The sequence below is a fragment of the Anaerorhabdus furcosa genome, from assembly GCF_900167375.1.
GTDB classification, from domain to species: domain Bacteria; phylum Bacillota_I; class Bacilli_A; order Erysipelotrichales; family Erysipelotrichaceae; genus Anaerorhabdus; species Anaerorhabdus furcosa.
The window spans coordinates 230687-274450 of the sequence record NZ_FUWY01000004.1; the positions used below are offsets into that span (position 1 = coordinate 230687).

Consider the following 43764-nt stretch of genomic DNA (forward strand, 5'->3'; position numbering starts at 1 on the left):
AAAGATGAACCCCTTATTTCTATTGTAATTTAAATAAAGAGAGTAACCCATTCTCTTTGAAGTCTACCGCATACTTTAATTCATAGCTTGATTCATGATTTTGCATTGCAATTAAAATATCATTGATTTCTTTTTGAATACTTTCTTCATCTTGATACCAACCAAGAACCGTTGTATTATCTCCCCAAAAAGATGAACCATCTACCCCAAACAAGGCATACTTCGGTTGATCTTTTTTGGTTCTAAATCTTCCCGATGAAATAACTTTATAACAACTCACAATGGATTTACTATTAAAACTTTTTATTAGTATTCTTGTTTTATCAGTACTATGATTATTTTCTTTTGCTGTTGTATTTCCCATTAAATAATCCAGTGATACATTTAACTTATTTGCGATTAAAAGTAGTTTTTCAACTTCAGGATAACCTTCATCTAGTTCCCATTTGGATACTGCTTGTCGACTTACATCTAACATCGCCGCTAACTCTTCTTGCGATAAATTTCTTTGTTTTCTTAATTCTCTTAAGTTTTCTGAAAATGTCATAAACTTTCCTCCTATGATATCTTCATCATAGATTATATTAAATTATTATCCACCAACCTCAACTTGCACTTACGCAACTTCAAGTAGAATTATATTTTATCTTTTTGATTCTTTAGTATTTCTTCTTGATTTTTAAGTAATTGATCAATTTTCACATGTAAATCAGATAAAATAATCTCCGTTTTAACATTAACACGATAATCATTTTCAGCACGTGCTCTATCTTTTTCTTCTTGTCTATTTTGACTCATCATGATAATAGGTGCTTGAATTGCAGCCAAACAAGATAAAATTAAGTTTAATAGAATAAAAGGATATGGATCAAAGTGCTTTGATGTCATTGAGTTGTACATCATCCAAATGACTAAGACTGTCATGAAGATAATAATGAATGTCCAACTTCCTGCAAACTTCGCTAAATTATCTGCCGTCTTTTCGCCAACTGTTAATTTTGTTTTGATTTCTTTTTTCGCTAATTTTCGATCAAGCAACAAATGAATAATTTCTTCATCCGTCATTTCTTCATCTACATCTTCTAATATCTCTTCTAATAATTTGTTTTTGTCTTCCATGCCATTCTTCTCCTATAAAAGTTTCCTCTTTCTAAAATAATATAAGCTAGCGACTACAACTACAACACTTATGCAAATAACAGTAATATAACCATATTCCCAATCTAGTTCTGGCATATGGGCAAAGTTCATCCCATACCACCCAACAATCAATGTTAGGGGCAAGAAAATTGTTGTGATAACAGTAAACAACTTCATAATATTGTTCAACTGATAATCGAGCATTGCATCCAGTGCTTCTCGTAGATGAATTAAGTCTTCTTGTTTTGAAATGCACGCATTTAGCAACCGATTACTCTTATTTGTAAAATGCTTGAAATGATTGAGTTCTGCATGATTAAACAAGTTATTATCATTATCTTGCAAGCATGTACCAATTTCTTCGAGTTGTTGATAATAATTCTTTAAGATACTCAATTGATCTTTTAGTGCAAAAATTCCTCGATTTAATCGTGAACTTGCTTTTTCTTCCACAACACTTTCTTCCATCAAAGAAATCTTTTTATCAATTTCATCCAAGACTTCATAACCATTTTGAAGTAGTGTTTCAAGAATTAGCGCAATCATTTTCTCAAATTCAGCATTTTCTTGATGAACTTGAACTACTGATAAGAAAGTATCCAAGATACTCTTATTTTCATCGACCAATTCAATAAGATAAAATTTATCTTTCATGATTACAAAAGCAATACGATCTTTGTTAGTATAAAGATTAAATACATCTACAATATTAATAATACCAAAACTAAAATCATCGTAATCATCTACACTATTCTTGTACTGTGCTTGATCACTATTGCATAAATCTATTACTAATGGTGGCAAGTTTTCAGTTTGATTTAACTCCTCTAAAGTTAAATAGGCAATGCTTGGATGTTTTCCATCACATTGGTCAACCTGAATTAGTTTTTTATTAATAATTTCGTAGATCATTTTATTCACCCTATCCATTTCCCCATGTAACTATATTTTGATCTTCTTTTAAACCAAGTTTTTCTTGTAGATTCTTTGATGCAACATTATCTGGATGAACTTGGGCAAAAGGAAGTCGGCCTTGTTTTAATGTTTTATCAATTAAATACTTTTCCATGTATGTTCCTAAACCCAAACGCTTGTACTGGTCTAAAATAACAAGTAATCCCATTGATCCTTCATCATGATATCCAATAAAACCCATACAAACATCTTCTTTAAAAACGCCCCATAAGTTTCCTGATGCAAGCCTTGATTGAATGTAGTTCGGATCATCATATCCATGATAATGTTCAAGAACAAAGTCATAGTAACTATCATCTAGTTCTCTTATTTCAACATCATCTCTTACTTCAAAATCTATGGAATCTTTTTCATACAAATAATTCCAACACTCAAATGCATCCTCCATTCCTGGTAAATATGGTCTTAGTTCTTTCGTATTAATGCAGAAGCCATTGTTTTTACTTGTATCGATAACCGCTAAGATTTGATCTACTTCACTCATCATTTCACATGCAATGAAATAGCATTCCATATCTCTTTTATACAATACTATGGATGTTTCAGTTTCTAGTAAATTACTCACCATTGGATCACTCTTTAAGTGAATTAAATTACAATATTTTCTTTTATTTTTATCTAAATTCATTCTTATCACCTACTGTAAGTATAGCATTTCAAAAGAAAAAGATGTACATATTTCATGTACACCTTTACTTGGAAAGGGATAGATTATAGTAATCCAATAAATGAACAAACAATTGCAAGAACGATTGTTCCAATGATAAGAATTACTGGGCTTACTTGTTTCTTCTTTAATAGATAGAACATTAATAATGTATATCCTAGAGGAAGTAATTTAGGGAAAATTGTATCTAAGAATGCTTCTTGAATACTAACTTCGATACCACCTGCAACACTAATTACAGGAAGTAAATTAATATTTACATAAGATGCGATTAAAGCACCAATAACAGTAATACCTAGAATTGTTGCAGAGTTTGCAATAATATCTGAGTTTTCTTGTAACATTTCAAATGATTTTGTTCCCAAACGATATCCCATGTGTGTCCACACAATACGTAATACCCAAATTGTTAAGTATGCACCAACGAAAATGATTGGTCCAATAATTAATCCTTGTGAAGCAAATGAACAAGAGATACCTGCGATAATTGGAAGGAATGTGAACCAGAAGATTGCATCCCCAATACCTGCGATAGGTCCAAATAGTGCTAGTTTTAAACCTTTAATTAAACTACGGTCTTCTCCGTTTTCTTCAAGAGAGATAAGTAATCCCATCAAGAATCCAACTAAGTTTGGATGTGTATTGATAAATTCAAGGTTATCTGTCATTGCAAGTGATAAACCTTCTTTATCATCTGCATAGATTTTTTCTAATGCTGGAAGTTGAGCTAATAGCCATCCACCTGCTTGCATTCTTTCATAGTTAAATGAAGCTTGTAGGAAAGATGAACGTAAACCTAGCATTGTTATATCTTTTTTAGTAAGTTTTTTAGATGCCGACATTTTTATTTCCTCCTGTGCTTCCTGAATTATTTGCGATTGCTTCTTCGATTGCAGTTCTTCTAGCTTTTGCATTGAAGAAATCAAACAATGCGAATGCAGTACCAAGCATTGCTACTGGTAATAAGTTGTTCATTGGAATAAAGTTCATCATTAAGAATCCAGCGATAAAGAATGGGATGTATTTTGCTTTCATCATAACGCGTAATAACATACCGAATCCGATAGCAGGTAAGATACCTCCTGCAACTTCTAATCCATGGATTAACCATGCAGGCATAGATGTAACAAAGTTAGCCATTGGTTCTTGTGCTAAGTAAGTACAAGCAAATACGATAACTCCGTATGATAATGCTACGATTAAAGTTGTAGTAATATTGATACGACGAATTTTTGCAACATTTCCTTCTTCAGCTGCTTTATCCGCACCAGCCATAAAGAATGAGAATGAAGAATAGAAGAATAAAATAACGTATTGCATTAAGAATGAGAATGGTAAACATAAACCTAATGCTGTTTCAGCACTCACACCTGCTGTGTAAGCGATTGTTGTTGACATAAATCCAGCTAAAACTGGGTTAGGAGGTTGTGTTCCTCCAGCAGGTGTTAATCCTGCGAACGCTAGTTCTGTTAAAGCCCCTGTTGCTAAACCTAGTTGAACATTACCTAAAATAATTCCTGTCACTGTTGATACAACAAGTGGACGGAAGATAAATAATGCTTCTAACCAGTAATCCACACCGATAATAATAGCGGCAATTGCAAGCATTAAGCCTTGCATTAATGTGATTTGCATTTTTCTTTCTCCTTTTTATTTTTTATATTTTTTCGATTGAATCTCCTGGAACATCTTGACAATATACGTTAGAGCCATGATCTCTAGCAAATACTAAATCTGCCATGTCTTGATCATCAACATATACTTTCTTTGTAAGTGCACGTTTTCCATTTGAGAAGTGCATGTTACCTACATTGACGTCCTTTAAAGTCACACCATATTCAATTAGGCGCCTAACAGTTTCTGGTGTTCTAACTACAAGGAAAATTTTTTGTTCAGGTGCAGCATTACCGATAATATCTGCTGTATATTCAACTGTGAAAAAACGAATTCCAACACCACTAGATTTTGCAGTAAATGTCATTAATTGTTGTTGAATTTGATCATTGGCAACTTCATCATCACAAACAACGATTAAGTTTGCTCCAATTGTTTTTGTCCAAGTCACCCCTACTTGTCCATGTACCAAACGATTATCGATACGTGTCAAAAGAATATTTTCTCCTTTCATTCTTTCACCTCCTTTTCCTTCACCTAAATACCTAGCAAAAAGCGTGCCAACTTTATCTTAGCACGCCTTAAATCCTTTGTTTATAAGTAATTTTCAATATAATTAAATATATAATAAATTTCTGAAACAGGGATTTCGACACTATAATTCATTTCTACGACACTAAATATTTCTTTTACTGTATTAATAAAATCACCATGTTGTTCTATAAATTCTACTGGCTCTTCTATTAATTGAACTTCATTTTTAAGGATTAATCGCTCAATTAAGCAAGACAGGTGTACATAAAGTCCTACTTTACTAGCTGCAGGAAGTGGTGTACTTAGATGCTCTTCCATTTCAATAACTAGTTGTTCAACATCATCCAACACCTTTTCAGCATTCAATATCGTTAAATGATTTACGATGTTATTGAGTGTAAAGTTCTTGATGATGTTTTGTTTCATCACTTCAATATCTTCTTCTTGTAAGAAATCTTTCATAAGTGAACTCAATTGATCCATTTCTGAATTCAAAACTAAATCCTCAATTGCAATGAATGGAATATCTTCTATGTACGGATTCATTGTTCCCAAAATAAAGGAAACATCATACTTTTCAAAGATATAATCATTTTTACCATTTTCAACGAGTTTATTATAGTCATAACTCACAATTTCTGCATCAATGTTTTTTGGTAAACTCCTCTTATACAGATCCACAATTTTTTCAGCTGCACCCACACCTGTTGCACAAACAGATAGAATGGCTTTCTTCTTCAATCGATTTTGAATGTATTTGTATTGAGATGTAGTGTCAAGACAAGCAGTTTCTAGTATTTTAGATATATCTTCACCTTGTTTGATTTTACTTCCAATAATAAGAGCTAGCTTTGTGTTTACATTGTTGATAATGCTTATGTTTACATTTGGAATTTGTTTAATTCCTTTATAAATTTCTTCTAATGATCCCATATCAACTAATAAAACCAAATCATCAAAGTAGTTCTTCATCTTTAAATAATCATTTAATTGATTTGTTATCTTATCCACACTCACATCCAATTGCATATCGATGGCGTCAAAAATATTCTCGTTGAGCATTTTATTGACTGCATCAGCCAAAGATGAAGCGGTAGAATAACCATGACATAAGATGACAGCAATGGTTTTATTGCTTGATTCTTCTCGATGCATATCACATATCATCAGCATCAATCTAATCTTCATCATCTCATCAATTTCAATATCCAAGTTAATTCCTACATTGTCCACAATCTCTGTAGCAATCGCATACTCACGAGGATATTTCATTTGAAATAGTTCTGAGAAATCATGAATTTCTTGTGTATGATTACTTAACCAGTTTTTAAGTTCATGGCTTAATCGTGCATATTCACTTAAATATCTTGATACAAGTAAGATATCATTATTACTTATTTTTAAGTTGTAACGATTCATAACAATAGAGAATATTTTATCAGTAATCTTTTTTGTAAACTCATGATTTGGACTTGATGCTTGATTTCGATCAAACATCAAATAATCACTATATTGATCAATAACTTCTTTCAAAGATTCACTTAATAAACGATTGGTTAATGGATTCTCTAAGTATTTACGATAACTTTCTAACATTCTTTCATAAACTCCAATTAACTTCGCATCATATGGATTAGGTTGATATGGAAAACAGAGTTTAACCATTTTCTTATCTTTTGTACCTTGTAGCTTAAAGTTAATGACAGGTGCTAGTTGAAGTACATATTCAGGTAAGTTATTTACATGGATTTCTAATAAATCTCTTTCTTGATTATCCTCAAGAAACGCATTTGCACAAGTTGCACGTATGCTGTTCATTAATCCCCCAACATTACCTGGAATTGAAGTATCCATAAAGATTTGATAAGCAAGTGAACTAATTTCAATTGTTTTTCCAATTTCCTTGGATTCATTTTTAAATATTGAAGACAATAAAGCCGCCTTTTCATTTCGTGGTCGCTCATCCAAGGCAGGTATTTTTACAACAATCGGTATTCTTCGAAGCAATGTTTTAAGTAAAACATCTTCTGGATTTTCAGTAGTCGCAAAAATTAAACGTACATCTGAATGAAACCAATTTTCATTGTCACCAACACGATGATAAACACCTTTATCCATAAATAAGAACAATTTTTCTTGGCATTCTGCTTTTAAACAATGAACTTCATCTAAAAATAGTACACCACCATCTGCAAGTTGAATCAAACCTGGATTATCTTTATCCGCACCTGTATAAGCACCTTTTTTATGCCCAAACAAGTTCGCAGTTAATAACTCAGGGTTATTGGCATATTCACTGCAGTTAACCACAATAAATTTACTTTCAGGTTCAATGATTTTTGCACAAATCGCATACTCATAAGTTGTTTGCGCAATTCTACTCTTACCTGTACCTGTAGCACCATTTAATAAAATTGGTAATCCTAAAGGAGGATAGCTAATTGCTGCTTTGCACTGCTCAATTGCATGTCTCAAAGAATCTCTTGAACCAATAAGACGATCAAAATCTTCTTTTTTAAATGTTAAATCTTCAAAAGATTCAAATACACTATTCTCAAGTTCAATTCCTTGTTTCTCTAATTCACTTATTCCATAGAAATAAACAGGTCGTGAATTAATCTTTACGACCTTATTGTCTTGAATGAACTCATTTAAATATTGTGAAACACTGTTACGACTAAGTGATAATTCATTCGCAAGATAGGACGCAGTAAAACATTCCATCGGAACTGGACCATTCTTTTCTGTATAACTATTCAATAATTCTAGTAGTTTCTCTTTCATGGCATTCCCTCACGAACATATTTTATCGCAAATGAACTTATGTTACAATCTTGTTAAGGTTGAAGTCACATGAAAACTAAATTAATTCAAACATTAAAACCAACACATAAGATTACTATTAAGCAAGTGCAATCACTTGCAATTTTAGTTATGAATCAAAAAGAGATAGAAACCATGGTGATGGAGATGGTTCAAGAAAACCCATTACTTGAAATACATCCTGATTTTTACCAGGGGACGGTTGACTACGATTTTAACCAACTAGCTGATAATCATGAGAAAACACTTACTGATGAATTACTTGAACAAATCAATACAAGTAAATATAAAAATAAAAACTGTATGAAAGCCATTGTTTATCATTTAGATTCAAATGGATACTTGCAAGTACCTTTATCAGAAATAAAAAGAGCAACTCATTTTCCAATTAAGGATTTAAAGGAAGCTCTTCATCATGTTCAAACTCTTCAACCAAGTGGTGTCGGAGCAAGAGATTTAAAAGAATGCCTTGCAATTCAATGCAAGAGAATATCCATTAAGAATCAAGATATCTTACTGAAATGCATAGATTACCTTGAAGATTTATCCAAAGGTCATTTCAATAAAGTTGCGAAATGCTTAGAAACAGATGAGCATACAATTAAAGAATGCTTGAATAGAATTAAGCAATGCAATCCAAAACCGGGTGCAATGTACTCACAATCAATCCCCTACCTTTATCCAGAAATTTTTGTCACTGAAGAAGATGGAAATTATACAATTCAGACAAAGAATCTAAGTCAATACTTATCCATCAATCAAGATATCACTGATGTCTCTGACCCTGAAGTAAAAAAATACATTAAACAACAAACAAAAGTCCTACAAGAACTATTTGCTTCTTTATCAAAGCGATACTCAACACTGCATACCATTAGTACCGTGTTATTCCAAATTCAAAAAGAGCACATTCTTCATGATTCACCACTTATTCCATGTACCTACAAACAAGTTGGAGAACTTGTTTCTCGTCATCCTTCAACTGTGTTTAGATCAATTCAAAACAAGGCATTGCAATATGAACACAAAACAATTTTACTTTCTTCATTATTTACAAACGAAAGTAAAGATGGTTTAAGCAGTGATCAAATAAAGAAAGAACTTAATACACTCATTAAAGAGGAAAATAAAACACGCCCCTTTAGTGATGAACAACTCGTTCAACTCCTAAAAGAGCGAGATATTACAATTTCTAGACGATGTGTTTCAAAATATAGAGAACAATGTCGTATCCCTAATTCATCAAGAAGAAAGATTATTTCTTGAATTTAACATGTGCTAACGTCGTTAACTCTTCTCGATATGTTCCAGGAACATCTTGCATAAAACAAATTACTTGATGATCCAATAAATTTTGAATACCTTCTGCATCCTCATTATTAATATAAACTTTTCGCGATAAAGGGACTTTGCCTTTTTCATAATGCATATTTCCAAAGTTCACTGTATCAATAGGGACCCCTGCATCAACTAACTCTGATACAGTTTGAACATTTCTAACAACCACAAACATCTTTGAATGAGGGCTACTATTTGTTAGTGCCTCAATGAAATCTTGCACAGAAAAGAATAAAATACGAATATTATTAGAATTCGCAACAAATTCCATTAATCGTTGTTGAAGTGGATCAAGTACAACCTCATTATCAACAACAACCAACACATTCACATCCAAACTTGCAGACCAAGGGCCACCCACCTGACCATGTACTAAGCGATTATCAATCCGCACTAAAACAATTTTACCTTCAATCTGCATATCTTAATTAGCTCTATTTTAATTGTTTCGCTTGATTATAGAGACTTCCCTTCATTACTAAAAGTAATACCACAATTTCAATAGCGATGCAACCTGAGACTGTTCCAATGATCAGTGTATTTTGTGTGTCACTTAGATGAGCAATCAAGATTCCTATATAAGCCCAAATTGTAACCATCATATAATAAGGATTTCTAAACTTCCATGCTGTTAATGAAGTAATTACTAAGCCAACAATGGTAATAATTACCATCCATGTTTCAGGTGACTTACCAAATCCATCCCATTGAATCGACACTAAATAAACCACAATGTTCGCAATGGTTGCGATAGTAATCCATCCAGTATAGATACCAAAACAACTTTTAAACCATAAATCTTGATGTACTTTTTTCAATTCAAAGAGAATTGCAAGTAAGGAAACCAAGATACCTAGCATAATAATCAAAGCAATTAAGATTTCATTCATATGCCAAAACAACATCCATATCCCATTTAAGATATTAGAGAAACTCAAGATATAACCTACTCGATTATACACTTTTGCCTCAGAATCACTGAGTTTATCCATTGTAAAGTATCGATAAACGACAACAATCAGTAAACCATAGATTAAAGTCCATATTAAAAATGTGATCGGAGCTGGGGTAAATAAATTAGGATATAGATCAGAAATATCCTTTGTTGAATACCCATTAAACTTAAATACATTTGCATATGTATTCGCAAATAAGGTAAACAAAGTAGTAACTAAAACTAGATAACGCGATGGTATTTTTTTATTCATAAAAACACCTCCTATATTTAATTACATCACTCCATTTCCAAATGTCAATTAGAACGATTTTCACAAGATGTTCAAAATACAATTTGGGTATTCTATGTTATGATAAGTATAGACGTAGGAGGTAACTTATGATTTATCAAGATATAATAAATAGTCAAAGAAATTACTTTAATTCAAATAAAACAAAGAATGTTGAATTTAGGAAAGCACAACTGCTTAAACTAAAACATATGATAAAATCCCATGAAGATGATTTATGTGAAGCTTTACGCACAGATTTAAGCAAATCAAAGACAGAATCTTATTTAACTGAAATCAGTATTGTCTATTCAGAAATCAATTCAGCACTAAAAACATTAGATCGATTCGCTAGACCTTCATATAAAAAGATTCCCCTTCACTTAATAGGATCACTTGGCTATACACTCAAAGAGCCTTATGGAACAGTTTTAATCTTAGCTCCATGGAACTATCCCGTACAATTAACACTTGCACCTTTAGTTGGAGCATTAGCTGCTGGTAATACTGCTATTGTAAAGAGTTCAGAAAGTAGCTTAGCAACTTCTACTTTATTACAAAAACTTCTTAACGAAACATTCCCAACAGAGGTTGTTTATTGCCTAGATCCTAAAGTAGACCCTGAATTATTATTTAAATTTAAATATGATTATATTTTCTTTACAGGTAGTGAAAAAATTGGAAAACAAATCATGGCTCATGCCGCTAAATATTTAACTCCTGTTACACTTGAACTTGGTGGTAAGAGTCCTACTTTTGTAACCAGAAGTGCAAATATAACACAAGCAGCCAAACGTATAGTTTGGGCTAAATTATTAAATGCTGGTCAAACTTGTGTTGCTCCTGATTATATCCTCGTAGATAAAAGTGTAAAAGATGAATTCATTGAACAAGTACTTGATCAAATTCAAAGACAATGTCCAAAAGGAGTCTTAGAAGAAACTTATCCTTGTATGATTAATGCAAAACATTATCTTAGAATTAAGAAATTAATTGGCGAAGAAATGTATAAAACAGAAACATCCTTTGATGACAATACGCGTAAAATTGGTCTTACCCTCTTTACACACGCAACTTTCAATAGTCCTATAATGAAAGAAGAAATATTTGGTCCAATTCTCCCTATCATTGAATATGATGAAATTGGTGAGGTAATTGAAATAGTCAAATCAAAAGCTAAACCGTTAGCTTGCTACATCTTTAGTAAGAACAAAGAAGTATCTAAACGAATCATTGAAGAAGTATCCTTTGGTGGAGGATGTATCAATGATTGTGTTATGCATCTTGCAAATCACCATTTACCTTTTGGTGGTGTTGGACAAAGTGGTATGGGAAGTTATCACGGAAAATATAGTCTTGAAACATTCTCCCATACAAAATCAATTCAAAACAATACCTACTTAATTGACTTACCATTGCGTTATAGCAAGCAAGATAAAACACTAAATATAATTCGAAAAATAATGAAGTAAACTACATAAATATGGCACCTCAAACAAACACAATTTGAGGTGCCATTTTACTTGTTATTCAATCTCTGAATAATCCAAATCAAATTTTAGTAATTAGCTTCTATAAGTATATTTTCTTGAAAACAATACAATCCAGTAATAGATTACTGTTAAAACAATACCTATAGCAAATAAAACATAGGATAGAATTGAATTCAAGTAGTAAACTTCCACATAATAACTTATAATACTTATCAATACACCTATAATTATAGCTCCATATAATTTCGAAATTCTAGAATCAAAATATTTCATTGGAATAAATAACGAAGCGATTTCTATCGCTTTGAGAGTAAAATATAACGCAGGATCAGAGTGATATTTTCTGATAAAAAATAAATCATTCAAATATGTCCAATTGGCTTTTGCAGGATATCCATCAGAAATATAAAATAATAAACAAAGTATAGATACTCCAAAAACAACAAAAATAGCACTTAAAAATATTTTGTATTTTACCTCTTCCAATAATTTATCCTCATTTCATATATTACTCTATTCTGGTCTTGGTGTCATACCAACATAAATTGCAATTCTTATCGCTATTTTTTCATCACCAATTTTAAATAGATCTAGCTAAAATTATAATTATTACTTATAGTTCGTAATTAAAAATGTACTGCTTTATGATTACATAATATCTCTTTTCATTTTTATATTCAATAGTAGAGGTTATTAATTCCATTTCCTTTAAACGATTATAAAAATAAAGATGAATCATGTAATGTTTTACTTTCATCTTGAAATTTTCTTAAATTACATATTCTATATTATTTATCAGCAAGTAAAATAAAAGCATGAAATAGATTTTACTCTATGTCATGCTAATTTTTTATTTTTCAAGAATAATTGATGTCAATTCGATTGGTTCAACAATTTTACCATCTTTGTAGACACGCATATTACCGCTTGCGATTTCATCAATCAAGATAACTTCATTGTTGTTATAGCCAAACTCAAATTTGATATCATATAAATCTAACCCTTTTTTCATTAAGTCTTCTGCAACAATCTTTGTGATTTCAAGAGTTTGTTTTTTCATGCTATCATACATTTCTTCACTCATTACACCTAATAATGCTAATGCATCTTTTGTAATTAGTGGATCTCCCTTTTCATCATCTTTCAATGTTGTTTCTACATAACCATTTGGGATTCTAGTTCCATCTTCAATATAAGCACCATAGCGACGAATGAAACTTCCTGTCGCAACAAGTCTACAAATTACTTCTAATCCTTTACCAAATACCGTAGCAGGTAAAACTTCCATTGTAGCTTCTTCTACATTTGCACTCACATAATGAGTCTTGATTCCTTTTTCTTTTAGTATTTCAAAGAAATGGATAGATGTTTCAAGATTTGCTTTTCCAATACCATCGATTGTTAATCCTACTGTATTTTCTCCTGGATCAAATACGCCATCTTTTCCTGTGCAATCATCTTTAAACTTCAATAGCACATTTCCATTGTCTAAAGAATAAACATCTTTAGTTTTCCCTTCGTAAACTTTTTTCATTAACCTTTTCCTCCATGTTTAGGGTGCCCTAAAACGTTATTATTATAGCACGCACGTTACATCATGAAAATATTTTTTTCATGTATCCTTCGTTTATTTATTCAAATATCAAATTCAAATAAAAAGCTAATCAATTCATTGACTAACTTTTACTAAACTGTACCTCTATCATAGCTAACTGCCCTGTATTATACTTTTGTGTCTTTAAATCTTTACGTTCTAACAAATAGAAATCAACTGCTTCCCACAAAGCGAATGTACCTGCAATGGACAAAAATTCCATAAAGATGTTACCTAAATTTGCTAGTTGCAATGAGAAATAAATACCTAACAATACAACACCAACAACGGTTAGGGCAATTACCTTAATTTTATTTATCTTTAAATCTAGGATTTTATCTCTTAATTCAACACTATAGCGCTCAACAATTAGCTTTTGGATTAATTCCTGTTCACTTTTGGTAAACTCTCGATTGCAAAATCGAACAATGATTGGATACTTAACCGGAACTGGATAACTCTTTCGTTCTATAAATGCATACAACTCTTCATTCATTTCTATTTGATTACCATAGGACAGTGGATCAAACAATTCCAATTGGCTTGCATCAACATAGATTATTGCCTTATCATCTTCTAAATATTCTTGATAAATATATTGGTTTAAATCTGGCATTTCTTTCTCAAACTTTTTAAGTTTTGTTAGAAATGTTTTTATTTCATCTTTTGCCATATTATTTAACTAATCCATAGCTCCAATTGTTTACACCACCAAAATCAAAGACATGGCTAAAGCCAAGTTTTACTAATTCATTGGATGCTGTTTTACTACGATTACCGCTACGACAATAAACAAGAATTGTATCTTCCTTATTTAGTTCATTACTTCTTGTTCTAATTTCATCCAAGGGTATATTAATTGCACCTTCAATATGACCTTCTTGAAATTCTTCAACTGTTCTTACATCTAAAATAATAACCTTTTCTTCTTGCATCATTTTATATGCTTCCTTTGAATTAATTGTTTTATACCCATCACCACCTGAACATGATGATAGAAATCCAAGGGATAGTGCAATAAGCATCGTTTTAAATAATGAACGTTTCATAATGAACCTTTTCTTCTTCGTAACGATTGTCAACTTCTCTTTCTTCATCTGGATGACCTATTGATATACACGCAATTGGAAGAATAGGAGAAGGCAATTTGAATTCAGTTTGATAAAATTCTTTCATTTCATCAATTTTAACACCTAACCAAACGGCTCCTAACCCAAGTTCATGAGCTGCCAGTAAAATATTCTCAACTGCAGCTGAACAATCATTAATTAAATAGTCACGTTCAAGTAACTCACTATCACCACACACTAAGATTGCCATGGGTGCTGATGCAAGCATTTTATAGTATTTACCAAATTCAGCTAATTTATTTAATTTTTCACGATCTTGAATGACTACAAAATGCCATGGTCTTCTGTTTCTTGCTGATGGTGCACAAAAACCTGCTTCAAGTAATGCATGAATCATTTCTTTGCTTACTAATTCATTTGTATATTTACGTATACTTCTTCTTGTTTTGATTGCATCTAATGTATTCATACTAAATCAATCCATTCCTTTTCTTTAAATCCTACTAACACTTTGTCCTCTGTGATAACAATAGGTCTTTTCACTAACATACCATCAGTCGCAAGCAATTGAATTTGTTCTTCATCACTCATTGTAGGTAACTTTTTAGTTAATTCCAGCTCACGATATAACATTCCACTTGTATTAAAGAATCGCTTAATTGGATATCCACTTTTCTTAATCCATGCTTTTAATTCTTTTTCTGTTGGATGTTCAAGTTTAATATCTCTAAATTCATAATCGATATTTCTTGCATCTAACCACGCTCTTGCTTTTTGACATGTTGTACATTTTGGATAACAGATAAATTTCATTTTCATTTTATTCTCGCTCCTTTATTGTTACGCTTATTGTATCTCCTGCTTGTTTATTAATTTTAGCACGAATTTCTTTTCGAATGCCAATGATATGTCCTGGTGTTTTCATTCTTACTAAACTACCATCATAAGATTCGCCATCAAAGGTTGCATGCACTTTAACTCTTCCTTTACCAAATTCAGTTTTCACATCATATGGAAATTCTATGTATGCACCATCAATATCAGGAACTTTTTGTATAACTGCATCAAATTGATATTGTTTTGAATTCATAATTAACCCTCTTTCATTCTTATTATATGTTATTCTATTTAATTTTGTTCAATCATGCATTAGAAAAAGCGGTTTCCCGCTTTATTGAATTAATTCAAGGGTGTTACTTAATTTATTACCATCACTATCCATAATAGCGAAGTGCAAATGTTCACCTGATGCTTGTCCAGTCATTCCTGTTACACCAATGACATCGCCTTGCTTCACTGAATCTCCTTCTTTTAATGATGACTCATTCTTCATTTGTCCATAGAATGATTTCGAATCACCATGATCAATAACTATGTAATTACCTGTCGATTTGTCAAATCCAACTTCTTCAACACTACCTTCTGCAATAGCGTAAATGTCAGCGTTTTTATTACTTGGATCTTTGATATCAATCGCATCATGCCCAGCGTAACATCCCCAACCACATGTTACTTCAAAATTCTTTAAAGGTGCAATATAACTTACTTCTTTATTTTCTGTTTCAGCACTAGGGGTAGTTGATGGTTCAGTCGTTGGTGTAGTGCTTACTTCTGGTGTTGGTGTTACTTCAATTGTTGGTGTTGGTGAAGGCTTTGATTCTTTAGTTGGATTGCTTAATAGAGGTATAATTAATAAACCTCCTATTAAAAGACAAGCCAGTAATACCCAAAAACTTGGTTTTTTATAATTTAACATATGTTTAATTCTCTCTTTCGTATTAGATTCGCTAAATGAGACAACCATGATATATGGATTAATCGCAAATTCTAGTAAGGTCATTCCAAATGATTGCTTACACTTATCACCAAGGCGACGAATTACTTTTTCATCACAAGAATATTCCATATCTTTGCTCATGACATAGAAACTAAGCCAAACAAACGGATTAAACCAGTGAATCATGGTAACAATCAAAGCAATTGATTTGATGAGTGTATCTTTTCTTTCAACATGAATAATTTCATGGGCAAGAATAATTTGCTTTTGTCGTTTATTTAAATTAAGAGGTATATATATTTTAGGTTTAAATATTCCAAATACAAATGGCATTGAGATGGATTCTGATTCATAGATGTTATCCACCATCTTTATTGAATACTTCAATGTTTTCTTAATTTTGATATAGCAAACTATTGTATATAGAATTAAGCCTAACATTCCACAAATCCATACAATCGATAAAATATCTAGTAATGAAATTGAGTGGCTTGCAACAATTGTTTCTGTCATTGTACCTTTGATTACTTCTACAGTTACTGGTATGTCCTCAACGATTCGATCTGATAGTGTTGAAGGTACACTTAAAATACTCGCTTTACTTTCAAATGTTATTGGAAAGATTAAGCGAATTAATACAAATAACCAAAGAGAGTAACTGAATATTTTAGGGGCTTTTCTAAATAACAATCGAACCACTAATACAACTAGTATTACAACACTAGCGCCAATAGACATAGAGACTATTGTTTTAAATAGTGATGTTATTGTTTCCAACTAAAATCACCTCTATTCTTTGTAGTTATCAATTAATTTCTTTAAATCATCTACTTCTTTCTTAGATAACTTCTTATCTGATAAGAATGCAGTTACAAACTTAGGTAATGATCCTGAGAATGTATTTTCAATTACATCTTCACTTTCAACCTTTTGAATTTCTTCCCTTTTCACAAGAGCAGATACCATTGAATTATTATTCTTTACAGCACCTTTTTCTTGTAGACGTTTTAAGAAAGTGTACGTAGTTGATTTCTTCCAATCAAAAATATCAGCACAAATTGATACTAATTCTCCTGACGGAATAGGTTCATTATCCCAAATCAATGCCATGAACCGAATTTCAGTACTTGTAAGTTTCATTTTACCACCTCGAGTCTACCAACGTAGTCTTATACACATGAAGTTTATCCCATTGTTTCCTCTTTGTCAATAATCAAATACTAGATAAATCCTTTTCTTTATTCATTACTATTCAAAATGTCATAAATTCTTAAGTATTTATCATTCTTTCTATATATACATCACTAATTGTTCGTACTAAAATAGAACTATTATTCAAACTTAGAAAGGGGCATCTATGAAACGACTACGCCAAATTTTTCTTATGATGTTAGTTCTATTACTATGTGGATTAGGTATTCTATTTTATTCATATAAAATAGAACCAGCATCTCTTGTGATTAATCAAATCGATCTGGATATCTCATCCCTCAATGAGAAACTTGTTATTGTGCAGTTATCTGATATTGAAATCAGTAAAAACTATAAACCGAATAATTTGAAAAATGTTGTAGAGAAAGTAAATCGATTGAATCCTGATCTTATTGTATTTACTGGTGATTTATTTAGTAATTATGCATTGTATAAGCCAACAACAGAAGTAATCACCTACTTAAGTCAACTCGATGCATCTTTAGGAAAATACGCAATCTTTGGAAATAATGATCATGGTGGTGGTGCCGTTCGTCAATATGAAAATATAATGAATCAGTCTGGATTTATTGTGTTAAAAAACGAAAGTCAAACCATTCAGTTGGCTTCTGGAGAAACGATTTATATGACAGGTTTAGATGATGATTTGTTAGGTAATTCAAATATTGTAGATGCTTTTGTAAATTATGATAAGCAATCCTCTCTTAATTTATTACTTATTCATGAACCCTATTTAATCGATCATTTATTAGATTATCCCTATGACCTTGCGTTATCTGGTCATACCCATGGTGGGCAAATTGATTTTCCTTTCATTGATACTTCTTTATTATTAAGTCCTCTTGAAAATAAATATTTATCTGGACTCTATTCCTTTGATAACCAAAGACAAACAACTCTTTATGTCAATCATGGTCTTGGTACATCTCGTCTTCCTCTACGCTTTATGGTGCCCCCAGAAATAACTATTTTTACATTGCATTAATATGGATTCCCAATTCCATCGAGTCCATAAAGAAAAGAAAGTTCATTTATTGAACTTTCTTATAGTGTGAAATCTTCATTACTGAAATTCGAATAATATCTACCTTTGCTTGCAGTAAACTTTAATACACAATAATCTGGATCGCTTACACCACCTGGATAATACATCGTGTCACCTTCACGCCATATTCTCTTTTTTGATGCTTGATCTTCAAGAACTTCTATTGTACCAACTAAACTGCAACCTCTGAAGAAACGATTATCTACAAAATAGATGCTTGCTTTAGGATTTTCTTTAAAATAATTTACTTTATTTGAAGAAGTATTGGTAGTGAAATAGAACTCTTTAATTCCATCTCTTTCTCTTGGTGCAAGCATTGCTTTAGTAATTGGATAGCCTTCCGTATCAACATAACTTATATAAGCTGTTTTGCATTTATCAATTAAGTTACCCAAAGTTTGCTCTTTATTTCTCATCATAATTTAGCCCTCGCTCTACCATGATTTTATCATAAAATCACGTTAGAAGTCATAAATTATTCAAGCTCAAATCGGTTCAAATTATAACCGCTATTTTCCAATATTTCTTTTATTTCTTCTAGACGATATTCATCTAGTTGTATAGTTTCTCCATGCCCTCTATTTCCAGATTCAGTTGAATAAACTGTCTCTACTGCAAGAAACCCTCGTCTTTCATCGTATTCTATTAATGTTTCTAATTTATTTGTATGATAACTTACTATGTATTCTTGTATATAGTTTTTCAAGAATTCCATTTGCTTATCTGAAAATTGTGCCGTATATTTTCTTATTGCTGGACGAAAATTCTCATCATTTTCTTCTTCATATTCATACAACGTATAGCTTGTATATTCCGGTTTATTAAATGCATAGACTTCTTCTAATCCAAAAGCCTGTGTTTTGTGAAAAATAAAATTAAATCCAATGATAGTTATTGCTAAGATACCAAATGTAATCAATACTTCTTTTGTAATTACAAGCTTTCTTTTTTCTAAACTCAAAATACCAAGAAATAGAATTAGAATAAATACAAATGTAATTAACTCTTGATTCACTTGTAATATCATAAATGAAACTGCAACCCACACTGCTATTAATGGGTATAAATATCTTTTATTTGTATTTTCACCTGCATCTTCAACTTTATGGTTTCCAATATCTTTTCTTGTATAAACAAAGCACACACAACCAATAGCCAAGAAAATTGTAAAGAAGAATATTTGATATGAAAAGATTTCATTTGATATTAATTTGTTGATTATCATTTCATAAATTAAACCTAAAGGTGAAACACTACTTTTTGTAATAAAATAAAATATTTTATTTAGAAAAAGTGTATTTGAGTATAAATACTGATTAATTGCTAATAATGTAAATACAGGTAATCCAAGATATGCAATGATACATAATATTGAATCTAAAACATTATTGCATTTAGAAATAATCCACGAACAAATTGAAACAATAATAAATGATCCCAATAATAAGATAAGTATTGTAGTTAGTAAAAAGGAAATCGTTAAATCCAAATTATCTTTGTTCAAAAACATAAAATACATGACTAACATACAAACTATGATTTGTATCCAGATAATGGTAAGTGTAAATATAAATCGTGTTAGCCATATATTCTTTTTATTAAGTGGTAAATTCAAATTAAAATTAATTTCTCTTTTCTTATGAATATAAGTCAAATAAATACTTGGACATAGGATTGAGATTATCAAGATATACATGATATAAAACTGATATGCACTAATTCCACTCACCGTACTAAAAAGCATTGGTAATAAAATACATCCCCCTAAGATGAATATAAACAAAGATGTCTTGTTACTTTTTATCAAATAATTTAAGTACTTGTCTTTCATTTTATTGATCCTCCTTGTTTGAATAAATAAATAATTCTTCAAATGAAACATTGAGTTTTTCATAATAAACCGGATGATCTTCTCTTAACTTATTTTCTATAGCTTCTACATCTCCTCTAACCACTACGACATGGACATTACCCGTTTGTTTGTAATCCACTACTTCAAAATCAATAAGGCGATTTAATACATCTACTTCTTTATCATAGACAACTTGAATACGATTGATATTCTCCATTGATTCCGTTACATTTCCCTCTAATAAAATATGTTTATCTAAGATTGCATAATCATCGCATATATCTTCTAACTCTCTTAAAGCATGAGATGAAATAAGAACAGACATATTTGATTCTTCTAATTCACTAATTAACATTCTTTTGATCTCTAATCTTGATTTAGGATCTAAGCCATCAAATGCTTCATCTAACAGTAATAACTCTGGATTAGCTGCAAATGCAAAGCATAGAGCGGTAAGTCGTTGCATTCCTTTTGAGAAAGTAGAAATTTTTTTATTTTCGTCTAAATGAAAACGATTTATATAATTTCTAAATAAGCTTTCATTGAAGTCATAGAATTGATGATATAATTCTATAATTGTTTTAATCGTCGCATCTTTTGGAAAAATGTTAGAATCTTGAACATAGATTACTTTTGATTTAACATTCTCATTTTCATAGATTATTTGATCATTTAATGTAATTTTCCCTTCAAAATCATAAATACCCATAATACATTTAAGTAATGTTGTCTTTCCTGCACCATTAACCCCAACGAGCCCCATTACTTTTCCTGATTCTAATTCTAGATTACAGTTTCTTAGTATCTCAAAATCATGAATCGATTTCGAACAATTTTCAATCCTTAGCATCTTCTTTTTCCTCCATTGATTGTAATGCTTTCATTAATTCTTCTTTGGTAATGTTATGTTCAAGACATAACTCTGCAATTTGACTAAATTCTTTCATCAATTGATTCTTATGATTATTTGTCGACAATCCCTCACTGATAAATACACCTTTCTTATTGAGTGTATAAACAATGCCTTCTTGTTCAAGTTCCAAATATGCCTTCGCAACTGTATTAGGATTAACCCCTAGCTCTTGTGCAAGATTACGTACAGAAGGTAGTTTGTCATTTGATTTTAATACTCCAATTTCAATAAATTTGTTGACTTGATTCTTGATTTGAATAAATATAGGCTCATTTCCTTGAATCCGAATAAGAAACATAGTAACCTCCTTCTGTACTATTTGTACTATCTGTATTAACTGTACTATCACCTTGAAGTTTTGTCAACCCTAAGAAAAAAAGAGGTTTCCCTCTTTATTTGTTTCGCATATAGCTTTTCTCACATTCAATTCTTGTAATTTTAAATAAATCACCATATTTGAATTGTGTTGTTAAGTTCTTTAAATACTTGGGTAATTTGAAGTAGAAATAAATCATAAGAACTAAAATAGGCACTATTGTTATAACCGTTATTGTTTGTTGAAGTATTTCTGGATTACCACTTCTTAAACCAAGGATATAGGTGGAGAACCAATTCGATATATTAATGAAAAATTTTATTCCAATATCAACTTTCAATATTTGTTCAAACAATCTTTTAATAATAAATGAAAATACCAATAAACCAATCGATGTACTTGAGAAACTTAAAAATCTGAGTTTCTTATGTACATAAGCTCTTAAGTTGTAGTCAAATAAATAATTTTCATTACATATCCTTTGATTTGCTTCCCACTCATCTACTGCTTGTTGAACTAAGAATTGTTTTAGTTGAATCATTGTTTCATCAATTTTATACCAATTGAAACGATTAAATTTTATATTTTGTAAAACACCTGGGTAATTTCTTTTAAAGTTTTTAATTATTCTTAACTGTAATTGCTTCCATAGAAGCATACTCAATATGACAACCAACAGTATCGCAAGGACATAACCAAAAATACCCCAAACACTTTGTGTATCAAAAAGCAGTTCATAGATTACTAGAGCAAATGCGCCTAAGAAGAAAGTAATATAAGCTATGTAATTATAAATATTAGGATGATTTAAAAAATGTGAACAATGATATTCACTTAAATAGTCTTGTAGATATACTTTATAGAAATCATCTGTCATATGTATCACCTTTGTTTCAGTTTATCATTATTAGAATAAACACAAAAGAAAGATGATTTTATTATTTATTTCATCTTTGAATAGATAAAACTAAAACATGTTGATAAAGTAAACATAACACCTGCAAGCAAGAAAGGAAATAAGGATGAGATATCATAAACCATTCCTGCAACAAGAGCTCCTAATACTGATCCTAAACTTTTAACCGCATTGATAAGCCCAGTAGCAATACCTATCTCATCATTACTTCTACCTTCTATCATCAAAGTTTGAACAATGGGTTGATAGATTGCATTTACAGTAAAGAAAAATAAATTAGCGATGATAAAGATAACTAAATTCTCTTGAAGTAAAATACCAAAGGCTGCAGTTGAACAAAGAAGTAAAACAACGGTAAGTGATTTACGTATCTTTGTCTTTTCAATAATCCACATGTTAATTGTAAAGTTTGCAACTAATCCAATTAGACCTACGATTGCTTTTATTATGCCATTATAAGCTGAAGAAAAATTAAGTTGATCTTTTAAATAGTAATTAAATGCATTGTCATAGCAAGTACTTGCAAATGAACTAAGAACGACAACAAAGAGAAAGTAAACAAGTGCTTTAGTAATTAATGATTTTGCATTTACAAATGAAGTAAATGGATTAATTGTTTTAAGTAGATTTTTCGCATCAATACGCTTTGTACTTTCATAGCTTTCTTGAAGTAGTTTATAAGCAAAGATACCTAGAAGTATCATTCCAACTCCTTGAAAAGTGAAGGCAAACTTAAAAGAGATGACACCTAGGAAGCCACCAATAAGATAGCCTGCAGCTAAGGAAATTGATTGAACAGCAATATAAATACTCATCCCTCTTCCTCTACTTTGCGCATCATATAAATCTGCGACATAAGCCATGGAAGCAATACCTGCACCTGATGCAAAGACACCTGCCAAAGATCTTGATAATAAGACAAAGAATTCATTAGAAGAATAACCTAACGATATTTGAGCAATCCCATAGCCAATACATGAAATCAAAAATACCGTTAATCTACCTTTCGCATCACTCATTTCACCCCAAAATGGTGAAGTAAGAAAACTAAAAAAACACATCATCGCAAATGATGTCCCAAAGATTCTTGAAGGTAATTCCATGCTTGAAAATAATGTAGGTGTTACTGGATGATGGATATTCATAAATATGCCTAAGAATGCAGTTACAACTAACATTCCCCCAATTGATTTCTTTTTCATATTAATCCCCCATTAGTGATATAATACAAGTTAAAGTTAACTTTAAGTCAAGAGGAGAATACAATGTATACAATAAAAGAAGTCAGTGAGATGCTAAATTTACCTACAAGTACACTTCGATACTATGAATCTGAAGGATTATACCCTTCATTAAAACGTTCTAGTGGAAATCAAAGAATTTTCACAGAAGATGATTTACTCATTCTCAAAGTTGTTGTGTGTTTAAAGAAAACAAAGATGCCCATTCATGATATTAAGAATTTCATCACTTTATATAAACAAGGTCCCACTACTATCGCAAAACGAAAAGAAATATTTAATCAACACAAAGAGGATATTCTTCAACAAATAAAAGAATTAGAAGATACTTTGGTTGTTTTAGATCGTAAAATGAAGTTACTAAATGGTGATTAATCTTCAGTAAATAAATGTATTGAAAAAGCTAAACCACTTTGTAGTTTAGCTTAATTTTTAACCTTTGTAGATTGTTCCTTCTTTCATGATAACTTCCATGTTTTCAACTGCTACTGCACGAATATTTTCAAGTGGGTTACCATTAATAACTAATAAATCTGCAAACTTACCTTCTTCAAGTGTTCCTGTAATATCCCCTACTTTTAACATGTCTGCACCGTTTTTAGTTGCAGCTACAATAACATCCATTGGATCAATACCAGCTTTTTCATTGAATGAATACATTTCACCAATTGCAGTTGTACCATATGGAGTTAAGCTTGAACAGAATGAATCAGATCCAATTGTAAGAACGATTCCTTTGTCTTTAGCACGACGTAAGTTTGAATATACACGATTTAATTCTTTTTCTGCAACTGTATCACCAGGGAATTTATCATGTACTTCAGGTACATATGGAGGTTGATAAGTTTTAAACCATTCGTTTAAGAATTGAATTGTAGGACAGAAGTAAATACCTTTTTCTGCCATAATATCTAAACATTCATCATTCAATGTTTGACCATGAATAATTAAATGTACACCAGCTTTACAAGAGTCAAGAGCTCCACCGTAACCTTCAGCATGGCTCCAAACAGGAATTCCTACCATGTTGCATTCATCCACAACAGCTTGGATTTCTTCTAATGTATAATGTTGATCAAGTTTTTGATCCCAGCGCCAAATTCCACCACCAGTTGACCAAATTTTAATTGCATCTGGACTTTCTCTTAGTCTGCGACGTACTGCTTTTCTTAGTTCCCAAGGTCCATCAACTCTTTCAGCCCATGGATGAGATTCTGCATTGTATCCAATTGGAAGTTTATGAGAGTCACCATGTCCACAAGTTCTACAGAATCCAAGTCCTGTACCAACAACACGTGGTCCACTCATTACTCCCTCTTCAATCATATTACGAATTTGAAGACCTGAACGAGAGATTTCTCCTACTGTTGTAAGTCCACGTTCTAGACATTCATGTGCTTGTTGAACTGCAACTACTGTTTTTTGAATTGGATCTTCTAATACCCAATCACTATCATCATCGGTTAAGTTTCCAGAGAAATGTAAATGACTATCAATTAATCCTGGCATAATTGTTTTACCAGTAATGTCTCTTACTTCATAACCTGCAGGAATTTCTTTTAATGCTCCTGCATATACGATTTTCTTATCTTCTACTAAAACAAGAGAATCTTTTACTTCTTTTTTACCTGTTCCATCAATTAATAAACCATGTGCGAATGCAATTTTTGACATTAGTTTGTCCTCCTTATTCTGCTTCTTCGACTTGAATTACTGTTTTGGTACTTCGACTACTTGATACAAGATTAAAGATTAAACCTAAAACTAACCAACCAATAACGATAGACCATTCAACTGGTAATAAAGCTGCTGGTGAGAAAGGTAATACCATTAATGCAATAATACAAAGGCATGCAAGACATGCAAGTGTTATTCCAAACTTACCGCCAGGTACAGAATATGGACGTTTAAGTTCAGGTTCACTAAATCTCATTTTTAGACATGCTGCTGAGCACATAAAACATGCAAAGATAAATGCTAGTGCACTCACGTTTGTAAGTGGAATTAACATATTACCACCAAGGAATGGACCAATTAAAGTTAATGCTGCCATCAACATATTTGCAGTCTTTGGATTTCCATTATCATCTATTTTTTCAAATGCTGCTGGAAGTTGTTTCTTTCTTCCCATTGCTAGTAAAATACGAGATGTTGCTCCAAAGAATGAATTCATTGGTCCTAAAGGTCCAAGAATTGCAATACACATCATAACAACAAAGAACACACCATTGATTGTTCGAAGTACTGCAAGTGCAGGTACAGAACCATCAGTTCCTAAAGCTACAAAATCATTCCAAGGTACGATTGTACCAAATGCATAGATACAACATGCGTAGAAAATTCCTGCTGCAAGTAATGCTAGTGAAATTACTTGACCAAATTTCTTCCAATCAAGTCCTTCTGCTGCTTCTTCTGCTTGTTGTGGAATTGTATCAAATCCTGCATAGAAGAAAGGTGTCATTACTAATACTGGAATAATTCCTAAGATAAGATTATTTCCATTTGATTCAGATACGATTGGTTGTAAGTGATGTGGCCCTCCTGTAAAAAGAGATACACCCATTGCAATCAACATACCACCCAATAACATTTTAGTTAAGAAACCTTGAAGTTTTGCGGCAGATGATGCACCTTTAAAATTCAAACGGATCACATAACATGCAAATGCTAATGAAATTAAAAGTGGTGGCAAATACACTGTATACCCCATGATGGTATACAAAGGGATGATCTTCAATTGAGGAATTAACATCCCAACTAATTTAGAAATAGCGATTGCTTCCCATGGGCATAGAATCCCATTCCCAAGTGATAAAAACCAACCAGTAACAAATGATAATCGCTTACCGAATGTTCTATCTACATACTCTACAATCCCTCCTGAAATAGGAATTGCACTTGTTAATTCACCAAACACTGCACCTACTGGTAGTAAGAAAATTGCTCCAATAATAAATGCAATAATTGCTGCAACTGGACCTCCACCCTTGTCCATCCAGTCCCCTACTTGTAACACCCATCCTGTACCAATAATGGCACCAAATCCGATGGTGAAGAAGTTCCAGTTTGTCAGGGTCTTCTTCATTTTTGTCTCGCTTGTTGTCATTCGTAATTCTCCCATTCTGTTTATTTTATGCGCATACTATTTCCCGGTTACAACCTTTTTATCTCTTTTACCAAATGATTACAATACAAAACAAATAATTGGGGTTTCTAGTGTCATAATTGGTCGAAATCCATTCTCTAAAAATCATACAAATAGTGTATGATATATAAGGGGATTTTTATGATTAAAATTGCAATTGTAGATGATAATCCTTTTGATACAAAATGGATTATCAACTGCTTAGAAAAACTTGATTGTGCAAATGAATGTGAGATTACATGTTTTAGTGATGGGCAAGATTTAATAGATGCTTACAAGAATGACCAACGATTTGATATTCTTTTACTCGATATGCTGATGGAAAAAGTCAATGGACTAGATACCGCCAAATTTGTAAGAACATTTGATCAAGATGTAGAAATCTTAATTATTACCTCAACTCTTGAATATGCAGTTGAAGGTTATACTGTAAATGCTAGACGTTACTACTTAAAACCATTAAAACAAGATGAATTCTTAAAAGAAATAAATACAATTATTCAAAACTTAAAAAAGAATGATAGTTTAACATTGAGTATCCATAACTCACAAGGGGTTACCAAAATTAAACTCAATGAAATATATTATATAGAATCATTAACACGTACACTAACTATTCATACACAAACTAGCCAAATCGCAATGATTGGTAAAATCAGTGAAATGGAAGAGAGTTTATCCAATTATGGATTTATGCGTGTTCATAAAAGTTTCATTGTAAATTTAAAATACATTAAAAATATTTTCAAAGATGTAATTACTCTTGATAATAACGATACAATTTTATTAAGTAAACATAAGTCCAAGCAGGTACATGATGCATTAATGGAATATATTCAAAACCGATGAATTATTTATTGTCAATCTTACTTGCAGCACTTGAAACCTTTCTCTTCTTCTTTATCTTAGATAACCTGCTTTCTAAGAAAGATGCCTTTATAAAAGAAAGAAACGTTGCAATTCTTGCATATTTCTTATTTCAATTATTTACTTATATTATCGATTTTCATTTCTTTTCAACAGTCATTTATTATGTCGTTTTTGCTTTAGCAATTAGTTATTATCTCTATTACAATGATCTACGAACTAAACTAATTACTACAAGTTTATTTGTAACATTAACTTACGCTGCAAAATTATCTGCTGCACTTATTTATTTAGAATTTAGCCATTATCCTATTCCTAGTAATGTCTTTGAACTTGTGTTAAATCCATTAACACAATTCATCGCATGTGCTATTGTCTTTTTCATGATTTGTTTAATCTTACTAACACGAAAACTAACAAGCAAACCAACACAGTATGTCATTGATTTTATCTTATTTGTCTTTCCGTTAATTAATCTAAGTCTTAGTATGAATGTCCTCAATCAAAAGAATTCAACTATGCTCTACATTGATATTTCTGTGCTTCTTTTCTTCTATACTTTCTTTTTATTCTTTATGGCCGATCAACTCAATTACAATAGTGAGAAAACATTTCATTTAGAATTAATTAGTCAACAAATGCAACTACAGAAACAACACTTCATTGACTTAACTGAATACAATCAAGAAATACGTTCGATTAAACATGATTTAAAAAATCACATTCGTATGATTCGCGGATACTTACAAGATGACAACATTGAAAAAGCGATTGAATACATTAATGAATATGATGAGAACTTACATCAAATTTCTAAATTTGTATTCACTGGTAACAACACAGTTGATATTTTACTCAATCAAAAAATGAATCTAGCCAATAAACAAAATATTCATTTAAACTACAATATCCTTATCCCAAATGAAGTATGTATTCCAGATCTAGACTTATGTATTATACTTTCTAATTTATTGGATAATGCCATTGAAGCAACTTCAAAAGTAGAAAATAAAACAATTAACTTAAAGATGAATATTTACAAGGAACAGCTTTTCATTTCTGTTTCAAATACCTTTAATGGATCAATTAAACAATCCTCAAATCAACTTTTATCATTAAAACAAGATAAGAATCATGGCTATGGTTTATACAATGTAAAACGTGTTGTTGAGAAGCTCCATGGATCATTTAATTATCAGTTTGATCAAAATGAATTCGTTGTAACTATTTTATTGCGATTATAAAGTCTGATACTCTACTTCTTTACAAGCATTACAATATAAAATTAATAAGCCACTTTTAGAATAATACTAAAAGTGGCTTTTAAATGAATAAAATGATCTCTGTTTATTTCAATTGTTCTAAGATGTTCTCAATAATCTCTGTGGTTTTCATATTATCATTTGTAACTTCAATTTCATCATTAAAAAATTGTTTTAATTCTTGCATGAATCCACGAAGATAAACATCTTTTAATGTACCTGAAGCAGGTGTGTAGTTTTCACGATAAACAGTATCCATTTCACTTAATGTTTGCCATCCATTTTCTTCATCCGTATTTCTATGAATAACGAATTCATTTAATTCTTTGCTTTGAATAAATCCATCATCCAAAGTACAAGTTATCCCTTCGCTCTCTCGAGTCCATGGTGCTCTATTTTCAAGACTCAACGTTCCAACTACACCTTGATTCATACGCAATATCAAGACATAGGATGTGCCTTGACCAGCATTATTTTTTAATATTTTTACTTGTTTAATTTCACCAAACAAATGTTGTAATAAATCAATAAAGTGAATACCTACTGCATACATAAAATCTTTATCTGTTTTGCAGAAAGCACTTGCATCAACATTAAAATGAGCATCAAAGGACTGCACACTCCCTAAATTTCCTTGTTCAATTATTTCTTTCATCTTTTGATAACATGGTGCATAGCGTTTCATGAAGCCAACAAAAACAGGAATACTATTTTCAATTGAACAATCATAAATATTTTTAGCTTGTGTATAACTCATCCCACAAGGTTTTTCCACAAATACCTTTTTATTTGCTTGTAAGCATTTCATAACTAACGCATACGCTTCTTCCATAGGAACAACGATGATCACATAGTCACTCTTTGACTCCCTTAACATGACATCTACATCATCATAAAGATAAGTAGTTAAGCCAAGATAATTTATCTCTGCTTGAGCTTTTTCTTTTGATCTTGTTGTAATAGATTCAATGTCTACTCCTAATTCTAAAAGACAGGGAAGAATATTCTTTTTCATATGCCTTCCTAAGCCAACGATATTTACACTTTTATCCATAAACTAACCTCTATTTCTTATTGTTTTAAGTTTAACATACTTCTCATTCAATCAAACCTCAATTATCATAAATAATTTTACTATTCTTTAATGGAAAGATTATTTTGTATATTCACCTTATGTTTCAACAATTTAAACTTTTCAATCTAATGCTTGAAGTTTCTTTATAGTATCTTACATTATAAAAGCATCCTACTATTTCTAGTAAGATGCCTACGGAAGAAGCTATTTAATTATTTAGCTTGTGCAGCAGATGCTCCTGCAATACGGCCAAATACGACAGTGTCTGTTAATGCATTACCACCTAAACGGTTTGCACCATGAATACCACCAGTTACTTCACCAGCAGCATATAATCCAGGAATAATATCTCCTGTTGTACTGATTACTTGAGCATCAGTATTAATCTTAACTCCACCCATTGTATGGTGAACTGTTGGAATACGTGCTCCAGCATAATATGGTCCTTGATCAATTGGATCTTGGTAAAGTGTTCTACCAAATTCATCAGCTGATTTATCAGCTACATGAGTGTTAAATCCTTCAACTGCTTTTACTAAGTTTGCAGGATCAACACCAATTTGTTCAGCTAACTCTTCAAGAGTATCACCTTTGAATGCACGACCATCTTTAACTAATTGATTAATTGATTCATTAAAGTTATTTACTTCATCACCTGTAGGGTAATCATGGCTATCAAGAATAACCCACATGTGTGAATTTGGTTGTTCAAATAATGCAGTTGTCATCACATCACGACGTGCACCTTCATCAACGAAACGATTTCCTTCGTCATTTACGAAGATTCTATTTTCAACTCCCATTTCAATGTTACCACTTAAGCTACCTGTTTCAGGATCACCCATTGGTAATAATTGAATGTTACCCATTTGTACAAGTTCAGCACCTACAGCTTCTGCCATAATGATGCCATCACCTGTTGCTCCAGCATGGTTAGTTGATTTAATACTTTCATCTAAATTTGCCCAAAGTGTATTGTATTCTTGACGCATTTCTACGTTTTGTCCAAATCCACCTGTTGCAAGTACTACACCATTGTTTGCGTGCAATGTAATTTTATTTCCTGTTTTACCCTCAGCAATAACACCAACTACTTTACCATCTTCAACGATAAATTCTTTTGCTGTAACTTCTAAATATAAATCGATGTTTTCATTTGAATCAATATAGTTTTGGTATGCATTGAAGAATCCTGTACCTACTGGTTCAACTGGTTTATGAGCTCTTGGCCACATACCACCTAATACTGTAAATGTTCCTTCTTTAAATTCCATACCTAAACTTTGTAACCATTCAACACCATCCCAAGCATTTGTTACAAGTGTTCTAACAAGTTCTTGATCTCCTTGTTTATCGCCACCTTCATAAGTTTGAGTATAGTGTAATTCTACAGAGTCTTTATTTGCAATTGCAGTTTCACTACCTTCATCAACTGCATTTAAGGCTCCTCCTGCTAAAATTGTATTTCCACCAACTTTAGGCATTTTTTCTATAACGATAACTGATGCGCCTTCTTGATTTGCAGTAACAGCAGCAGCTAAACCTGCTCCTCCTGCTCCAATAACCACAACATCAGCAGTGTATTCTTTGTCTTCTTCTTTTTCTTGTACTTTAGATGTTACTTTTTTAAGTGCTTCAACATCAGCACCAGCATCTTTCATTGCAACTCCAACGGCTTCTAAGATTGCCTTCGAAGTAATTGTAGCTCCTGATACTGTATCTACTCCAAGTCCTTGTGCATCAACAATACGAACTGGCATATCACTAATTGCTAGGTCACTAATTGATGGTGTTTCACTGTGTTCTGTAACAACTACTTTTTCAATTGCATCGGTTGTTACTGTTACTTCTACTTTAACTGGTCCATTCATTCCTGTAGCTTCAGCAGTATATGTTCCTGCTTTATAACCTGTAGTTTTAGGACTACTACAAGCAGCTAGAGAGAATGCAAGTACTAAAGTTAAAGCCACTTTAAATAATTTTTTCATCATCTCTATCCTCCAAGTAAAACTATAAACGTTAGCCTTACTCTAAGGTCAAGTACTTTGTTAATATTTTATCAATTAATTTTTACGGCTAAATAATGGTAGTTTACCATCACACCTTCTTCAATTGTGGAATGAATACAAGAACTGAGTCCAAACTCATAGTTTTCTATTTTATGTTTGGCGATATATGCTTGCATAAGCGATAAAGTTTCCCATCCAAAATTAGGATTACTGTTTTTCTTAAATATTGTCATCAAGTATTTACTTCCTGGAATGACTTCAAAGTTACTTAAATTTAATCCTAGTTTCTTTGCATTACTTAAACTCATATTGACTCCATAATGATATTCTAAATGTCCACTTGTTTTTTCCATTGTTGATCGTGGTATACGACTTACCCAACGAACAAGTGGCGCAAACTCAACAATATTATCTCGAATTGCTAAGATTGTTTTATCCTTCGTTATTTTTTCATTATCAGAAAACTCAATACGAATATACGGTTCTAGTTCTATCTCTTTAACTTGATTCAATAAATCAGGAATACTCAGCAAAAATGAAGCATATCTTTCCATTTCATCAATACACAACTGTTTAAATCTTACTTCTTCTATTAGGCTCTCTCTTTGGTTTTGAATTGATTCAATGATTTGGGAAGAATCCTGATTGCTTAGTAATTCCAAACATGACTCTACACTAAAACCCATGCCACGATACAAACGTGCAAGGTTAAATCGACGGGTATCAATTACTGAAAAGTATCGATATCCTGTTTCTTCATTGACCTCTGGAGCAATGATTCCAATCTTTTCATAATATCTTAGCTTATGTGTTGTAACTGCTAATAATTCTGCCATTTCCTTAATTGTGTATTTCATTCTTACCCCTCGTTATTTTTTTCACATATTTCCTTTAATAAAAACTAGTCTAACAAATTCAGACTAGTAAATGCAAGAATTCTTTTTCATATTATTACAAATAAATATTTTTGAAATAAGTTAGTTCATCTATAAATGCCGGTCTATTTTTAAATTTCTCTAACAACTCTTCATATAATATGCAAGATTCGTTAACATCAAATTTTGACATGCAACTTAAATGGTCAACTACTTCTACATAACCTTTTCTTGTGTGTTGGTACGATGCAATTGATAAAATTAAATAACGATATAATTGTGTAATTTTTTCGTGATAATTTTCTCGTAAAGTCTCTGCATATTGTTCCAATACTCTAATATCTTGGTGTTGTTCTACTTCATTCATAAGATTATCAAACCATCTTTCATGCTTACATATAACCATGTAATTATAAATACTACGCTTTTTCAGTTTATTAGATAGGTTGACAATATACTCATTCCAATCATCTTTGGGATAATATTTCTTTAACTTAAGAAATAATTCACTCGAAAATTCTCTATATATTGCTTTCTCAAGCATACAAGAAATACGATCTTCATTTCCTGTTTCTACATATAGTTGAATCAACTCATTTACATTATCTTCCAAAACAGTCCATACACATCTATCAATTTTTTTCTCCATGATATTTAGCAATCCATTTATATTATTTTCTTGTTTGTATATTTCTTTAAGAACAGTGAGCATTTCATCATTTTTTAAATGTTTATTTGCCACCTTTATCGCTGTACCTTTATTACCATATGAATAGTACCAAGTTACTTTCTTTACAATGAATTCTTCAAATCCATAGGATATGAAATCTTCAAGTTTGGGAATAAGATTTTCTATACGCTCAATGCATTGGATAGCTAATAAAGCAGTTGTTCTATCCTTTACATAATCATCAAGTGTATGAATAGGCTCAATACTAAAATCACCTAACAAATGTTGCTCAAGTTCTTCAACAATATAATTTTCAAATTTAATAAAATTTTCTTTACATATCGAAATATACTTCAATGTTAATTTATTTACTATAGTAAAAGACCATCCATGTTCCCCATTGGATCCATCCATAGAAATCGTTGCAATTAAATGATAAAGTTTAGTAATTAAGACAAATATATCTTCTTCCATTAATAACAACTCTGCTTGCTTAGTAGCATTAAAGATAATATCAACAAAGTATTCACCCTTATTCCAAGTAATCATTCCATCACGTCCACACAATCGATTAACTTGATGCTCAACAACTGCAAATATCTTTTGAGCTTCTCCCCCTGCTAATAGTATTTTGACTTGTTTTTTCAAATCATTTTTATCTCCTTGGGAAATATCTTCTTCATTATTTTTAACATAATACAAAAGTGCAGCCATATGTTTACAATAATCCACTTCTGCGTAAGGACATGAGCATTCCATATCATATGGCTCTTTGTTTAAATCAACTCTTACTCGATAACTACTATTACCTTGAACATAAGCAGTATAAACATCACCAATTTTTTTTACATTAAAAACACTGCCTTCTCGGTAATAGTTATATCCTCTTTTTAAAATCCGCGATTCAAAATATTGATCAAGATTTATTTTCTTCATATTCAATACCGTTTCTTTCACACCATACAATTATTATTTCTTGTTGCTGATTTCTTAAATAAGTGTAATATTCTGTAAGTATATCATAGTCAAAACAAGTATCTTTAAATCTTCTAAATGCTCCTTTTCCACGAATAGAGTTTTCTAATTTTCTTCGGATTTTTTCTTGTGTTACTGTCCCTATAAATGATTCCATAATTCTATATTCATGAATTTCAAACGATGTAGGTAAACGAATCCAACCATCATCCTCAAAATCAATTTCAGGATTATTCATGGAAGGGTCAAATAAAAAATTATCTTCAAATTCTTCAGTCTCTTTGTTGTAATATATCTCATATTCTTGGCTTACCTTTTCTATTTGATCTAAAAATTCATTTAACGGTTTCATATCAATAATATCTCCCTATTTTTTAACCACTTAATTATACAGCCAGCTCTATTTTCTAGATTTGGCAGTTCTTCTAAATTAAAATATTCTAGTTCTAAACTCTCTCCATCAACACAATTCAACTCACCTTTTACATTGATTGCCAAAAAGACTACAGGAACTGTCCATACCTTGTCACCATTTGGGTATTCCATAAAAAATTCTTTTCCTGAAAATACATTCAACAATTCGAATTCATCACATATTAAACCCGTTTCTTCAGCTAATTCACGAGTTGCAGCCTCTTCTAGTGTTTCTCCTAGTTCAATTGCTCCTCCTGGAATTCCCCATGTTTTTATATCTGAGCGCAACTGAAGCAGAATTTTATTTTCTTTCATTACAATTATTGTTGCACCGATACTTAATATTTCATTATGTCCAACTATTTTTCTTAATTCATTAATATAACTCATAAATTAAATTCTTCCTTTATAATAATATTATACATAGATTTCTTTACTTTAACACCGTGTCATCGTTTATAGTAGGTTTACAGGAGGATATATGATGAATACGAATACAATTACTCAAGTATCAAAAAGACTCGGTATATCAACTAGAATGCTTCGGTATTATGAACAAATAGGATTAATTCACAGTAAACGACTTGAAGGATATGCCTATCGTGTTTATGACATGGAAACTATTACAAAATTGAAGCAAATCTTACTTCTTCGCAAACTAAGAATATCGGCAAAACAAATAAAAGTAATTTTGCTCAATCAAAATGCAATGAAAACCATTCAAATATTTCAACAAAACATATCCGAAATAGATGAAGAAATCACTGCCTTATCCACCATCAAAGATATTCTCCTTCATTTTGTACAAAAATTAAGTGATGAAACAAATATTCCTCTAGTTGAACTCATTGAAAATACAGATGGAATTGGAGGCATCATTGAATCACTTAATCTTGTCAGCATCAATTTTAAGGAGGATCAAACGATGAAGAATTTAAAAAAGGCTGATGAAAAACTATCTACTCTAAAAGATGTGCGTATTATCTATCTACCACCTGCAACTGTTGCAGCTGCTCATCACATTGGTGATGACCCAGAAACGCATTCAAATTATCTCATTGATGAATTTGTGCGTAACTCAAAACTCGAACAGATAAAACCAGATTTACGTCACTATGGATTTAATCATCCAAACCCAGTAGATGAAACTGGATTTCATGGTTATGAATCATGGGTAACAATTCCTGATGATTTTGAAGTACCTCAACCCTTAATCAAAAAGAAATTCAAAGGTGGTTTATATGCAGCACATATGATACCTTTTGGAAATTTCGATGAATGGGAGGATTTAGCAAAATGGGTACATGAGAATGAACTTTATGAATTTGCAGGTGACTGGAGTGATCAAGAACATATGTGTGGTTTAATGGATGAACACATTAATTACTATAGTCATATTCACCTAAAGAATACTGAACCAGAAACTATGCAAATTGATTTACTCATGCCTATACAGGAGAAATAAGTAATCATTATTTTACAACTTATCCAAAATTAATATTAAATTTAATAATAGATTTGAGAGTAATGTAATCATCATGAAATCTAGCAATTTCCCATAACATTTGACTTGATTTAACAATTCACAAACATAACTCTTAATGATTTTTTTCTAGTTGTAATAATAGAATTCATTGGTATTGACAAATCTTTTAACCTTTGTTAGTATGAGGTTGCATAAGGATAATCTTATGTAAAAAACTGTGTGAACCCTACCTTAGTGGGAACTAAATAAACTGTGTGAACCCTACCTTAGTGGGAACTAAATAAACTGTGTGAACCCTACCTTAGTGGGAACTAAAAAACAAAGAAAACAGGTTTATGAGCCTGTTTTTCTTGTCATAAGGAGGCTAGTTATGCATCTATATAAAGCAGATAAAAATTACATTGATTATTTAAGTTCAAAAGACTCCAAAGTTATGGATAACAAAGATCCATTAATAAGACCCTATTGGTTCTTTGAAATAGAATTGGATAATCATCGATTTGCAGTTCCTTTATCTTCTCCTAAAGAAGCCAGTCGAACAAGTTTCAATCAATTTTCAATGATTAGAGTTAAAGAGAATAGTGAAGATTTTGGCAGACTGTACTTTATTAATATGATTCCATTTGACGAAAGATTATTTACTTCCATTGATAAATTAAAACAACAATATGATAGAAAATACGAAAGTTTACTTTATAAGCAATCAAATGAACTTATGAAGCAAATTACAACTATACAAAATCGTGCAAGAAACGTATTTAATGCGCGATATGATACAAAGCATAAAAAACACAATATGTTAGTTGCTAATTCCTGTAACTTTAAAAAATGTATTGAATATATGAATGAATATCTAAGCAAAATTAATGAAATAAAATAACATGATTTTCTTATTCATAACAGTTCAAATTAAAAAAATATCTGAACTGTTTGGATACCTAAAAAGCTGTTACGAAATATATGACTAAATAAATCATCTATTTTGCAACAGCTTTTTATTAAATTAACAACATTTCTCAACACTAGTTAAGAACCATTGTTTAAACTTTTCAGGATCTGCATCAACAACAACTGTTGTATTTGCTTCTCGATTCAAGTATCCTTTTAAATCAACTACACTGCAACCCGAAGTATATTCACCTTGAGTTTCAATATCAACAAATGTTTCAACTGTTTCAAAGATATCTGGTTGAAGAACATATGCTATTGCATAACTATCATACATTTTTAATCCAGTTTCAAATGAACTACCACGGTATCGTCTAAATAGTTCATAAAACATATGACCTGTTTTATTCATTGTTCTTATCTTTTCACTTACATCTTTTGTGATTCGTGCATTGATTCCTGCATCAAGAGGAACCATCACTAATTTTAATCCACTATGGAATACCATTTTTGCTGCTTCAGGATCTGCGTGAAAATTGAACTCTGACATAACACCACAATTACCACGACCAGTAGAACCACCCATCATAACAATTTCTTTTATCTTTGATTTTACTTCTGGATAGGTACTTAATAGTAACGCAATATTAGTCAGTGGACCTATTGGTAATAAAATGACTGGTTCATCACTCTCCATTAAGACTTTTCTCATGTACTCAATAGCACTCTCATTGCGTAATAAACTCATATCAGGATCTTCAAAATCAAATCCTTCCATACCTGTTTTACCATGAACTTCACTTGCATCGACCACTGATCTTAATAAGGGTTTACTTGCACCAGCTACTACCGGTATATTTTCTTTACCAAAAAACTTAACTAAGCGTAATGCATTGTATGTTGTTTTATCAAGTCCAACATTTCCATTAACTGTACTTATACATTTTACATCCAACTCATCTGAGAATAGTGCAATAGCAATCGCTACTGCATCATCAATGCCTGGATCTGTATCTATAATGATTGGTCTTTTTGTCATCTCTTCTTCTCCTACATTTGTAGTTTAATTATGCTTTAGATAGAAATAAATATCAACAGAGAAGAAATATATTATTTGCAATTTATATCTTATTTTTTATTTCTGATGTAAGCATATATTTAATTTTACTCAAATCAAAATTCTCAATTGCATCACTAATGATAATGACTTGATCTAAATCCGAAAACTTTACAGCATTAAGTATATTTACTTTTGAACTATCCGCTAAAGCATAGGAGATGTGAGAGTGTTCTATCGCTTTTTTCTTAACACTTGCTTCTTGTTCATTTGATGTAGTTAAACCTACTTGTTCATGAATACCATTGACTCCAATAAAAGCCACATCAAAGTATAAATCTTCAAGCTGTTTCAATGTTTGATTTCCTGTTATTGCTTCTGTTTGCCAATGCAAATTTCCACCAAGAACGATGGTATTGATTTTCATTTGTACAAGTTTATTCATATGAGCTACACCAATGGTAGTTACTGTAATGTTCTTCGCAGTTATGTAATTTAGCATTTCATATGTTGTACTTCCCGCATCAATGTATACCATTTGATTATCCTTAATCATATTTGCAGCTAATCGTGCTATTAGCTTTTTTTCATTTGAGTTGGTACTCGTCTTGATTAACATTGGTGGCTCATCATACTGTAGTTGATTTAGTTTAGCTCCACCATAGAATCGATTAATCATATTCAACTCTTCCATTTGTGATAAATCTCTTCGAACTGTTGCTTCTGATACACCTAAAATACTCACCAATTCAGCCACATTAATGTTGTCTTGATATTTACATAAATCGATTATTTTATTCCAACGTTGTTGTTTTGACATGATTCTCACCTCATTTATCTAAACTATAGCATACATAATAAGAAATGATTGAGTTTTATCGAACTATTGATTAATTCAATCATTATTTATGATTGTTTTTAACTATATGATTGATTACTTGCGTATTTCAATCACATTTTGATTGTATGCGCTTTCTTAAATGGTATATTTAGACCATAAATAGCAAGGAGGTAAATTATTAAATGATTTATACATTAACAATGAATCCATCCATTGATTACTTCGTTACATTATCAGATCATTTACTAATTGATGAGGTAAATAGAACAATTGATGAAAATTTTAAAGCTGGTGGTAAAGGCTTGAATGTTTCAACTGTACTCTCTCTATTAGATGTCTCTTCCATTGCCATCGCTCTACTTGGTGGCTTTACAGGAGAATATATCAAACAATCGTTTCTAAATAATCAATATATTCATTTAGAACCAATTGAAGTAGAAGGTACAAATCGAATTAACTTAAAAGCACATTACAACCATTCAGCTTTATGCATCAATGGCAAAGGACCCCTTATTGATGAAAATACAAAACATGAATTATTGAAGAAAATAAGCAAAATCACAAAAAATGATTGGTTTGTCATCTCTGGGAGTTTCCCTGAAGGATCTGATGTAGATTTCCTCATTGAGATATCACAATTAGTTCATTCAAAGGAAGCTAACTTAGTCATTGATATGGAAAAGATAACCAAGGATACACTTCAAAAGTGTAAACCCACATTAATCAAACCTAATCTTTATGAATTTGGATTAATTATGAATAACCCTAATATTTCCTTGCTAAATATCAAAGATGAAATGAAGAAATTAAATACTTTAGGGGTTAAACAAGTTCTCGTTTCATTAGGAGAAGATGGTGCCCTCCTTCTTGATAACAATCAATTCTATCGATTGGAACAAGAAAAAATAAACGCTGTTAATAAAGTAGGATCTGGTGATGCAATGTTAGCTACCTATTTAGCAAAAATGATATCCACAAATGATATCTGTACATCACTACGTTGGGCAGGCGCAGCCGGAATCGCCGTTGCATCTACTTTAGAAAACATAAATTTTGAAAATATCCAGCAACAACTAAATAAAGTAACTGTTACAAAAATTTAAATTAAAATCAAAGAAAGGGTGAAGAAAATGAGTAAAAATTTAGATTTTAAAACAATGTCGGAGAAAATCATTATCAACCTAGGGGGAAAAGAAAACATCGCTAATCTGAATCACTGCGCTACACGATTAAGAGTTGTTGTAAAAGACCCTACTAAAATTAATCAAAATTCATTAAAGAGTATACCTGGTGTTATGGGGGTAGAGATTCGAGATACTCAAGTACAAGTAATTGTTGGAACAATTATTGAAGATCTCTTTGTTGCTGTTGAAAAAGTTGTTGGAAGTTTATCATCAAATAAAAAAGCTCTAGCCAAAGATAATGAAAAAGGAACCAACAAAATCCTTCAATCATTTACAAACTTCTTACAATTGATGGCTGGCATCATGAGTCCTGTAATTCCTGCATTAATTGCAGCTGGATTCTTAACTGTTTTACTGCTTGTTATGAATATGTTCTTTGGACTCTCAACTACAAGTCCAACGTATATCTTATTAAACAATTTAGCTCAATCTGTATTCTATTTCTTGCCAGTTTTTGTAGCCTATACATCTGCAAAGAAATTTGATACAGAACCCGTATTGGCAATGCTACTTGCTTGTTGGTTACTCTATCCAGGCTGGGTAGAAATGGCAAGTGCTGGTGGTTGGACAAACTACTTTGGAATTCCAGTTTTATTAACAACTTATAATGGAGCTGTATTACAAATTATCTTATCTGTTTGGATTATGTCCTTAATTGATCGTCTTCTTAAGAAAATCATTCCACTTACTGTTCGTCACTTCTTAAAACCATTCTTATTAATTCTTATTATTTCAATTATTACAATTACATTAACAGGTCCAATGGGTGGACTTATTACAAATTATATTGCAAGTGGTATTGCTTGGTTAAGAACAAATGCAAGTTGGTTAGCTGTTCCTGCAATTATTATTTTCGCAAGTACTGTTGGACTACTTTGTCCAGGTTTCCACTTAGCGTTAATACCAATTGCTATGACAAGCCTAGCAACCGTTGGCTATGATGATTTTATTAATATTTGGTTCTTCTGTTGTACAATTACTCCAGGTTTTATCGCTTTAGCTGTTGGTCTTAAAACAAAGAATATTAATTTACGTCAAATTGCTTTCCCTGCTTCTCTATCTGCATTATTTGGAGGTATATCAGAACCTACTGTTTATGGTATCTCTTATAAGATGCCAAAAATATTCTTCGCAAGTACTGCTACATCATTAATTACTGCCTTTGTTGCTGGATTAATGAATCTTAAATGTTATGGATTTGGTGGATATTCAATCACAAACATCCTTCTTTATTTAGGAACAGGTAATGACACTGCAAACTTTACAAATGCTTTAATCTGCGTAGCTATTATGGCAGTATGTTCATTTGTATTCGTATGGTTAATTAAATTTGATGATTCCATTTATAATGACGAAAGTGATGTTATGGAAAGTCATAAAGTTGAAATTGCAGCTCCAACTGAAGGAGAATATATTCCTCAAGAAAGTATTCATGATCCAATGATGGCAAAAGGTGAATTAGGAAAGTGCTTTGGAATTAAACCTACATCAGAGTTAATTAAAGCTCCAATCGCAGGTGTTGTTCAAGTTGTTTCAAATACCAAACATGCAATTATTATTAAAAGTGATAACCAAGATGAAGTCATGGTTCATATTGGAATTGATTCAGTGTATTTAGAAGGAACTGGTCTAGAAACATTTGTTACTGTTGGTCAAAGAGTAAAACTAGGTGATGTAATCGCCAAATTTGATAAAGAGGTATTTCAAAGTAAAAATATTGATGATACGATTATTACAATATTACTAAATAGCAATACTTATCATGATATTAAGTTAAATCCCAATGAAAAAGCAATGCTAGTAGCTAGCATCTGAGGTAATGTATGCGAAAATATGATGTCAACTTATTAAAAGAAATAAAAAGAAAAGAATATAGTGAAAATGTAAATGGAATCGATATTTTATTTAAACCCGTGCCTGATGATGATCGTAAGCATGTGTTAGATTGTCGAATTCTAGAAGTCATCAAACAAAAAAGTGCCTTATTTACAGAAAGAAATAAAGTTGGCTTTAGAATATCCAATGAACGCTATCGTCCTGATAAAATAACTTATGATTTGACTGAAACAGAAATTACTGAAGAAGAATTATTAATTCATATCGATGAGGATCATTTCATTGATATCTTCATTTACAAACCATTAAATTCTAATGAATCCTTACTTCCTACCTTAATTTACCTTCATGGTGGTGGATTCATTGCTGGTGATATGAAACTCTATCGCAATCAAATGAAACTTATTGCTGAGAAAGCCAACGCTGTTGTCATATTCCCAGAATATCGCCTTGCTCCTGAATGCCCTTATCCTGGCGCATTAAATGATGCTATGGGTACAATTCATTGGGTAGCACAACATGCCAAAGAATATGGTATCGATGCAAGCAGAATCATGCTAGCAGGTGATAGTGCTGGAGGAGCACTTACAAATGCTTGCTTACTAAGTGATACGACAAAGATAATTAAAAGAGCATTTGAAATTTATCCAGGTTGCGATTCAACCGATTATAAAAATCAAACATTATTCACTTGGTCATATGACTACTATCCAGTAATTGATGAGCATAAAGAATATGCATATACACGAATTGATCGCATTAAAAATACTGTTGGTAAATCAAGTAAAGAGAATTTCTATACTCAAGGTAAAGTTGAATTAGATGATCCAATCATTTCCATTATCTATGCAAGTGATGATCAATTAAAGGATTTTCCTCCGATGACAGTTGTTTCTGCAGAATATGATTATCTTCGTGTAAGCAGTGATTATTTTGTACAACGTTTAAAAGCAGTGAATGTTCCTGTTAAATCCATTCAATATTGTGGAAGTGATCATGGATTCCTTGATATGCTGGGCTCTTATGTTCAAGCAGAGGATTTATGCATTGAAATTGCAAAAGAAATAAATCAAATGTAAATAATAAAAAGTTTGTCTATTAAAATGACAAATAAACTATACCCCGTAAGGAAGACACTAGATAAAAAGTGACTACCTTACGGGGTTTCAGTATACTTTAGAAGAGGAAAGAAAATATGGGAAGAAATTATTTTAGTAAAGAACAAATAGAAGAATTAAGAAAAAGCAAGTATGTAAAGAAAATCAGTGAAGCAAATGTACGATTTACAGATGATTTTAAGAATGAATTTACAGGTTTACTCAATACAGGAGCATCACCAATAGAAGCACTAAACAAATTAGGAATTAGCCCCAAAATATTAGGACCAAAGCGAGTTGGTTCATTGACAACTAGAATGCGGGAACAAGCAATGCG

The 43764-nt window shown here is 31.4% G+C and carries 47 protein-coding genes; 12 read left to right on the plus strand and 35 right to left on the minus strand.

Annotated features, from left to right (window positions below; translation table 11 throughout):
* Positions 1–19 precede the first annotated feature (19 nt).
* From B5D14_RS07980 to B5D14_RS08015, 8 genes are all read right to left on the minus strand, one after another.
* Positions 20–547, minus strand: a complete 528-nt coding sequence (locus B5D14_RS07980; protein ID WP_078712076.1) for a helix-turn-helix domain-containing protein — start codon at positions 545–547, stop codon at positions 20–22.
* An 89-nt stretch (positions 548–636) separates the two neighbouring features.
* Entirely contained in the window at positions 637–1119 is a 483-nt protein-coding gene (locus B5D14_RS07985; RefSeq protein ID WP_078712077.1) for a DUF1003 domain-containing protein, read from the minus strand.
* Between the two features lie 12 nt (positions 1120–1131).
* Positions 1132–2052 carry a magnesium transporter CorA family protein gene (locus tag B5D14_RS07990; protein WP_159443764.1) on the minus strand — a complete coding sequence of 307 codons (921 nt, stop codon included), beginning with the start codon at positions 2050–2052 and terminating at the stop codon, positions 1132–1134.
* Between the two features lie 10 nt (positions 2053–2062).
* Entirely contained in the window at positions 2063–2743 is a 681-nt protein-coding gene (locus tag B5D14_RS07995; protein WP_078712079.1) for a GNAT family N-acetyltransferase, read from the minus strand.
* Positions 2744–2826: 83 nt separating this feature from the next.
* Positions 2827–3624, minus strand: coding sequence for a PTS galactosamine transporter subunit IID (agaD, locus tag B5D14_RS08000; RefSeq protein WP_078712080.1), 798 nt, complete (start codon positions 3622–3624; stop codon positions 2827–2829).
* A complete protein-coding gene (agaC, locus tag B5D14_RS08005) occupies positions 3611–4417 on the minus strand; it encodes a PTS galactosamine transporter subunit IIC (RefSeq protein WP_078712081.1) in 807 nt (268 codons plus the stop codon). Before agaC ends, agaD begins: the two co-directional genes overlap by 14 nt.
* Positions 4418–4439: 22 nt before the next feature.
* Positions 4440–4910 carry a PTS galactosamine transporter subunit IIB gene (gene agaB / locus B5D14_RS08010; protein WP_078712082.1) on the minus strand — a complete coding sequence of 157 codons (471 nt, stop codon included), beginning with the start codon at positions 4908–4910 and terminating at the stop codon, positions 4440–4442.
* A gap of 80 nt (positions 4911–4990) precedes the next feature.
* Entirely contained in the window at positions 4991–7714 is a 2724-nt protein-coding gene (locus B5D14_RS08015) for a sigma 54-interacting transcriptional regulator (RefSeq protein ID WP_078712083.1), read from the minus strand.
* 69 nt (positions 7715–7783) lie between these two features.
* Between B5D14_RS08015 and rpoN the strand changes: the two genes are divergently transcribed.
* The gene (gene rpoN / locus B5D14_RS08020; protein WP_078712084.1) at positions 7784–9019 is read left to right on the plus strand and encodes an RNA polymerase factor sigma-54; all 1236 of its coding nucleotides are present in this window, start codon (positions 7784–7786) and stop codon (positions 9017–9019) included.
* Here the strand turns inward: rpoN and B5D14_RS08025 are convergent.
* Positions 9009–9512, minus strand: a complete 504-nt coding sequence (locus B5D14_RS08025) for a PTS sugar transporter subunit IIB (RefSeq protein WP_078712085.1) — start codon at positions 9510–9512, stop codon at positions 9009–9011. The two genes, rpoN and B5D14_RS08025, sit on opposite strands and share 11 nt — an antisense overlap.
* Positions 9513–9525: 13 nt before the next feature.
* The gene (locus B5D14_RS08030) at positions 9526–10299 is read right to left on the minus strand and encodes a TspO/MBR family protein (protein ID WP_078712086.1); all 774 of its coding nucleotides are present in this window, start codon (positions 10297–10299) and stop codon (positions 9526–9528) included.
* A gap of 128 nt (positions 10300–10427) precedes the next feature.
* On the opposite strand from B5D14_RS08030, the gene B5D14_RS08035 reads away from it, so the two are divergent.
* Positions 10428–11789, plus strand: a complete 1362-nt coding sequence (locus B5D14_RS08035) for an aldehyde dehydrogenase family protein (RefSeq protein WP_078712087.1) — start codon at positions 10428–10430, stop codon at positions 11787–11789.
* 93 nt (positions 11790–11882) lie between these two features.
* On the opposite strand, the gene B5D14_RS08040 is transcribed toward B5D14_RS08035, so the two are convergent.
* From B5D14_RS08040 to B5D14_RS08080, 9 genes are all read right to left on the minus strand, one after another.
* Positions 11883–12296 (minus strand): hypothetical protein, encoded by a 414-nt coding sequence (locus B5D14_RS08040; protein WP_078712088.1) that lies wholly within the window; start codon positions 12294–12296, stop codon positions 11883–11885.
* Between the two features lie 364 nt (positions 12297–12660).
* On the minus strand, positions 12661–13344 hold the full coding sequence (locus B5D14_RS08045; RefSeq protein WP_078712089.1) for a phosphoribosylaminoimidazolesuccinocarboxamide synthase: 684 nt from the start codon (positions 13342–13344) through the stop codon (positions 12661–12663).
* A gap of 142 nt (positions 13345–13486) precedes the next feature.
* On the minus strand, positions 13487–14077 hold the full coding sequence (locus B5D14_RS08050) for a hypothetical protein (protein WP_078712090.1): 591 nt from the start codon (positions 14075–14077) through the stop codon (positions 13487–13489).
* Position 14078: 1 nt separating this feature from the next.
* On the minus strand, positions 14079–14453 hold the full coding sequence (locus B5D14_RS08055) for a rhodanese-like domain-containing protein (RefSeq protein ID WP_078712091.1): 375 nt from the start codon (positions 14451–14453) through the stop codon (positions 14079–14081).
* A complete protein-coding gene (locus tag B5D14_RS08060) occupies positions 14434–14943 on the minus strand; it encodes a nitroreductase family protein (RefSeq protein WP_078712092.1) in 510 nt (169 codons plus the stop codon). The genes B5D14_RS08055 and B5D14_RS08060 overlap by 20 nt, the downstream gene beginning before the upstream one ends.
* Entirely contained in the window at positions 14940–15293 is a 354-nt protein-coding gene (locus tag B5D14_RS08065; protein ID WP_200804783.1) for an arsenate reductase family protein, read from the minus strand. The genes B5D14_RS08060 and B5D14_RS08065 overlap by 4 nt, the downstream gene beginning before the upstream one ends.
* A 1-nt stretch (position 15294) precedes the next feature.
* Positions 15295–15564 carry a DUF1905 domain-containing protein gene (locus tag B5D14_RS08070; protein ID WP_078712093.1) on the minus strand — a complete coding sequence of 90 codons (270 nt, stop codon included), beginning with the start codon at positions 15562–15564 and terminating at the stop codon, positions 15295–15297.
* Between the two features lie 81 nt (positions 15565–15645).
* The gene (locus B5D14_RS08075; RefSeq protein ID WP_078712094.1) at positions 15646–17028 is read right to left on the minus strand and encodes a M56 family metallopeptidase; all 1383 of its coding nucleotides are present in this window, start codon (positions 17026–17028) and stop codon (positions 15646–15648) included.
* Positions 17029–17040: 12 nt separating this feature from the next.
* On the minus strand, positions 17041–17391 hold the full coding sequence (locus tag B5D14_RS08080; RefSeq protein WP_078712095.1) for a BlaI/MecI/CopY family transcriptional regulator: 351 nt from the start codon (positions 17389–17391) through the stop codon (positions 17041–17043).
* A gap of 217 nt (positions 17392–17608) precedes the next feature.
* Here B5D14_RS08080 and B5D14_RS08085 point away from each other — a divergent pair, with 217 nt between their 5' ends.
* On the plus strand, positions 17609–18448 hold the full coding sequence (locus B5D14_RS08085) for a metallophosphoesterase (protein ID WP_078712096.1): 840 nt from the start codon (positions 17609–17611) through the stop codon (positions 18446–18448).
* Between the two features lie 59 nt (positions 18449–18507).
* Here the strand turns inward: B5D14_RS08085 and B5D14_RS08090 are convergent, their stop codons facing one another.
* From B5D14_RS08090 to B5D14_RS08115, 6 genes are all read right to left on the minus strand, one after another.
* On the minus strand, positions 18508–18927 hold the full coding sequence (locus B5D14_RS08090) for a pyridoxamine 5'-phosphate oxidase family protein (RefSeq protein WP_200804784.1): 420 nt from the start codon (positions 18925–18927) through the stop codon (positions 18508–18510).
* Between the two features lie 56 nt (positions 18928–18983).
* Positions 18984–20339 carry a hypothetical protein gene (locus B5D14_RS08095; RefSeq protein ID WP_078712097.1) on the minus strand — a complete coding sequence of 452 codons (1356 nt, stop codon included), beginning with the start codon at positions 20337–20339 and terminating at the stop codon, positions 18984–18986.
* A gap of 1 nt (position 20340) precedes the next feature.
* Entirely contained in the window at positions 20341–21210 is an 870-nt protein-coding gene (locus tag B5D14_RS08100) for an ABC transporter ATP-binding protein (protein WP_078712098.1), read from the minus strand.
* Complete coding sequence (locus B5D14_RS08105) at positions 21197–21571, minus strand: GntR family transcriptional regulator (protein WP_078712099.1); 375 nt, start codon at positions 21569–21571, stop codon at positions 21197–21199. The genes B5D14_RS08100 and B5D14_RS08105 overlap by 14 nt, the downstream gene beginning before the upstream one ends.
* A gap of 94 nt (positions 21572–21665) precedes the next feature.
* Positions 21666–22466: a hypothetical protein gene (locus B5D14_RS08110; RefSeq protein WP_078712100.1), complete on the minus strand. Its 801-nt coding sequence runs from the start codon at positions 22464–22466 to the stop codon at positions 21666–21668.
* Positions 22467–22531: 65 nt separating this feature from the next.
* Complete coding sequence (locus tag B5D14_RS08115) at positions 22532–23707, minus strand: MFS transporter (RefSeq protein ID WP_078712101.1); 1176 nt, start codon at positions 23705–23707, stop codon at positions 22532–22534.
* Positions 23708–23770: 63 nt separating this feature from the next.
* Between B5D14_RS08115 and B5D14_RS08120 the strand changes: the two genes are divergently transcribed.
* Entirely contained in the window at positions 23771–24121 is a 351-nt protein-coding gene (locus B5D14_RS08120; protein WP_078712102.1) for a MerR family transcriptional regulator, read from the plus strand.
* A 57-nt stretch (positions 24122–24178) separates the two neighbouring features.
* Here the strand turns inward: B5D14_RS08120 and B5D14_RS08125 are convergent, their stop codons facing one another.
* On the minus strand, positions 24179–25420 hold the full coding sequence (locus B5D14_RS08125) for a metal-dependent hydrolase family protein (protein WP_078712103.1): 1242 nt from the start codon (positions 25418–25420) through the stop codon (positions 24179–24181).
* Positions 25421–25433: 13 nt separating this feature from the next.
* A complete protein-coding gene (locus B5D14_RS08130; RefSeq protein WP_200804785.1) occupies positions 25434–26852 on the minus strand; it encodes an APC family permease in 1419 nt (472 codons plus the stop codon).
* Between the two features lie 180 nt (positions 26853–27032).
* On the opposite strand from B5D14_RS08130, the gene B5D14_RS08135 reads away from it, so the two are divergent.
* Both B5D14_RS08135 and B5D14_RS08140 read left to right on the plus strand, forming a co-directional pair.
* Positions 27033–27740, plus strand: a complete 708-nt coding sequence (locus B5D14_RS08135; protein WP_159443765.1) for a LytR/AlgR family response regulator transcription factor — start codon at positions 27033–27035, stop codon at positions 27738–27740.
* A complete protein-coding gene (locus B5D14_RS08140) occupies positions 27737–29002 on the plus strand; it encodes a sensor histidine kinase (RefSeq protein WP_078712106.1) in 1266 nt (421 codons plus the stop codon). Before B5D14_RS08135 ends, B5D14_RS08140 begins: the two co-directional genes overlap by 4 nt.
* Before the next feature lie 103 nt (positions 29003–29105).
* Here B5D14_RS08140 and B5D14_RS08145 read toward each other — a convergent pair whose 3' ends face one another.
* The 6 genes from B5D14_RS08145 to B5D14_RS08170 all read right to left on the minus strand — a co-directional run bounded on the left by B5D14_RS08145 (position 29106) and on the right by B5D14_RS08170 (position 35428).
* The gene (locus tag B5D14_RS08145; RefSeq protein WP_078712107.1) at positions 29106–30074 is read right to left on the minus strand and encodes a Gfo/Idh/MocA family protein; all 969 of its coding nucleotides are present in this window, start codon (positions 30072–30074) and stop codon (positions 29106–29108) included.
* A gap of 233 nt (positions 30075–30307) precedes the next feature.
* A complete protein-coding gene (locus B5D14_RS08150) occupies positions 30308–32083 on the minus strand; it encodes a flavocytochrome c (RefSeq protein WP_078712130.1) in 1776 nt (591 codons plus the stop codon).
* Between the two features lie 71 nt (positions 32084–32154).
* Positions 32155–32961, minus strand: coding sequence for a MerR family transcriptional regulator (locus tag B5D14_RS08155; protein ID WP_078712108.1), 807 nt, complete (start codon positions 32959–32961; stop codon positions 32155–32157).
* Positions 32962–33055: 94 nt separating this feature from the next.
* The gene (locus tag B5D14_RS08160) at positions 33056–34585 is read right to left on the minus strand and encodes an SWIM zinc finger family protein (RefSeq protein WP_078712109.1); all 1530 of its coding nucleotides are present in this window, start codon (positions 34583–34585) and stop codon (positions 33056–33058) included.
* Positions 34566–34976, minus strand: a complete 411-nt coding sequence (locus B5D14_RS08165) for a UPF0158 family protein (protein ID WP_078712110.1) — start codon at positions 34974–34976, stop codon at positions 34566–34568. The genes B5D14_RS08160 and B5D14_RS08165 overlap by 20 nt, the downstream gene beginning before the upstream one ends.
* Entirely contained in the window at positions 34973–35428 is a 456-nt protein-coding gene (locus B5D14_RS08170; RefSeq protein WP_078712111.1) for an NUDIX hydrolase, read from the minus strand. The genes B5D14_RS08165 and B5D14_RS08170 overlap by 4 nt, the downstream gene beginning before the upstream one ends.
* Before the next feature lie 91 nt (positions 35429–35519).
* Between B5D14_RS08170 and B5D14_RS08175 the strand changes: the two genes are divergently transcribed.
* Entirely contained in the window at positions 35520–36503 is a 984-nt protein-coding gene (locus B5D14_RS08175) for a MerR family transcriptional regulator (RefSeq protein WP_200804786.1), read from the plus strand.
* A gap of 391 nt (positions 36504–36894) precedes the next feature.
* The gene (locus tag B5D14_RS08180; RefSeq protein ID WP_078712113.1) at positions 36895–37404 is read left to right on the plus strand and encodes a type III toxin-antitoxin system ToxN/AbiQ family toxin; all 510 of its coding nucleotides are present in this window, start codon (positions 36895–36897) and stop codon (positions 37402–37404) included.
* Positions 37405–37527: 123 nt separating this feature from the next.
* Here B5D14_RS08180 and rihC read toward each other — a convergent pair whose 3' ends face one another.
* The gene (gene rihC / locus B5D14_RS08185) at positions 37528–38451 is read right to left on the minus strand and encodes a ribonucleoside hydrolase RihC (RefSeq protein WP_078712114.1); all 924 of its coding nucleotides are present in this window, start codon (positions 38449–38451) and stop codon (positions 37528–37530) included.
* An 82-nt stretch (positions 38452–38533) separates the two neighbouring features.
* Complete coding sequence (locus tag B5D14_RS08190; protein WP_078712115.1) at positions 38534–39289, minus strand: DeoR/GlpR family DNA-binding transcription regulator; 756 nt, start codon at positions 39287–39289, stop codon at positions 38534–38536.
* A gap of 203 nt (positions 39290–39492) precedes the next feature.
* Between B5D14_RS08190 and B5D14_RS08195 the strand changes: the two genes are divergently transcribed.
* From B5D14_RS08195 to B5D14_RS08210, 4 genes are all read left to right on the plus strand, one after another.
* Complete coding sequence (locus B5D14_RS08195) at positions 39493–40413, plus strand: 1-phosphofructokinase family hexose kinase (protein ID WP_078712116.1); 921 nt, start codon at positions 39493–39495, stop codon at positions 40411–40413.
* Between the two features lie 27 nt (positions 40414–40440).
* Entirely contained in the window at positions 40441–42309 is a 1869-nt protein-coding gene (locus B5D14_RS08200) for a glucose PTS transporter subunit IIA (RefSeq protein ID WP_078712117.1), read from the plus strand.
* Between the two features lie 8 nt (positions 42310–42317).
* Positions 42318–43409: an alpha/beta hydrolase gene (locus B5D14_RS08205; protein ID WP_078712118.1), complete on the plus strand. Its 1092-nt coding sequence runs from the start codon at positions 42318–42320 to the stop codon at positions 43407–43409.
* Positions 43410–43525: 116 nt separating this feature from the next.
* A partial coding sequence (locus B5D14_RS08210) for an HTH domain-containing protein (RefSeq protein WP_342585675.1) occupies positions 43526–43764 on the plus strand: 239 nt, incomplete at its 3' end.

Coding starts and splice junctions, on each gene's coding strand:
- B5D14_RS08080 (WP_078712095.1), bottom strand. CDS start 17,391: ATGAAACTTACAAGTACTGAAATTCGGTTCATGGCATTGATTTGGGAT.
- B5D14_RS07985 (WP_078712077.1), bottom strand. CDS start 1,119: ATGGAAGACAAAAACAAATTATTAGAAGAGATATTAGAAGATGTAGAT.
- B5D14_RS08070 (WP_078712093.1), bottom strand. CDS start 15,564: ATGAATTCAAAACAATATCAATTTGATGCAGTTATACAAAAAGTTCCT.
- B5D14_RS07995 (WP_078712079.1), bottom strand. CDS start 2,743: ATGAATTTAGATAAAAATAAAAGAAAATATTGTAATTTAATTCACTTA.
- B5D14_RS08180 (WP_078712113.1), top strand. CDS start 36,895: ATGCATCTATATAAAGCAGATAAAAATTACATTGATTATTTAAGTTCA.
- B5D14_RS08025 (WP_078712085.1), bottom strand. CDS start 9,512: ATGCAGATTGAAGGTAAAATTGTTTTAGTGCGGATTGATAATCGCTTA.
- B5D14_RS08045 (WP_078712089.1), bottom strand. CDS start 13,344: ATGAAAAAAGTTTACGAAGGGAAAACTAAAGATGTTTATTCTTTAGAC.
- B5D14_RS08175 (WP_200804786.1), top strand. CDS start 35,520: ATGATGAATACGAATACAATTACTCAAGTATCAAAAAGACTCGGTATA.
- B5D14_RS08150 (WP_078712130.1), bottom strand. CDS start 32,083: ATGAAAAAATTATTTAAAGTGGCTTTAACTTTAGTACTTGCATTCTCT.
- B5D14_RS08140 (WP_078712106.1), top strand. CDS start 27,737: ATGAATTATTTATTGTCAATCTTACTTGCAGCACTTGAAACCTTTCTC.
- B5D14_RS08160 (WP_078712109.1), bottom strand. CDS start 34,585: ATGAAGAAAATAAATCTTGATCAATATTTTGAATCGCGGATTTTAAAA.
- B5D14_RS08130 (WP_200804785.1), bottom strand. CDS start 26,852: ATGACAACAAGCGAGACAAAAATGAAGAAGACCCTGACAAACTGGAAC.
- B5D14_RS08100 (WP_078712098.1), bottom strand. CDS start 21,210: ATGCTAAGGATTGAAAATTGTTCGAAATCGATTCATGATTTTGAGATA.
- B5D14_RS08055 (WP_078712091.1), bottom strand. CDS start 14,453: ATGAAACGTTCATTATTTAAAACGATGCTTATTGCACTATCCCTTGGA.
- B5D14_RS08125 (WP_078712103.1), bottom strand. CDS start 25,420: ATGTCAAAAATTGCATTCGCACATGGTTTATTAATTGATGGAACAGGT.
- B5D14_RS08035 (WP_078712087.1), top strand. CDS start 10,428: ATGATTTATCAAGATATAATAAATAGTCAAAGAAATTACTTTAATTCA.
- B5D14_RS08115 (WP_078712101.1), bottom strand. CDS start 23,707: ATGAAAAAGAAATCAATTGGGGGAATGTTAGTTGTAACTGCATTCTTA.
- B5D14_RS07980 (WP_078712076.1), bottom strand. CDS start 547: ATGACATTTTCAGAAAACTTAAGAGAATTAAGAAAACAAAGAAATTTA.
- B5D14_RS08200 (WP_078712117.1), top strand. CDS start 40,441: ATGAGTAAAAATTTAGATTTTAAAACAATGTCGGAGAAAATCATTATC.
- B5D14_RS08090 (WP_200804784.1), bottom strand. CDS start 18,927: ATGATGAGAAATAAAGAGCAAACTTTGGGTAACTTAATTGATAAATGC.
- B5D14_RS08085 (WP_078712096.1), top strand. CDS start 17,609: ATGAAACGACTACGCCAAATTTTTCTTATGATGTTAGTTCTATTACTA.
- B5D14_RS08135 (WP_159443765.1), top strand. CDS start 27,033: ATGATTAAAATTGCAATTGTAGATGATAATCCTTTTGATACAAAATGG.
- B5D14_RS08065 (WP_200804783.1), bottom strand. CDS start 15,293: ATGAAAATGAAATTTATCTGTTATCCAAAATGTACAACATGTCAAAAA.
- B5D14_RS08165 (WP_078712110.1), bottom strand. CDS start 34,976: ATGAAACCGTTAAATGAATTTTTAGATCAAATAGAAAAGGTAAGCCAA.
- B5D14_RS08170 (WP_078712111.1), bottom strand. CDS start 35,428: ATGAGTTATATTAATGAATTAAGAAAAATAGTTGGACATAATGAAATA.
- rihC (WP_078712114.1), bottom strand. CDS start 38,451: ATGACAAAAAGACCAATCATTATAGATACAGATCCAGGCATTGATGAT.
- B5D14_RS08110 (WP_078712100.1), bottom strand. CDS start 22,466: ATGACAGATGATTTCTATAAAGTATATCTACAAGACTATTTAAGTGAA.
- rpoN (WP_078712084.1), top strand. CDS start 7,784: ATGAAAACTAAATTAATTCAAACATTAAAACCAACACATAAGATTACT.
- B5D14_RS08050 (WP_078712090.1), bottom strand. CDS start 14,077: ATGGCAAAAGATGAAATAAAAACATTTCTAACAAAACTTAAAAAGTTT.
- B5D14_RS08190 (WP_078712115.1), bottom strand. CDS start 39,289: ATGTCAAAACAACAACGTTGGAATAAAATAATCGATTTATGTAAATAT.
- B5D14_RS08205 (WP_078712118.1), top strand. CDS start 42,318: ATGCGAAAATATGATGTCAACTTATTAAAAGAAATAAAAAGAAAAGAA.
- B5D14_RS08120 (WP_078712102.1), top strand. CDS start 23,771: ATGTATACAATAAAAGAAGTCAGTGAGATGCTAAATTTACCTACAAGT.
- B5D14_RS07990 (WP_159443764.1), bottom strand. CDS start 2,052: ATGATCTACGAAATTATTAATAAAAAACTAATTCAGGTTGACCAATGT.
- B5D14_RS08195 (WP_078712116.1), top strand. CDS start 39,493: ATGATTTATACATTAACAATGAATCCATCCATTGATTACTTCGTTACA.
- agaC (WP_078712081.1), bottom strand. CDS start 4,417: ATGCAAATCACATTAATGCAAGGCTTAATGCTTGCAATTGCCGCTATT.
- B5D14_RS08030 (WP_078712086.1), bottom strand. CDS start 10,299: ATGAATAAAAAAATACCATCGCGTTATCTAGTTTTAGTTACTACTTTG.
- B5D14_RS08105 (WP_078712099.1), bottom strand. CDS start 21,571: ATGTTTCTTATTCGGATTCAAGGAAATGAGCCTATATTTATTCAAATC.
- B5D14_RS08060 (WP_078712092.1), bottom strand. CDS start 14,943: ATGAATACATTAGATGCAATCAAAACAAGAAGAAGTATACGTAAATAT.
- B5D14_RS08145 (WP_078712107.1), bottom strand. CDS start 30,074: ATGGATAAAAGTGTAAATATCGTTGGCTTAGGAAGGCATATGAAAAAG.
- B5D14_RS08015 (WP_078712083.1), bottom strand. CDS start 7,714: ATGAAAGAGAAACTACTAGAATTATTGAATAGTTATACAGAAAAGAAT.
- agaB (WP_078712082.1), bottom strand. CDS start 4,910: ATGAAAGGAGAAAATATTCTTTTGACACGTATCGATAATCGTTTGGTA.
- B5D14_RS08155 (WP_078712108.1), bottom strand. CDS start 32,961: ATGAAATACACAATTAAGGAAATGGCAGAATTATTAGCAGTTACAACA.
- agaD (WP_078712080.1), bottom strand. CDS start 3,624: ATGTCGGCATCTAAAAAACTTACTAAAAAAGATATAACAATGCTAGGT.
- B5D14_RS08095 (WP_078712097.1), bottom strand. CDS start 20,339: ATGAAAGACAAGTACTTAAATTATTTGATAAAAAGTAACAAGACATCT.